Origin of the sequence: Streptomyces brevispora (assembly GCF_007829885.1) — a bacterium.
GTDB classification, from domain to species: Bacteria; Actinomycetota; Actinomycetes; order Streptomycetales; family Streptomycetaceae; genus Streptomyces; species Streptomyces brevispora.
In genome coordinates, this window is the sequence record NZ_VIWW01000001.1 from 680,864 (window position 1) to 737,855 (window position 56,992).

51 protein-coding genes, 2 pseudogenes and 1 riboswitch (1 of these 54 only partly in view) are annotated in these 56,992 nt (G+C 72.1%); of the genes and pseudogenes, 27 read left to right on the plus strand and 26 right to left on the minus strand.

Going from position 1 to position 56,992, the window contains the following annotated elements:
- Positions 1-215: 215 nt before the first annotated feature.
- A complete protein-coding gene (locus FHX80_RS03200; protein ID WP_145762713.1) occupies positions 216-467 on the plus strand; it encodes a hypothetical protein in 252 nt (83 codons plus the stop codon).
- 6 nt (positions 468-473) lie between these two features.
- On the opposite strand, the gene moaA is transcribed toward FHX80_RS03200, so the two are convergent.
- From moaA to FHX80_RS03215, 3 genes are all read right to left on the minus strand, one after another.
- Positions 474-1,463, minus strand: coding sequence for a GTP 3',8-cyclase MoaA (gene moaA / locus FHX80_RS03205; RefSeq protein WP_208764570.1), 990 nt, complete (start codon positions 1,461-1,463; stop codon positions 474-476).
- A 186-nt stretch (positions 1,464-1,649) separates the two neighbouring features.
- Positions 1,650-3,287 (minus strand): solute symporter family protein, encoded by a 1,638-nt coding sequence (locus FHX80_RS03210; RefSeq protein WP_145762715.1) that lies wholly within the window; start codon positions 3,285-3,287, stop codon positions 1,650-1,652.
- Positions 3,284-3,649: a DUF485 domain-containing protein gene (locus tag FHX80_RS03215; protein WP_145762716.1), complete on the minus strand. Its 366-nt coding sequence runs from the start codon at positions 3,647-3,649 to the stop codon at positions 3,284-3,286. The genes FHX80_RS03210 and FHX80_RS03215 overlap by 4 nt, the downstream gene beginning before the upstream one ends.
- Positions 3,650-3,939: 290 nt before the next feature.
- On the opposite strand from FHX80_RS03215, the gene FHX80_RS03220 reads away from it, so the two are divergent.
- A complete protein-coding gene (locus tag FHX80_RS03220) occupies positions 3,940-5,472 on the plus strand; it encodes a S8 family peptidase (RefSeq protein WP_145762717.1) in 1,533 nt (510 codons plus the stop codon).
- 127 nt (positions 5,473-5,599) lie between these two features.
- On the opposite strand, the gene FHX80_RS03225 is transcribed toward FHX80_RS03220, so the two are convergent.
- The 8 genes from FHX80_RS03225 to FHX80_RS03265 form a co-directional block, all read right to left on the minus strand.
- Positions 5,600-6,643, minus strand: a complete 1,044-nt coding sequence (locus tag FHX80_RS03225; protein WP_145762718.1) for a zinc-dependent alcohol dehydrogenase family protein — start codon at positions 6,641-6,643, stop codon at positions 5,600-5,602.
- Positions 6,644-6,664: 21 nt separating this feature from the next.
- On the minus strand, positions 6,665-7,354 hold the full coding sequence (locus FHX80_RS03230) for a lysoplasmalogenase (protein ID WP_145762719.1): 690 nt from the start codon (positions 7,352-7,354) through the stop codon (positions 6,665-6,667).
- Positions 7,351-8,238: a sterol desaturase family protein gene (locus tag FHX80_RS03235; protein ID WP_145762720.1), complete on the minus strand. Its 888-nt coding sequence runs from the start codon at positions 8,236-8,238 to the stop codon at positions 7,351-7,353. Before FHX80_RS03235 ends, FHX80_RS03230 begins: the two co-directional genes overlap by 4 nt.
- A gap of 719 nt (positions 8,239-8,957) precedes the next feature.
- Positions 8,958-9,671 (minus strand): VIT1/CCC1 transporter family protein, encoded by a 714-nt coding sequence (locus FHX80_RS03245; RefSeq protein WP_145762721.1) that lies wholly within the window; start codon positions 9,669-9,671, stop codon positions 8,958-8,960.
- Positions 9,672-9,696: 25 nt separating this feature from the next.
- Entirely contained in the window at positions 9,697-10,902 is a 1,206-nt protein-coding gene (locus FHX80_RS03250; protein ID WP_244318519.1) for an amidohydrolase family protein, read from the minus strand.
- A 101-nt stretch (positions 10,903-11,003) separates the two neighbouring features.
- Positions 11,004-12,284, minus strand: a complete 1,281-nt coding sequence (locus FHX80_RS03255) for an amidohydrolase family protein (RefSeq protein WP_145762723.1) — start codon at positions 12,282-12,284, stop codon at positions 11,004-11,006.
- Positions 12,285-12,294: 10 nt separating this feature from the next.
- Positions 12,295-13,179 carry an SDR family NAD(P)-dependent oxidoreductase gene (locus FHX80_RS03260; protein ID WP_145762724.1) on the minus strand — a complete coding sequence of 295 codons (885 nt, stop codon included), beginning with the start codon at positions 13,177-13,179 and terminating at the stop codon, positions 12,295-12,297.
- Positions 13,176-13,976, minus strand: coding sequence for an acetoacetate decarboxylase family protein (locus FHX80_RS03265; RefSeq protein WP_145762725.1), 801 nt, complete (start codon positions 13,974-13,976; stop codon positions 13,176-13,178). Before FHX80_RS03265 ends, FHX80_RS03260 begins: the two co-directional genes overlap by 4 nt.
- Before the next feature lie 127 nt (positions 13,977-14,103).
- Here FHX80_RS03265 and FHX80_RS03270 point away from each other — a divergent pair, with 127 nt between their 5' ends.
- From FHX80_RS03270 to FHX80_RS03295, 6 genes are all read left to right on the plus strand, one after another.
- Positions 14,104-14,760: a TetR/AcrR family transcriptional regulator gene (locus tag FHX80_RS03270; RefSeq protein WP_145762726.1), complete on the plus strand. Its 657-nt coding sequence runs from the start codon at positions 14,104-14,106 to the stop codon at positions 14,758-14,760.
- A gap of 40 nt (positions 14,761-14,800) precedes the next feature.
- Positions 14,801-15,805: a DEDDh family exonuclease gene (locus tag FHX80_RS03275; RefSeq protein WP_145762727.1), complete on the plus strand. Its 1,005-nt coding sequence runs from the start codon at positions 14,801-14,803 to the stop codon at positions 15,803-15,805.
- A gap of 63 nt (positions 15,806-15,868) precedes the next feature.
- Positions 15,869-16,102: a hypothetical protein gene (locus FHX80_RS03280; protein WP_078852816.1), complete on the plus strand. Its 234-nt coding sequence runs from the start codon at positions 15,869-15,871 to the stop codon at positions 16,100-16,102.
- 72 nt (positions 16,103-16,174) lie between these two features.
- A complete protein-coding gene (locus FHX80_RS03285) occupies positions 16,175-16,990 on the plus strand; it encodes an SURF1 family cytochrome oxidase biogenesis protein (protein WP_145767044.1) in 816 nt (271 codons plus the stop codon).
- A 94-nt stretch (positions 16,991-17,084) separates the two neighbouring features.
- A complete protein-coding gene (locus FHX80_RS03290; protein ID WP_145762728.1) occupies positions 17,085-18,896 on the plus strand; it encodes a glycoside hydrolase family 15 protein in 1,812 nt (603 codons plus the stop codon).
- A 4-nt stretch (positions 18,897-18,900) separates the two neighbouring features.
- Positions 18,901-19,656, plus strand: coding sequence for an SDR family oxidoreductase (locus FHX80_RS03295; protein ID WP_145762729.1), 756 nt, complete (start codon positions 18,901-18,903; stop codon positions 19,654-19,656).
- A gap of 75 nt (positions 19,657-19,731) precedes the next feature.
- Here FHX80_RS03295 and FHX80_RS36685 read toward each other — a convergent pair.
- The 6 genes and pseudogenes from FHX80_RS36685 to FHX80_RS03325 all read right to left on the minus strand — a co-directional run.
- Positions 19,732-19,785 (minus strand): annotated as a pseudogene (locus tag FHX80_RS36685) (hypothetical protein); the annotation flags it as partial.
- A 15-nt stretch (positions 19,786-19,800) separates the two neighbouring features.
- On the minus strand, positions 19,801-20,388 hold the full coding sequence (gene amaP / locus FHX80_RS03305; RefSeq protein ID WP_145762730.1) for an alkaline shock response membrane anchor protein AmaP: 588 nt from the start codon (positions 20,386-20,388) through the stop codon (positions 19,801-19,803).
- Complete coding sequence (locus FHX80_RS03310; RefSeq protein ID WP_145762731.1) at positions 20,385-21,071, minus strand: DUF6286 domain-containing protein; 687 nt, start codon at positions 21,069-21,071, stop codon at positions 20,385-20,387. The genes amaP and FHX80_RS03310 overlap by 4 nt, the downstream gene beginning before the upstream one ends.
- Positions 21,068-21,421, minus strand: coding sequence for an Asp23/Gls24 family envelope stress response protein (locus FHX80_RS03315; RefSeq protein ID WP_208764571.1), 354 nt, complete (start codon positions 21,419-21,421; stop codon positions 21,068-21,070). The genes FHX80_RS03310 and FHX80_RS03315 overlap by 4 nt, the downstream gene beginning before the upstream one ends.
- A 5-nt stretch (positions 21,422-21,426) precedes the next feature.
- A complete protein-coding gene (locus FHX80_RS03320) occupies positions 21,427-21,618 on the minus strand; it encodes a hypothetical protein (protein ID WP_145762733.1) in 192 nt (63 codons plus the stop codon).
- 32 nt (positions 21,619-21,650) lie between these two features.
- Positions 21,651-22,142 carry an Asp23/Gls24 family envelope stress response protein gene (locus FHX80_RS03325; protein WP_145762734.1) on the minus strand — a complete coding sequence of 164 codons (492 nt, stop codon included), beginning with the start codon at positions 22,140-22,142 and terminating at the stop codon, positions 21,651-21,653.
- 162 nt (positions 22,143-22,304) lie between these two features.
- Between FHX80_RS03325 and FHX80_RS03330 the strand changes: the two genes are divergently transcribed.
- Positions 22,305-23,093: a hypothetical protein gene (locus FHX80_RS03330; RefSeq protein ID WP_167523353.1), complete on the plus strand. Its 789-nt coding sequence runs from the start codon at positions 22,305-22,307 to the stop codon at positions 23,091-23,093.
- 153 nt (positions 23,094-23,246) lie between these two features.
- Here the strand turns inward: FHX80_RS03330 and FHX80_RS03340 are convergent, their stop codons facing one another.
- The 3 genes from FHX80_RS03340 to FHX80_RS03350 form a co-directional block, all read right to left on the minus strand.
- Complete coding sequence (locus FHX80_RS03340; RefSeq protein WP_145762735.1) at positions 23,247-24,038, minus strand: enoyl-CoA hydratase/isomerase family protein; 792 nt, start codon at positions 24,036-24,038, stop codon at positions 23,247-23,249.
- A gap of 152 nt (positions 24,039-24,190) precedes the next feature.
- Positions 24,191-24,412 (minus strand): helix-turn-helix domain-containing protein, encoded by a 222-nt coding sequence (locus tag FHX80_RS03345; RefSeq protein WP_018518904.1) that lies wholly within the window; start codon positions 24,410-24,412, stop codon positions 24,191-24,193.
- A 339-nt stretch (positions 24,413-24,751) separates the two neighbouring features.
- Positions 24,752-26,350, minus strand: coding sequence for an ABC-F family ATP-binding cassette domain-containing protein (locus tag FHX80_RS03350; RefSeq protein WP_145762737.1), 1,599 nt, complete (start codon positions 26,348-26,350; stop codon positions 24,752-24,754).
- Positions 26,351-26,872: 522 nt separating this feature from the next.
- Between FHX80_RS03350 and FHX80_RS03355 the strand changes: the two genes are divergently transcribed.
- Entirely contained in the window at positions 26,873-27,286 is a 414-nt protein-coding gene (locus FHX80_RS03355; protein ID WP_145762738.1) for a VOC family protein, read from the plus strand.
- 55 nt (positions 27,287-27,341) lie between these two features.
- Here the strand turns inward: FHX80_RS03355 and FHX80_RS03360 are convergent, their stop codons facing one another.
- From FHX80_RS03360 to FHX80_RS03370, 3 genes are all read right to left on the minus strand, one after another.
- The gene (locus FHX80_RS03360; protein WP_145767045.1) at positions 27,342-28,652 is read right to left on the minus strand and encodes a hypothetical protein; all 1,311 of its coding nucleotides are present in this window, start codon (positions 28,650-28,652) and stop codon (positions 27,342-27,344) included.
- Between the two features lie 185 nt (positions 28,653-28,837).
- Positions 28,838-29,965: an alpha/beta hydrolase gene (locus FHX80_RS03365; protein ID WP_145762739.1), complete on the minus strand. Its 1,128-nt coding sequence runs from the start codon at positions 29,963-29,965 to the stop codon at positions 28,838-28,840.
- Positions 29,966-30,106: 141 nt separating this feature from the next.
- Positions 30,107-30,784, minus strand: coding sequence for a class II aldolase/adducin family protein (locus tag FHX80_RS03370; protein WP_145762740.1), 678 nt, complete (start codon positions 30,782-30,784; stop codon positions 30,107-30,109).
- Positions 30,785-31,019: 235 nt separating this feature from the next.
- Here FHX80_RS03370 and FHX80_RS03375 point away from each other — a divergent pair, with 235 nt between their 5' ends.
- The 9 genes from FHX80_RS03375 to cobI all read left to right on the plus strand — a co-directional run bounded on the left by FHX80_RS03375 (position 31,020) and on the right by cobI (position 44,164).
- On the plus strand, positions 31,020-32,288 hold the full coding sequence (locus FHX80_RS03375) for an inorganic phosphate transporter (protein ID WP_145762741.1): 1,269 nt from the start codon (positions 31,020-31,022) through the stop codon (positions 32,286-32,288).
- 25 nt (positions 32,289-32,313) lie between these two features.
- A complete protein-coding gene (locus FHX80_RS03380; protein WP_145762742.1) occupies positions 32,314-32,547 on the plus strand; it encodes a hypothetical protein in 234 nt (77 codons plus the stop codon).
- A 174-nt stretch (positions 32,548-32,721) separates the two neighbouring features.
- A riboswitch (cobalamin riboswitch) is annotated at positions 32,722-32,855 on the plus strand.
- A gap of 144 nt (positions 32,856-32,999) precedes the next feature.
- On the plus strand, positions 33,000-34,013 hold the full coding sequence (locus tag FHX80_RS03385; RefSeq protein ID WP_145762743.1) for a cobalamin biosynthesis protein: 1,014 nt from the start codon (positions 33,000-33,002) through the stop codon (positions 34,011-34,013).
- The gene (locus FHX80_RS03390) at positions 34,010-35,551 is read left to right on the plus strand and encodes a cobyric acid synthase (RefSeq protein ID WP_145762744.1); all 1,542 of its coding nucleotides are present in this window, start codon (positions 34,010-34,012) and stop codon (positions 35,549-35,551) included. The genes FHX80_RS03385 and FHX80_RS03390 overlap by 4 nt, the downstream gene beginning before the upstream one ends.
- Before the next feature lie 20 nt (positions 35,552-35,571).
- Entirely contained in the window at positions 35,572-39,237 is a 3,666-nt protein-coding gene (gene cobN, locus FHX80_RS03395) for a cobaltochelatase subunit CobN (protein ID WP_145767046.1), read from the plus strand.
- Between the two features lie 121 nt (positions 39,238-39,358).
- The gene (locus tag FHX80_RS03400; protein ID WP_145762745.1) at positions 39,359-41,398 is read left to right on the plus strand and encodes a putative cobaltochelatase; all 2,040 of its coding nucleotides are present in this window, start codon (positions 39,359-39,361) and stop codon (positions 41,396-41,398) included.
- Positions 41,398-41,997 (plus strand): cob(I)yrinic acid a,c-diamide adenosyltransferase, encoded by a 600-nt coding sequence (gene cobO, locus FHX80_RS03405; RefSeq protein WP_145762746.1) that lies wholly within the window; start codon positions 41,398-41,400, stop codon positions 41,995-41,997. Before FHX80_RS03400 ends, cobO begins: the two co-directional genes overlap by 1 nt.
- Positions 41,991-43,421, plus strand: coding sequence for a cobyrinic acid a,c-diamide synthase CobB (locus FHX80_RS03410; RefSeq protein ID WP_145762747.1), 1,431 nt, complete (start codon positions 41,991-41,993; stop codon positions 43,419-43,421). Before cobO ends, FHX80_RS03410 begins: the two co-directional genes overlap by 7 nt.
- Positions 43,418-44,164: a precorrin-2 C(20)-methyltransferase gene (gene cobI, locus FHX80_RS03415; protein WP_145762748.1), complete on the plus strand. Its 747-nt coding sequence runs from the start codon at positions 43,418-43,420 to the stop codon at positions 44,162-44,164. The genes FHX80_RS03410 and cobI overlap by 4 nt, the downstream gene beginning before the upstream one ends.
- A 5-nt stretch (positions 44,165-44,169) precedes the next feature.
- Here cobI and FHX80_RS03420 read toward each other — a convergent pair whose 3' ends face one another.
- Complete coding sequence (locus tag FHX80_RS03420; protein ID WP_145762749.1) at positions 44,170-44,892, minus strand: ZIP family metal transporter; 723 nt, start codon at positions 44,890-44,892, stop codon at positions 44,170-44,172.
- Between the two features lie 90 nt (positions 44,893-44,982).
- Here FHX80_RS03420 and cobM point away from each other — a divergent pair, with 90 nt between their 5' ends.
- From cobM to cobC, 5 genes and pseudogenes are all read left to right on the plus strand, one after another.
- Positions 44,983-45,831: a precorrin-4 C(11)-methyltransferase gene (gene cobM, locus FHX80_RS03425; RefSeq protein ID WP_145762750.1), complete on the plus strand. Its 849-nt coding sequence runs from the start codon at positions 44,983-44,985 to the stop codon at positions 45,829-45,831.
- The gene (gene cbiE / locus FHX80_RS03430; RefSeq protein WP_145762751.1) at positions 45,828-47,084 is read left to right on the plus strand and encodes a precorrin-6y C5,15-methyltransferase (decarboxylating) subunit CbiE; all 1,257 of its coding nucleotides are present in this window, start codon (positions 45,828-45,830) and stop codon (positions 47,082-47,084) included. The genes cobM and cbiE overlap by 4 nt, the downstream gene beginning before the upstream one ends.
- Positions 47,081-48,805, plus strand: a complete 1,725-nt coding sequence (gene cobJ, locus FHX80_RS03435; protein WP_145762752.1) for a precorrin-3B C(17)-methyltransferase — start codon at positions 47,081-47,083, stop codon at positions 48,803-48,805. The genes cbiE and cobJ overlap by 4 nt, the downstream gene beginning before the upstream one ends.
- A 50-nt stretch (positions 48,806-48,855) precedes the next feature.
- Positions 48,856-49,767, plus strand: coding sequence for a sirohydrochlorin chelatase (locus tag FHX80_RS03440; protein ID WP_244318123.1), 912 nt, complete (start codon positions 48,856-48,858; stop codon positions 49,765-49,767).
- Positions 49,736-50,845, plus strand: a pseudogene (gene cobC / locus FHX80_RS03445) (Rv2231c family histidinol phosphate aminotransferase CobC); the annotation flags it as partial. The gene FHX80_RS03440 and the pseudogene cobC, both read left to right, overlap by 32 nt.
- A gap of 130 nt (positions 50,846-50,975) precedes the next feature.
- Here the strand turns inward: cobC and FHX80_RS03450 are convergent.
- The gene (locus FHX80_RS03450; RefSeq protein ID WP_145762755.1) at positions 50,976-52,136 is read right to left on the minus strand and encodes an SCO1860 family LAETG-anchored protein; all 1,161 of its coding nucleotides are present in this window, start codon (positions 52,134-52,136) and stop codon (positions 50,976-50,978) included.
- Between the two features lie 335 nt (positions 52,137-52,471).
- A complete protein-coding gene (locus FHX80_RS03455) occupies positions 52,472-53,572 on the minus strand; it encodes an amidohydrolase family protein (RefSeq protein ID WP_145762756.1) in 1,101 nt (366 codons plus the stop codon).
- Between the two features lie 116 nt (positions 53,573-53,688).
- Between FHX80_RS03455 and FHX80_RS03460 the strand changes: the two genes are divergently transcribed.
- From FHX80_RS03460 to ectB, 3 genes are all read left to right on the plus strand, one after another.
- Positions 53,689-54,795: a pyridoxal-phosphate-dependent aminotransferase family protein gene (locus tag FHX80_RS03460; protein WP_145762757.1), complete on the plus strand. Its 1,107-nt coding sequence runs from the start codon at positions 53,689-53,691 to the stop codon at positions 54,793-54,795.
- 318 nt (positions 54,796-55,113) lie between these two features.
- Positions 55,114-55,644, plus strand: a complete 531-nt coding sequence (gene ectA / locus FHX80_RS03465; RefSeq protein WP_280118741.1) for a diaminobutyrate acetyltransferase — start codon at positions 55,114-55,116, stop codon at positions 55,642-55,644.
- A gap of 150 nt (positions 55,645-55,794) precedes the next feature.
- Positions 55,795-56,992, plus strand: the 5' portion of a protein-coding gene (gene ectB, locus FHX80_RS03470) for a diaminobutyrate--2-oxoglutarate transaminase (protein WP_145767048.1). It continues 59 nt past the right edge of the window; the window shows 1,198 of its 1,257 coding nt (coding positions 1-1,198); it begins with the start codon at positions 55,795-55,797; the stop codon falls past the right edge of the window.

Here is a 56,992-nt window from a genome sequence, read left to right on the forward strand (position 1 = left end):
GGCGGTCCCGAGCTCAAGAAAAGCTCAGATCAATGCTGAAGTTCCAGTGCACCGCACCCCGGTCTGCGTGACATACTTCGTAGGCGCTCCGCATCCCCCGTCGGAGCGACGGACCGACGCCGGGCAGCTCCCCCCGTGGCTGCTCGGCGTCGCCTTTTCTCCGGCGGTGGGATGCGTCAGGCAGCCGCCCGTGCGGTTGACCTAGGGTTGAGTCCGTGAACTCCCCTGAATCCGTGGCCGAGAACGCCGCCGAAGCCCCCGTCTGCTCCGCGAAGGGCTGCCGCGCCGACGCCGTGTGGGTGCTCGCCTGGAACAACCCGAAGCTGCACACGCCGGAACGCCGCAAGACCTGGCTGGCCTGCGACGGGCACCGGGAGCATCTGTCCTCGTTCCTGGGGGTGCGGGGCTTCCTCAAGGATGTGGTGACGCTGGCGGAGTGGGAGTCACCGGACTCGCCCCACGCGTAGGACGCGCTACCCGCCGATCGCCGACATCGGGCGGTCCGGCTGGAGGAAGGACGGGTCGTCCAGGCCGGATCCGGCCTTCTTGCCCCACATCGCGAGCTTCCAGATGCGGGCGATCTCCTCGTCCGGCGCATCCGACCGCAGTGCGCCGCGCAGGTCGGTCTCCTCGCGGGCGAACAGGCAGGTGCGCACCTGTCCGTCGGCGGTGAGCCGGGTGCGGTCGCAGGCGCGGCAGAACGGCCGGGTGACGGAGGCGATGACGCCGACCCGGTGGGGTCCGCCGTCGACCAGCCAGCGTTCCGCGGGGGCGGACCCGCGCCGGTCCTCGCCCTCCGGGGTGAGGTCGAAGCGGGTGCGCAGGGAATCGAGGATGTCACCTGCTGTGATCATGCCGTCGCGCTTCCAGCCGTGCTGTGCGTCGAGCGGCATCTGCTCGATGAAGCGGAGCTCGTAGGCGTTGTCCATGGCCCAGGCGAGCAGGTCAGGGGCCTCGTCGTCGTTGAGCCCCGGCATCAGGACGGTGTTGACCTTGACGGGGGTGAGCCCGGCGTCCCGGGCGGCTTCGAGGCCGGCCAGGACGTCGTGGTGCCGGTCGCGGCGGGTGAGGGTCTTGAACACGTCGGGGCGCAGGGTGTCCAGCGAGACATTGACCCGGTCCAGGCCCGCGGCCTCGAGCGCGGCGGCGGTCCGTTTCAGCCCGATGCCGTTCGTCGTGAGCGACATCTTCGGGCGGGGATCCAGGGCCGCGCACTGTTCCACGACGGAGACGAGTCCGGGGCGCAGCAGCGGCTCTCCGCCGGTGAAGCGGACTTCGGTGATGCCCAGCCGTGTGACGGCGATGCGGACGAGCCGGACGATCTCCTCGTCACTCAGCAGGTCCGGTTTGGCCAGCCACTGCAGGCCTTCCTCGGGCATGCAGTACGTACAGCGCAGATTGCACCGGTCGGTGAGCGATACCCGCAGGTCGGTGGCGACCCGGTCATAGGTGTCGATGAGCATGGTGGGCCCCCTCCTCCGGCTGACTTCCCGGTTGCGGTCGCTGACTCTTTCGAGACTACGCGAGACGTGTGACATCGCAGGGGCCCGTTTGACACGAGGTGCGACGCGGCCGCGTCGTAGGACTCTACGACGCGGCCGCGGGAGGGAGCGGTGCGAGAAGCCGGCTCCTGGCTGAAACTCCTGGTCTCAGTGGGCGCCGATGCCGGTGAGGGACTTGACTTCCAGCTCGGCGTACTTGCCCTTGTCCGGCTCCTCCTTCGACAGGAGGGAGCCGATCCAGCCGAGCAGGAAGCCCAGCGGAATGGAGATCAGGCCGGGGTTCTCCAGCGGGAACCAGGCGAAGTCGACGCCCTTGAACATCGAGGTCTTCGCGTTGCCGGAGACGACCGGCGAGAACAGCACGAGGATCACCGAGCTGGCCAGACCGCCGTAGATCGACCACAGCGCGCCCTGGGTGGTGAACCGCTTCCAGAAGAGGCTGTAGAGGAGCGTCGGCAGGTTCGCCGAGGCGGCGACGGCGAAGGCGAGCGCCACCAGACCGGCGACGTTCATGTCGCGGGCGAAGGCGCCCAGCAGGATCGCTGCCGCGCCGATGAAGACGGTGGCCCAGCGGGCGGCCCGCATCTCCTCCTTCTCGCTGGCCTTCCCCTTGCGGATGACATTGGCGTAGATGTCGTGGGCGAAGGAGGACGAGGACGCGAGGGTGAGGCCCGCGACGACGGCGAGGATGGTGGCGAAGGCGACGGCGGAGATGACGGCGAGCATGATGGCGCCGCCGGTCGTGCCGACCCCGCCGAGGTACTCGGCGAGTTGCGGTGCCGCCGCGTTGCCCGCCGGGTTCTTCGCGATGATCTCCTTCGGGCCGATGAGGGCGGCGGCGCCGAATCCGAGGGCGATCGTCATCAGGTAGAAGGCGCCGATGATGCCGATGGCCCAGTTGACGGACTTACGGGCGGCCTTGGCGGTCGGCACCGTGTAGAAGCGGATCAGGATGTGCGGCAGGCCCGCGGTGCCCAGCACCAGGGCGATACCGAGGGAGAGGAAGTCCAGCTTCGAGGTGCCGGTGGCGCCGTACTTGAGTCCGGGCTCCAGGAACGACGCGCCGTGGCCGCTCTTCTCCGCGGCGGTGCCCAGCAGGTCGGAGACGTTGAAGTTGAACTTCCAGAGCACCATGAAGGTCATCAGAATGGCGCCCGCGATGAGCAGCACGGCCTTGACCATCTGCACCCAAGTGGTGCCCTTCATGCCGCCGATGGTGACGTACACGATCATCAGGACGCCGACCAGCGCAACGATGAGGATCTTCCCGGCGTCGCTGGTGATGCCGAGGAGCAGGGAGACCAGCACACCCGCGCCGGCCATCTGCGCCAGCAGGTAGAAGATCGAGACGACGATGGTGGAGACGCCCGCCGCGGTGCGTACGGGGCGCTGCCGCATCCGGTAGGCGAGGACGTCGCCCATGGTGTAACGGCCCGAGTTGCGGAGCGGTTCGGCCACCAGCAGCAGGGCCACCAGCCAGGCGACGAGGAAGCCGATCGAGTAGAGGAAGCCGTCGTATCCGAAGAGGGCGATGGCTCCGGCGATACCGAGGAACGAGGCGGCGGACATGTAGTCGCCGGAGACCGCGAGCCCGTTCTGGAAGGCGGTGAACTGACGGCCGCCGGCGTAGAAGTCGGAGGCGCTCTTGGTCTGCCGGCCGGCCCAGACGGTGATCCCGAGGGTCGCCGCGACGAAGACCGCGAAGAGCGTGATGATCAGCGGCCGGTGCTCGGCGGTGGAGGAGGCGGCGAGCACGGCGGTGTGGGAGTGATACGCGGCGCTCATGCGTCGGCCTCCATACGGGACTTGATGGCCTCGCCCTTCGGGTCGAGCTTCGCCGAGGCGTGCCGCGAGTAGAACCAGGCGATGAGGAAGGTGGTGAGGAACTGGGCGAGGCCGAAGACGAAGGCCACGTTGAAGTTGCTGTACACCTTGGTGCCCATGAAGCCGCCGGCGTAGTTGGACAGCAGCACGTACAGCAGGTACCAGAGGATGAAGCCGACGGTCAGCGGGAAGGCGAACGAGCGGTACGAATGGCGCAGTTCGCCGAATTCCGCGCTCTCCTGCTCCGCGATGAAGGCCTCAGTCGTGGGCTGGGCCGGCCCTGGTTCCGTACTGCCCTCGGGTGGCGGTGCATCGGTAGCCACGGAATCTCCTCGCGACGCGGGTGCGGTAGTGATGGGGACGGTGGATTTCACTGCATATCTCGATACTGGGGGGTGTTGGTGCGCCTCCCCTGACAACGGCACGCGTCGCGCGGCAAAGCGGTTCACCGCTGTTCGGCCCTTCTCCGGGTCACCCCTTCGGACGCTCCGGCGGAAACGGGTTCTCGTGAACTCATTGATGAGCCGGGATCATCAGCGATAGCTTCACTCGTCATGTACGCGACTGGGCACGCCCGTGTCCGGTCGACTGACACGGATGAAGTGGAGACCCCATGGCTCATCTGGGATCCAGACGGACACGCGCGATGGCGCTGCCTGTCGGATTGGCCCTCACCGTCTCGCTCGGCTTCCTGCCGACGGGTGCCGCGACCGCGTCTCCGGTGCACGGCCGGCCAGCGGCTGCGGCGACGGACGGACCGAAGCTGTCGTACGTGGTGAACACACGGGGCGGTCAAGGCACCGTCAAGCAGGTGCGCAAGGCGGTGGAACAGGCCGGCGGCACGGTGGTGATCGCCTACGACCGGATCGGTGTCCTCGTCGTCCACTCGCAGAACCCGGACTTCGCACAGTCCATACGCAGGGTCAAGGGTGTGGACTCGGCGGGCGCCACCCGCACCAACCCGATCGTCCCGCAGGCCACCACGGACATCGGCCTCCCGCAGCCGCTCACCGCGCAGCAGGAGCGGAGCGCCGCGGCGCGGGCGACGGCGGACCAGGACCCGATGGAGCCCCTGCAGTGGGACATGCCCGCCATCAAGGCGGACAAGGCGCACCAGAAGTCGCTGGGCAGCCGGAAGGTCACGGTCGCGGTCATCGACACGGGTGTCGACGACACCCACCCGGACCTCGCCGCGAACTTCGACCGGGGCGCCTCGGCGAACTGTGTGTCCGGCGCACCGGACACCACGCTCGGCTCCTGGCGTCCGAACAGCGGTGAGAGCCCGCACGGCACGCATGTCGCGGGCACCATAGCCGCCGCGAAGAACGGCATCGGGGTGACGGGCGTCGCTCCGGGCGTGAAGGTCGCCGGTATCAAGGTGGCGAACCCGGACGGGTTCTTCTACACCGAGTCCGTCGTCTGCGGCTTCGTCTGGGCGGCCGACCACGGTGTCGATGTCACCAACAACAGCTATTACACCGACCCTTGGCTGTTCAACTGCAAGGACGACCCGGACCAGGGCGCACTGGTCGAGGCCGTCGCCCGGGCCACCCGGTACGCCGAGGGCAAGGGCACGGTCAATGTCGCCGCCGCGGGCAACTCGGCCCAGGACCTGGCGGCTCGCACGATCACGGACTCGTCCAGCCCGAACGACACGAACCCGGTCACCCGGACGATCGACCCGAAGAAGTGCTTCGACATCCCGACGATGCTGCCGGGTGTCGTGACGGTCTCGGCGACGGGTGCGAAGGGGCTGAAGGCCTCGTACTCGAACTACGGGAACGGCGTCATCGACGTGGCCGCCCCGGGCGGCGACTCGACGGTCTACCAGACTCCCGCGCCGCCCGCGACGAACGGTCGGATCCTGTCCACGCTGCCGGGCGGCGAGTACGGCTACATGGCCGGTACGTCGATGGCCTCCCCGCATGTCGCGGGAGTGGTCGCCCTGATCAAGTCGACGCACCCGCACGCGTCGGCGGCCGCGGTGAAGGCGCTGCTGACGGCGGAGGCCGACGCCACCGCGTGCGGCGCCCCGTACGACATCAATGGTGACGGCACCATCGACGCGGTCTGCGAGGGCGGCAAGAACCGCAACGGCTTCTACGGAGCCGGTGTGGTGGACGCCCTGGACGCGGTCCGCAGGTAGCGGGTCCGGTACGGGGGCCGGAGTCCACCGGCCCCCGTACCGGCCGGGCCGGGAGGCCCGGGCCGGCCGGTCGCGACCGGCCCCGCTCGGCGCGCGGCCCGACGGGGGCGGTCGCGGTCCTCCCGGTTCACGGCTTGATGAGGACCTTCAGCGCCGTGCGCCCGTCCATCGCCTTGTAGCCGACCGGGACCTCGTCGAGGCCGATGGTCAGGTCGAAGACGGGCGACGGGTCGATGGTGCCGGACAGCACGTCGGGGAGCAGTTCCGGAATGTAGCTGCGTACGGGGGCGACCCCGCCGCGCAGGGCGATGTTGCGGTCGAACATGACGCCGAGGTCCAGTCCGGTGCCGCTGCCGTGCGGTACGCCGACGTAGCCGATCGAGCCGCCGTCGCGGGTGATCTCCACGGCCGTGCGCATCGACTGCTCGGTGCCGACTGCCTCGATCACCGCGTGTGCGCCCTCGCCGCCGAGCAGTTCCCGTACGGCGGCGACGGCGGCCTCGCCCCGTTCGGCGACGACGTCCGTGGCGCCGAAGGTGCGGGCGATGTCGGTGCGCGCCTGGTGACGGCCGAGCGCGATGATCCGCTCGGCGCCCAGCCGCTTGGCGGCCATGACACCGCACAGCCCGACGGCACCGTCACCGACGACGGCGACCGTGCTGCCGGGCTTCACACCGGCGCCGACGGCCGCGTGGTGGCCGGTGCCGAGGACGTCGGAGAGGGCCAGCAGCGCGGCGAGCAGGCGGTCGTCGGAGGCCGCGGCGGCGGGGAGCTTGACCAGGGTGCCGTCGGCGAACGGGACGCGTACGGCCTCGCCCTGGCCGCCGTCGGAGCCGACCGAGCCCCAGAAGCCGCCCTGGGGGCAGGAGGTGGTCAGGCCCTCGGCGCAGTAGGCGCAGGTGCCGTCGGACCAGACGAAGGGGGCGACGACGAGGTCGCCGACGGCGAAGCCGTTGACCCCGGAGCCCGCCTCCTCGACGATCCCGAGGAACTCGTGGCCGATGCGCTGGCCGGGCTGCCGGGCGGACTCACCGCGGTAGGCCCACAGATCGCTGCCGCAGATACAGGCCCGCAGAACCCGCAGAACCACATCGGTGGGCTGCTGGATCGCCGGGTCCGGCACCTCCTGCACGCGGATGTCGTGAGGGGCGTGGATGACGGTGGCGCGCATGCGTGGGGGTCCTTGCTGATCTCAGATGCTGATACCCCGCCCACGGTACGCCCAGGGGTTCACGCCGGGCCATCTCGTACCCGGTGCGAGCGCTCCGACGGTCAGCAGGAGCTGCGCCGCCACATAGGTGAGCATGACCCAGAAGTCAGGTGCGGGCAGCTGCGGCCATCCTGCGATGCCGGTGGCGATCAGCCCGTCGGAGAGAAGGAAGAGCGCACCGCCCGCGGCGGCGTACCGGCCGAGGACGCCGGACCGGTATGCCATGGCGGTGAGCAGCAGGCTGTACCCCGCCAGCGGGATCCGCAGGCCGGCCGGCAGCCCGCCCCAGATCAGGGCGAGGAAGGCGGCCAGTACGGCCGCATACAGGATTCCGGGCAGCAGGGCGCCGCGGGCTCGTCCGAAGAGCCGGAGGTAGCAGACGTGCCCGGCCGCGAAGCCGCCCATCCCGATGAGGAAGGCGGTGTCGTTGTCGGCCAGCAGGAACGTGTCGCCGACCCAGCCGCAGAGCAGCGCGGCGATCAGCGGGCGGGGCCCTCGCCGGGCGGCGGCGTACCCGGCCAGCAGCGGCATCAGCAGTGGTTTGGCGAGGAGGTGGGCGAGGCCGGTGCCGGTGAGGACCCCGAGGAGGTCGACGGCGCAGACGGTGAGGAAGGCGATGAGCAGGGGGCGTACGAAACGCTCCCGCCGGTCCGCGAACGGGCCGGCGCTCATCCGGAGCTCCCCCGCGCGGGGGCGGGGGCGGTGACGCCGTGCGCCGATGCCCCGGACGGCTGCCAGCCGGGCCCCCGGAAGACCCGCCCGGCGCGCTCGCCCCAGCTGCCCGCCGCGCGTACGTCACGGGCGATGGCGGCGTACTCGTGGGTGGCGACCCGTAGCGGGTTGAACGTGTCGATGTTCTTGGTGAGCCCGAACACGGGCCGCTGCGTCTCCGCCGTGAAGGAGCCGAACCACCGGTCCCACACGATCAGGATGCCGCCGAAGTTCCGGTCGAGGTAGCCGCCCTGGGAGGCGTGGTGCACCCGGTGGTGCGAGGGCGTGTTCAGTACGTACTCGAAGGGCCGGGGCAGCTTGTCGATCCGCTCGGTGTGCACCCAGAACTGGTAGACGAGGTTGGCCGAGGAGCAGAAGGCGAGCGCCGCCGGGTGGACACCGCAGGCGATCAGCGGGAGGTAGAACGGCCAGACGGTCAGCGAGGTCCAGGGCTGGCGCAGCGCGGTGGAGAGGTTGAACTTCCGGCTGGAGTGGTGGACCACGTGGCAGGCCCAGAGGATCCGGATGACGTGGTGGCCGCGGTGCGACCAGTAGTAGAGGAAGTCCTGCCCCAGCAGCATCAGCGGGACGGTCCACCACAGGACGGGCACGCGGAGCGGCGTCAGCTCGTACACCGCGGTGTAGACGGCGACGATGGGCACCTTCCACAGCAGGTCGAAGGCCAGGCTGCCCAGCCCCATGGTGATGCTGGTGGCGGCGTCCTTGGCCTCGTACCCGGCGGCCTCCTCATCGGGGTGGAAGCGGTGGAGCGCCATTTCCAGAACGGTGAGCAGGACGAAGGCCGGTATGGACCAGAGCACTACATCGGGCAGGTTCGTCGGCATGCCAGCACCGTAGAGCCGCAGGTCGGCCCGGGGCCAGACGTTGTTACCAACAAGTATGCGAGACGCGTTGTCAGCAATTCTTGGTGACTTCTGACAGCACGGCCGTCGCACGATCCCTCCACCATGGTCCGACAGGGGGAGGAACTGCGGTGCAGGGTCTTGAAGTTGCGCTGGTCCGGCTCGCGACGACGGTGCTCGGCACGGTGGCGAGGTCGCTGGTCACGCCGAAGCCCTGCGCGGGGCTGATCCCGGACCCGGTGCGCCCGCTCCCCCGCCCGGCGAAGCCGGACCGGCTGGCGAAGGTGCTCGGCGGCCGACTGGCGGAGTCGTACGCCGGACTCCCGGAGCACGAGCGGCTGGCCGCCGTGGACGGGGGTCAAGGACACCTTCGCGGCGGCGGGCGCGCTGACGGCGGACCGGCTGTTCGCGCTGAACCTGAATCCGGAGCGGCTGGCCGTCGAGCTGTCGGCGCCCCCGGCGGGGCTCTCGGAGCGGACGGCCGGACTGCGCACGCTCTGCCTGTTCCAGTGCCGGATACCGCACGGTCTGGCGCCGCTGCGCGACCTGCCCGGGCTCACCTCGCTCGTACTCGAGTCGTACTCCGGTTTCGCCGACCTGACACCGTTGCGCGGCCTGACCGACCTGACCATCGCCCTCGCGTACGGCACCCGGGCCACCGGCACCGAGCTCTTCCCGCCCGAGCGCACCGTCCACCGCTCCTAAACCCCCGCCGCCCCCAGCAACTCCCCCGCCGCATACGTCACGGCCATCGCGAGCGCTCCACCGCCCATGTTCCGCAGCAGCGCCGGTACCACCGCCGCGTCGCCCAGCCGGGCGCTCCACCAGCCCGTCAGGGCCAGCGCCGCGAGCACCGACAGTACGGTCACGAGCAGCCGCAGCGACTGCGGGGGCAGCACGATCGCCAGCAGCGGCAGCAGCGCGCCCACGGTGAACGCGAGGAAGCTGGCGCCGGCCGCGTGCCAGGGGTTCGTCAGGTCGTCCGGGTCGATGCCCAGCTCGACCTCCGCGTGGGCGCGCAGCGCGTCGCGTTCGGTGAGCTGGACGGCGGCCTCGCGGGCCACCTCGTGGCTCAGTCCCTTGCCCTCCAGCAGTCCGGTGAGCTCGGCGAGTTCCGCCTCCGGCATCTCCGTGAGCTCGCGCTTCTCCGTGGCGAGGGCGGCCTTCTCCGAGTCGCGCTGGGTGGAGACCGACACGTACTCCCCCGCGGCCATCGACATGGACCCGGCCAGCAGTCCGGCCAGGCCGGCCGTCAGCAGGGTGCCGCGGTCGTCGGTGGCCCCGGCGACACCGACGACGAGACCGGCGGTGGAGACCACACCGTCGTTGGCCCCGAGCACGGCGGCACGCAGCCAGTTCAGCCGTGCGCCCATGCCGTTGCTGTGCGGTTCGTGGTGCGCCTGGGGATCGCTCATCCGGGGATGGTCTCACCTCGTGGTGTCACCAGACGCGTACCGACCCGCCCGGCGCGAACGCGGGGCTGGTCGCGCCCGCGGGAACCTCCTTCAGGGGTTCGGCGATCTCCTCGACCGTCGGGCCGACGACGGCGGCGACACGGTCCAGCCCCGCCAGGTCGAATCCGTAGACGCGGGCGGCGTTGCCGCCGGTCATGGCCGCGATCTCGGCGGGCGGCAGCCCGGCGTACGCGATCCGCAGGCCTTCTCGTGAGTACGGGGCGGTGCCCTCGTCGTGCGGGTAGTCGCTGCCCCACATGATCTTGTCGAGGCCGATCCGGTCGCGCAGCGGGACCTCGTGCGGGCGCATGAAACTGGCGCCCACGTAGCAGTTGTCGCGCCACACCGCGCTGGGGCTCGCGCCCATCGAACCGGCCAGCCCCGCACCGAACTTGGACTCCGCCGTGGCCGCCCGGGCGGCCGATGCGACGAGCCGGCCGTGGTAGTAGTCGAGCATCTCCATGATGCCCGGGATCCAGCCGGAGCCCTGTTCGGTGAGGACGAGCCTCAGACCGGGGTGGCGGCGGAACGCGCCGCCGAAGATCAGGTGCCACAACGCCCGGTGCGAGAACCAGGTGGTCTCCACCATGAAGACGGCGCGGGCCGCGGGTTCGTCGCCCAGCGGCGGGGAGGCGGAGCCGCCGTGGTGGTTGACCGGTACGTCCAGTTCCGCGCAGACCGCCCAGAGCGGGTCGTACGCCGGGGAGTACAGCTCCGGTACGCCGGAGCCCGGTGGGGCGCCCGGCAGCAGGATGCCGCCGGTGAGTCCGGCCTCCTTGGTGCGGCGGACCTCGCGGGCCGCCTCGGCCGGGTCGTTGAGGAGGATCTGCGCGACGCCCGCACGCCGGCCGGGCGCGGCCGCGCAGAAGTCGGCGAGCCAGCGGTTGTGGGCCCGCAGCCCGGCCCAACGCTGTTCGTACTCCGCGCGGGAGGGTGCGGGGGCCATCAGGGAGGCGGAGGGGAAGAAGGGCGGGATGGTGTTGGGGAAGACGACCTCGGCGACGATGCCGTCCGCCTCCAGGTCGGCGAGCCGGCGGGCCGAGTTCCAGTTGCGGTCGGCGGTGTCGGCCACCAGGTCCTCGTACGGATTGACGTACGTGGCCGCCCAGGCGTCGAAGTCGTCGTGGTGCTCCGACTCCAGGTACGGCTTGTAGTCGAGGAGGTCGGCGCCGGCGTGGCAGTCGGCGGAGATGACGGTGTAGCGGTCCGCCGGGCCGCCCCCGGGACCCGCCGGGCCGCCTCCAGGACCCGCCGAGACGCTCTCGGGGTCTGTCACAGCGCCCTCGGGATCCGTCATGACGCCCCCAGGACCGGGAAGTCGTGGTCGGTCAGCCAGTGCCTGCCGACCTCGCGCGAGCGTGCCCAGGAGGCCTCGACCGCCGTCTGGTCGGCGCTCTGGCCCAGGTCGGCGGGGGTCGGGCCGATGCGGGCGGCGAGCGGGGCGAGCTTGTCCGTGTCGAAGCCGAAGACCTCGGCGGCGGCCAGGCCCAGCATCCGGCGGGTCTCGGTGACGGGGATGTCGTGGAAGGTGGTGCGCAGCCAGTTCGCGGTGTTCGGCCAGGTGCCCTCGGGGTGCGGGAAGTCGCTGCCCCAGAGGATGTTGTCCACGCCGATCTCGTACCGCTGGGCGAGCTCGCGGCGCTTGGTGTTGGTGGCGCAGACGAACACCTGGCGGTCGAGGTACTCGTGCGGCGGGCGCTTCAGTTCGGCGAACGGGGAGAGTTTCTTGCCACCGTGGGCGCCGAGGTAGAGGCGGTCCATGAACCAGAGCAGGTTCGGCAGCCACCAGCAGCCGGACTCGGCGACGCCGAACTTCAGCCCGGGGTGGCGTTCGAAGGCGCCGGACCAGAGGAGGAACCAGAGCGGGCGGGACGGCCACCAGGTGACCTCGGAGACGTAGATGCCGAGGTGGTCGCCGTACTCGTGCCGCGGCGCCGCCCCGGAGTGGGTGACGATCGGCATGCCGGTCTCCGCGGCGGCCGCCCAGACGGAGTCGTAGCGGCGGTCGTGGTACGGGGCCTTGTCCACCCACATGGAGGGGATCATCAGGGCACCGAGGCCGGACTCCTTCGCCCGGTGGATCTCGGCGACGACCCGTCCGGTCTCGCCGGTGACGGGCAGCAGGGCGACCCCGCAGTGGCGTTCGGGGTGCTGCGAGACGAAGTCGGCGAGCCAGCGGTTGTGGGCCTGCGCGCCGGCCATGCCCAGCTCCGGGTCCTGGTCGCCGGAGAGGCCGAGACCGACGCCGAAGGGGGCCGCGGTGCGGCTGTCGACGGCGTCCGCGTCGGGGAAGACGACCTCGGCCGCCACGCCGTCGCCGTCGAGTTCCCTGAGCCGCTGGGCGGAGTCCCAGCCGCCCCTGAGGCCTTCCTCGTTGTCCTGGAACCAGGTGTCGGCGAAGGCCTCGTTGCGGACGCCGAGGCGGGTCATCTCCTCGCGGCGGCGGTCGCGGCCGGCGAGGAAGTCGTCGAACTCCCGGTGCAAGCGGCGGTCGAGGTAGGGCCGGTACTCCTCGGTGGGCAGTCCGGCATGACAGTCGGAGGAGATGATCAGGTACGGGTCGTCATCAGTCATCGCTCACTCCTCAGTCGAGTATGAAGCTCTCCAGGTACGACGGGTTGGACCGGTCGAGCATCGACTGCGACCTGGCGCGGATCTGCCGGTCGCTGTGCTCGCTGTCCGGCAGCATCCAGAAACGGTCGGCGCGGATGCCGTCCACGACGGTCGCGGCGACGTCCTCCACGGGGGTGAACTCCACCTCGTGGCCCGCCGACTTCATCGCGCTCTCCCACTGGCCGAGGCTGCGGTACGGGGTCCGGCGCGGGCGCTCCTTGGCGTAGCGCTCGGGGCGGTTGCGGTGGGACTCCCACAGTCCGGTGCGCAGCATGTGCGGGCCGGGGAAGAGGACCGAGGCGCCGATCGCCGCGTTCTCCGCCCGCAGGTGCGCGTACAGCGATTCGGTCATGGTGACGACGGCGGACTTGGTGACCGCGTACACGGAGGCGGTGGGCAGCGGGGCGATCCCGCCGTCGCCGGAGGAGGTGTTGACGACATGGCCGGGGGCGCCGTCCGCGAGCATGCGCGGCACGAAGGCCTGGATGCCGTGGAAGACACCCCACACGTTGACCGCGAAGGCCCACTTCCAGTCGTTCGGTTCGTGCTCCCACATCCGGCCCTCGGCGCCCGATCCGACCCCGGCGTTGTTGCACAGCACGTGCACGGCACCGAAGGTGTCGTACGCGGCTTCGGCGAGCGCCTGTACGGAGTCGCGTTCGCTGACGTCGACGACCCTGGCCAGCACCCGTGCCCCGTCCGCGCGGAGTTCACCGGCGGCCCGGTCGAGCGCGCCCTCCTCCACATCGGCGAGCACGACGTTCAGCCCCTCGGCCGCGAATCGGCGTGCCATCGCGAGACCGATTCCGCTCGCGGCCCCGGTGACGACGGCGGTCCGGCCCTCCTCCAGCCTCATCGGACGCTCCCTTCGGGCGGGCCGTCGTGGATCTGCTGCGGATCGTCGTAGCGCTGGTGGACGTACGGCAGCAGCGCGTCGGCGCTGACCCGCTCCACGGCCCTGCCCTGCTGGTCGCTGGTCTTCTCGCCGATGGTGAGTTCGATCAGCCTGCGGACGGGGAGGTCGGCGACCGGGTCGTACATGGACTCGCGCAGCACCACGTCGCCGGTGATCCGCTCCAGTCTGCGGAACTTCTCGTTCCGGGTGCAGTGGATCAGTACGGGTCCGGAGTCGAAGCCCTCGCCGTCCACGGCGGGCAGGAACTTGAAGTAGAAGTCGAGCTTGGTGACCGGTTCGGGCAGCGGGAGCGGTTCGCCGACCGCGCCGCGGATCTCGACGAAGGCGATGCCGTGGCGGACAAGCCGGGCCCGGACGACAAGGCCGTCGCGTTCGACGCTCACCTCGCCGAGCTTCTTCGGTTCGCCGAACACCTCGCGGCCGCCGGTCAGCGCCCGTTCGTGGGTCATCGGCATGACCAGCGGATACCAGCCCTCGTGCCCGTCGTGGACGGCGGCGACGGCGACGGAGCCCGCGCCGAGCGGATAGCCCGGGAGGTCGACCTTGCTGATACTGGCCCGGACGAGCGGGCGCCCGGAGGGTTTCAGGGGCGGCGGCAGGACGGCCGCCACCGCGTCGGGGTCGCTCTCCCAGAGGGCGGTGACGCCGGTCGACCAGATGTCGGGGAGCCTGGAGCGGGCCTCGCGGGATGCCGCGATCTCGGCCTCGGTGCGCGCGCCGTACCGTACACGTGCCATGCGGTGCCACCCTTCTCGGTTGTCCGCTTCCCGGTTCTCCGTGCCGGGTTCTGTAACACAGTTACACCGGAGACGATGAAGGGTAAATAGGCATGCGTGTAACGGAGTTGCGGAGCCAGGAGGAGATGTGGCGCGATCGGCGCTGACCCGTGAGGAGGTCCTCGTGACCGCCGCCGGACTGGTGCGGCAGCACGGTCCGCAGAGCCTCACCATGCGCAGCCTGGCCACCGAACTGGGCACCGCCGTCACCTCGATCTACTGGCACGTCGGCAACCGCGAGTCGCTGCTGGACGCCCTCGTCGAGCGCACCGTCCAGGAGATGGGCACCCTGCGCCCCACCGGCCGGGCCCCGGCAGCCCGGATCGTCTCCGTGGCCCGCGGGCTGCGCCGTGAGCTGCGCGCCCGCCCGCATCTCATCGCGATGGTCCACGAACGGGGGCTGACGGAACGGATGTTCCTGCCGGCGCAGCAGGCGCTCGTCCATGAGGTGCACGCCGCCGGGCTCCGCGGCGCGCGGGCGGCGGGCGCGGTCCGGGCGGTGCAGTTCCACACCGTCGGCTTCCTGCTGGTGGAGCGCAACCGGGAGCGGTCCCCCGTCCAGTCACCGGCCGAGGGCGATCTGTGGAGCGCGTCGACGGCGGGCGGCGATCCGGCACTGGCCCGCGCGCTGACCCGGCCCGCCGACCCGGACCGGCTGTTCGCCACCTCCGTACGGGCCCTGGTGGACGGGCTGCTGGCAGGCTCGTCGAAGGAGGGACGGTCCACCGGCGGGGACCGGGGGTGACGGCCGAATAGGGGACTGTCGGTCGCGGCCCGTATTCTCTGTGACCATGCTCGACGACCGTCAGACCGCAGCACCGTGGCCGACCGCCTACCCGCAGGGGTACGCGGTCGTCGACGTGGAGACCACCGGACTCGCACGGGACGACCGGATAATCTCCGCCGCCGTCTACCGCCTGGACGCGCAGGGCAACGTCGAGGACCACTGGTACACCCTGGTCAACCCGGAGCGGGACCCCGGCCCCGTCTGGATCCACGGGCTGACCAGTGACGTACTCGAAGGCGCCCCGCTCTTCCCCGAGGTCGCCGCCCAGCTCTCCGAGCGGCTCGCCGACCGCGTCCTGGTCGCGCACAACGCCGCCTTCGACTGGTCGATGCTCGCCCGGGAGTACGCGCGGGCCTCGGTGATCGCCCCGGTCCAGCAGCGGCTGTGCACCATCGCGCTCTCCAAGGAGCTGCGGCTGCCGCTGCCCAACCACAAGCTGGAGTCACTGGCCGCGCACTTCGGGGTCGTGCAGCAGCGCGCGCACCACGCGCTGGACGATGCCCGGGTGCTGGCCGAGGCGTTCCGCCCGAGTCTGCACGCGGCGGCGGACGGCGGGCTGCGGCTGCCGCTGCTGGAGTGCCGGCCGCTGACCGAGTGGTCGGACTCCCCCGTCACCCCGCGGGTCGGCTACCAGGCCTCGTACGGTGCCCGGACCAGCTGGCGTCCCTCGCGCAAGCGTCCGTCCTGCCCGTATCCGAACCCGGGGCGGTACGAGAAGGACAAGCCTCTGATGCAGGGCATGCGGGTGGCGTTCTCCGGGGACACCTCGATCGACCGTGAGCTGCTGGAGGACCGGGCGGTGGAGGCCGGGCTGCATGTGGCGACCAGCGTCTCCCGGCTGACCAGTCTGCTCGTGACCAATGACCCGGACGCGGCGACGTCGAAGACGCTGAAGGCCAAGTCGTTCGGCACCCCGATCCTGGAGGAGAGCGCGTTCACCCATCTCCTGCGGGATGTGGCCGCGTCATCGAAGGGCTCGTCGCCGGCGCCGTCATCGGAGTGAACCGGGGGCGACTCGCCCGCCCGCCGCTCGCCCGCCGCCGCCTCGCGTCCCACCCTGTGGCGCATGGCACGTTGCGAGGTATGCGGAAACGACTACGGGATGTCCTTCGAAGTGCACGCGCAGGGCGCGGTGCATGTCTTCGACTGCTTCTCCTGCGCCATTCACCGGATGGCGCCGATCTGTGAGCACTGCCGGGTCCAGGTCATCGGCCAGGGTGTCGAGGTGGACGGGCACTGGTTCTGCGGGGGTCACTGCGCCCGCGCGGAGGGGAAGGTGGGGATCATCGACAAAGTCTGAGCACCGGGGCGCCGCCCCGCTTCCCCCACCCCCTGCGCGAGGCACCCCATGACGCAGTTGTACCGTCATGGGGTGTACCGCTTCCTGTTGACCCGGCAGTGGCTGATCCTCGCCCTCCTTGCCCTCGTCATGATTCCCACGATGGTCGAGCTGGGCTTCTGGCAGCTGCACCGGCATGAGCACAAGGTCGCGCAGAACTCCCTGATCTCGCACAACCTCAAGGCGAAGCCGGTTCCGGTCGCCGCGCTCACCTCCCCCGGCCACACCGTCCCGCGCTCCGACTACTGGCGTGCGGTGAAGGCCACCGGAACGTACGACGAGAAGCACCAGGTCGTGGTGCGCCGCAGGACCTCCACCGACGGCAGCATCGGCTTCCACGTACTGGTCCCGTTCGACCTCAGGGGCGGCGGCACGGTGATGATCAACCGTGGCTGGATCCCCACCGCCGACGACCAGCGCGCCTTCCCCGACGTACCGGCCGCGCCGAAGGGCGAAGTGACCGTCACCGGGCGGCTCAAGGCCGACGAGACGACGGGCAGCAGCGGCATCAAGGACCTCTCGGACCTGCCGGACCGCCAGGTGATGCTGATCAACAGCGCCGAGCAGTCCAAGCTGCTCTCCCGGCCGGTCCTCGGCGGCTACCTGGAGCAGACCGGGCCCGTACCGTCCGGCGACACCCCCGAGCTGATCGAGGCTCCCGACGACAGCTCCATCGGCCCGCACATGGCGTACGCCGTGCAGTGGTGGCTGTTCGCCGCCGGTGTTCCGGTCGGTTATGTGGTGCTGGCCCGCCGCGAGAAGCGCGACCTGGTGGCGGCAGCGGCCGCGGCCGCCGACGCGCAGGCCGCCCCGGCCGAGCCCGGAACGCCCGAGCCCGCGAAGGCCTGACGGCGTGTCGGCGCCGTCGCCCGCCGGGGTGACTCCGGCCTCACGTATGACAACGGCTGCTTAGCGGGGGCCAGGTTCGGGAACACGCCAGAACGTGACCCCACGTATCGAGGACTACGCCCTCATCGGCGATCTCCAGACAGCCGCCCTGGTCGGAAAAAACGGTTCTGTCGACTGGCTGTGTCTTCCCCGCTTCGACTCGGGCGCCTGCTTCGCCGCCCTGCTCGGAGACGAGGACAACGGCCACTGGCGCATCGCGCCGAAGGGCGTGGACAACTGCACCCGGCGCGCCTACGCGGGCGAATCCCTCGTCCTGGAGACGTTCTGGGAGACCCGCACCGGCACGGTCAAGGTCATCGACTTCATGCCGCAGCGCGACAAGGTACCCGATGTGATGCGGATCATCGAGGGTGTCAGCGGCACCGTCGACATGACCTCCGTGATCCGGCTGCGCTTCGACTTCGGCTCGGTCGTGCCCTGGATGAGACGCTCGCAGGGCCACCGAGTGGCGGTCGCGGGGCCGGACTCCGCGTGGCTGCGCAGCGAGCCGCCGGTCAAGACCTGGGGCCAGCAGTTCTCCACCTGCTCCTCGTTCAGCGTCTCCGCCGGGGAACAGGTGGCGTTCGTCCTGACCTGGCACCCCTCGCACTCGCCCCGGCCCGATCTCGTCGACCCGTACGAGGCGCTGAAGAGCACGCTGTCCGACTGGGCCGAGTGGTCCGCCCGCTGCAAGTACCGGGGGCCCTACCGGGAGGCCGTGGTCCGTTCGCTGATCACCCTGAAGGCGCTCACCTTCGGCCCGACGGGCGGCATCGTGGCGGCCCCGACCACCTCGCTGCCCGAGGAGGTCGGCGGCGTACGGAACTGGGACTACCGCTTCTGCTGGCTGCGGGACTCCACGCTCACCCTCGGCGCGCTGATCTCGGCCGGATATCTGGAGGAGGCCGGCGCCTGGCGGGACTGGCTGCTGCGCGCCGTCGCCGGGGACCCGGCCGATCTGCAGATCATGTACGGGCTCGCGGGCGAGCGCAGACTGCCCGAGGTGGAGCTGACGTGGCTGCGCGGTTACGAGAACTCCGCCCCGGTCCGGATCGGCAACGCCGCGGTCCGCCAGCGTCAGCTCGATGTGTACGGGGAGGTCATCGACTCGCTCCGGCTGGCCCACGAGGCGGGCCTGGGCGAAAAACCGCACGCCTGGAACCTCCAGCTCAGCCTGCTCGGCTTCCTGGAGTCCACCTGGCGCGAGCCGGACGAGGGGCTGTGGGAGATCCGCGGCCAGCGCCGCCACTTCGTGCACTCCAAGGTGATGGCCTGGGTGGCGGCCGACCGCGCCGTGCGCAGCCTGGAGGAGAACCCGTCACTGACCGGTGACGCGGACCGCTGGCGGGCGATGCGGGACGCCGTGCACCGGGAGGTGTGCGAGAAGGGGTACGACCCGGTGCGCAACACCTTCACCCAGTCGTACGGGTCACGGGACCTGGACGCCGCGACGCTCCTGATCGCCCATACCGGGTTCCTGCCGCCGGACGACCCGCGCTTCGTGGGGACGGTGAACGCGGTCCGGGACGAGCTGGGCAGTGACGGGCTGGTCAGCCGCTACAGCACCGACGGCGCCTCGATCGACGGGCTGCCCGGCGGTGAGGGCGCGTTCCTGGCCTGTTCGTTCTGGCTGGCGGACGCGTTGCGGATGACCGGGCGCGCCGAGGAGGCCACCGAACTGTTCGAGCGGCTGCTGGCGCTCCGCAACGACGTGGGGCTGCTCGCCGAGGAGTACGACACGGTCGCCATGCGCCAGCTCGGCAACTTCCCGCAGGCCTTCAGCCACATCGGGCTGGTGGGAACGGCCGTCGCGCTGGCCGAGGCAGAGTGCCGCGAGAGCACGGCACCGGGCGAGGCGGCAGGATAGGGCCATGGATCTTGGACTGAAGGACCGTGTGTACATCGTCACCGGCGCGACCCGGGGGCTGGGCAACGCCGCCGCGCGCGCACTGGCCGCCGACGGCGCGAAGGTGATCGTCACCGGCCGGGACGAGAAGCGTGCCGAGGCGGCCGCCGCCGAACTGGGGCCGGACGCCGTCGGGCTCGCCGCCGACAACGCCGACCCGGCCTCGGCGCAGCAACTGGTGGATACCGCGCACGAGCGGTTCGGCCGGCTCGACGGCATCCTCATCAGCGTCGGCGGTCCGGCGCCCGGCTTCCTCGCGGACAACACCGACGAGCAGTGGCAGTCGGCCTTCGAGTCGGTCTTCCTGGGCGCGGTACGTCTTGCCCGAGCGTCCGCGGCGGTGCTGGGTGAGGGCGGTGTCATCGGCTTCGTGCTCTCCGGTTCCGTCCACGAGCCGATCGCCGGACTGACCATTTCCAACGGTCTGCGCCCCGGCCTGGCCGGGTTCGCCAAGTCACTGGCCAACGAGCTCGGCCCGCGGGGCATCCGGGTGGTGGGCGTGCTGCCGGCCCGGATCGACACGGACCGGGTACGTGAACTGGACGCGCTCTCGGGCGACGCGGAGGCCGCGCGCACGGCCAACGAGGCGCGCATCCCGCTGCGCCGCTACGGCAGGCCGGAGGAGTTCGGCCGGACGGCGGCCTTCCTGCTCTCGCCCGCCGCCTCGTATCTGACCGGCATCATGGTGCCGGTCGACGGCGGCTACCGGCACGGCTTCTGAGCCGTCCGGCGGAAGCGGCGGATGAACGGCGCCGGGCGGGCCGGAGGGTTCCGGCCCGCCCGGCGTGTCCGCACCGTCCGTCAGTTCGCCCGCTCCGCCCGTCAGCTCACCCGCGCCACCCGTCACCTCACCCGCACCGTCGTGTCAGCTCACCCGCTCCGCGCGGTGCTTGACCGCCCTCAGCCGCACCTCGGCGGGCAGCCGCGCCAGCCCGGCGGAGTCCTTGGCATGGGCCAGCGCCTCGTCGGTCAGCCGTCCCAGCGCTTCCTCCGGCGCCGCGTGCGGCTCCATCAGCAGCCGGATCCTGGCCTGTGGCGTGCTGCGCCTGCCGGTCAGTACGACCTGGGCGCGGGCCACCCCGTCCAGGGCGCCCGACTCCGCGGCGAGCACGCCCTCCAGCGCCCGGCCGCGCAGCAGCGCGCCCTCGCCGTCCCCGCTGTCCACCAGCACCTCGGCGAGGCGGGCCCGGCGCAGCTGGGCCAGCAGCCACCACAGCGCGAGCACGACGAGGACGGCGAGGACCGCGATCACCGTCGGCCACCACCAGCCGTCCGAGCGCCAGCGGTCCCGGTCGGCCTCGCTGAGCAGTACGTCGTTCTTGCCGGACCACGGCCACCAGGACGGTACGGAGAGCCTGAGCGCGGCGGCCGTCACCCCGCCGCCCACGCAGACCAGCACCAGCCCGGCGAGGCCAAGCAGTACCCGGTTGACGGTCCTGAGCACGCCGCTCACCCCTTCTTCGCCGGACGGCGGACATGGACGGACAGGCTCGGCGGCCTGGCCAGGCCGAGTTCCCCGATGCCCGTGGAGAGCACGGTGTCCAGATCGGCCCGTACGTCGTCGAGTTCACGGAAGTGCGAGACGGCCCGCACCCCCACCTTGCTCCGGCCCATCCGGACCCGGACCGACTGCACGCCGGACACCTCGACGGCGCGGTCGCGCAGGACCATCGCGGCCGCCGTCCGGTCGAGCGCGGCCCGAACATCCGGGCGGTCGCGGCGCATCGGCAGCAGATCACGGAGTCCGGGCGTGAGTGCGAGGACGATCAGCCACAGGCCGATCACCGTCGCGACCGCCGCACCGGTCAGTACCCAGACGTCGTTCAGCGGCCGCCGGGCGAGCTCGTCGGCCAGCGAGCGGCGCCACTGCATCGCCGGATGCCCGGCGCGGACCGCCGCCACGTCGTACAGGAACAGTCCGGCGCCGCCGAGGACCACCAGGGCCAGGATGCCCGCCGGGATGCGGCGCGTGGACCAGAAGCGGCCGGCGCCGCCCCCGCCCCGCTCCTTGGCGGGCACCGGGTCGTAGGCGGCGGACGAGGCGGACTGGTCGAGTTCGAGCACGTCCCCGTGCTCCACCGGCTGGACCGTGGGCAGCCGCTGCGTACCGTGTTCCGGGTTCTGGGGCTCGGTCATCGGATCCTCCCCTGCGCCGCGAGGCTCGCTCCTGAGGGGTGCAGGCGCTCGACCTGTACGGCCACTTCGGGCACCTCCATCCCCGCCAACGCCTTTACCCGCATCACGACCCGGCGACGCACCGCGCCGCACTGCCGGCCGATGTCGCTGGGATACCCGAGCTCCAGGCTCACCCGTACCCGGGCGGTGTCACGGTGCACCGTGACCGTGGCGCGTGGCGACGCACCTTCCTTCGCCGGCTCGTCGATGGCCTCCTTCGCCGCCTGTGCGGCGATCTTCGCGACCACCCGGTCGGCGATCCGGGTCGCCCCGCGCTCCGCGGCGGCGACCCGTCCGCTCACCCCCGACACGGCCGTCACCGCCGTCGGTCGCCGCGATCGCGACTCCGGAAGAAGTCGCCGGGCTCAAGGTCACCGTCGACGAAGCGACCGACGACGAAGCCGATCGCCCCCAACGCGGCCACCAGCAGGAAGGCACCGAACCCACCGAAGTATCCGGCGAATCCGAGTGCCATGCCTGCCACCATGCCGACCACAGCCATACTCATCGTGCGCTCCTCAACTACCTCGGGCGGGAGGACTACTGGAGACGTGGCTCGGTCTGTTCGTCGTCGTCTTCCTCGTCGGGCAGTTTCACATCGCTCACCGCGATGTTGACCTCGACGACTTCGAGGCCAGTCATCCGCTCGACCGCCGCGACGACGTTCTCCCGTACGTCACGGGCGACATCGGCGATCGACACGCCGTAGTCCACGACGATCTCCAGGTCGAGGGCGGTCTGCGACTCGCCGACCTCGGCCTTCACGCCACGGGTGACGGACCTGCCGCCTCCGGGCACCCGGTCGCGCACCGCGCCGAAGGTACGGGAGAGGCCGCTGCCCATCGCGTGCACGCCGACCACGTCGCGTGCCGCCATTCCAGCGATCTTCTCGACCACACCGTCCGCGATCGTCGTACGGCCGCGGGTGGCGGGGTCTCCCCCGCCGCGCTTGGTCAGTGGCGTGCTCCTGTCGCCACCCGCCGCGTCCTTGTCGGGGTTCTCGGGCCGGTTCCACTGTGGATTGTCGGTCATCGCCGTTCTTCCCTTCGGGGCAGGGTTGAGCTTCATCGCCCACGTTAACGACCTCACCCGCGATCGGCAGTGGGAGCAGGAGCGGCGACGCGCCGACAATCATGGGTCGGGTCGTAAGTGCGTTTGCCCCGTCTCACGCCATGGATGCGGCAGGCTGGGACGATGACGGCTGACAGCCCGCACAGGGCCGACGGATGGACTGCCGCGGTGCGGCAACGGCTCGGCCTCGGACGGCTGGTCCCGCTGGGCGGCCCGGCGGACGGTGCCTGGATCTCGGAACGGGCCGCGGTCGCGGTGCTGCGCCGCGCGGTACGTGCCCCGGGGGCGGGTCCGGTGCTCGGGGAGATGAGGATCGCGGTGTCCGATCCGGTGACGGCCCCCGATCCACAGGTGCCGTCACCCCCGAGTGCGCTGCCGCCCGGCCCGCTGCGGATCGAGGCGACCATGGCGGCGACGGCCGACCAGCCGCTGCCCGCCGCCGCGGCGACGCTGCGCTCGGCGCTGCTCGCGGCGGCCTCGCGGCGGCTCGGCCTGGTGGTCGCCGAGGTGGACCTCCAGGTGACGGAGTTGCTGGACACCGTGCCGGAGCGGGCGGAGCCGGCGCCGTCCGCGGTGCGCGCGGCGAAGCCCGAGGGCGCGGCGGGCCGCGCGGCCGCCGCGGTGTCCGGTGTCGCGACGCTGACCCGGGTGCTGGGCGCGGCGGTGCACACGGGCGCGGATCACGTACGGGTCGAGCTGGCGACGGACGGCGACCACCGCGCGCTCGACGTGGCACGCGCGGTGCGGGCGGCGGTGACGAAAGCGGTGGACGGGCATCCGCCGGTCTCGGTGCTGGTCACGGCGGTGACGGGGGAATCGGCGCCGCCGGGGGCACCGGGGATGCCGGGGACGCCGGGGACGCCGGGGACGCCGGGGACGCCGGGGACGCCGGGGACGCCGGGGACCGCGTAACGCCGGGCCGGGCGCCCCGTGGACCCGAACGCGCCCCGTGGACCTGAACGCGGCGCGAAGACCGCCGGGCGCGGCGCGAAGCCGGGCGCGGCGCGAAGACCGCCGGGCGCGGTGCAGGGCCGGAGGCGGGTGTGCCCCCGGCCGGGTGACGTATCAGTCGAACATGCCCGCGAGGTCGCGCAGCCGGCGGCCCTGCGCGGCCCGTTCGGCGGTGCGCTGCTCCTCGTACGTACGGGAGACGGCCCCGCTCAGCAGGGCCTTGGTCTCGACGAGGGCGTCGCGCGGGGCGGCCAGCAGGGCGCCGGCCAGGTCGCGGGCGGCTCCGTCGAGCTCCTCGGCGGGCACCACGAGGTTGGCCAGGCCGGTGCGCTCGGCCTCGGCGGAGTGCACGAAGCGGCCGGTGGCGCAGATTTCGAGCGCGCGGGCGTACCCCACCAGGTGCACCAGGGGGTGCGTGCCGGTGAGGTCGGGCACCAGACCGAGGCTGGTCTCGCGCATGGCGAACTGCACGTCCTCGGCGACAATCCGCAGATCGCAGGCGAGAGCGAGTTGGAAGCCCGCACCGATGGCATGTCCCTGGACGGCCGCGATCGACACGATGTCGTTGCGTCGCCACCAGGTGAACGCCTCCTGGTACTCGGCGATGACCGCGTCGAGCTCGGCCTCCGGGCCACGCCCCATGTCGAGGAACGACGGCTCACCGTCGAACCCCTCCGGGGTGAACGCCTGCCGGTCGAGACCCGCGGAGAAGGACATGCCTTCGCCCCGCAGAACGACGACCCGCACACTGCCGGGCAGTGCCCGTCCGGCCTCTGTCAACGCCCGCCACAGAGCGGGGGACTGAGCGTTGCGCTTGGCCGGGTTGGTGAGGGTCACCGTGGCAATCGCGTCATCGACGGTGAGTCGTACGCCGTCCTTGTCGAGCACGGAGTCGAGCGAGGTCATGGAGCGCCTCCGGATCGGGTGCAGTCAGCACATGAAGCTAAGTGACTGAACAGTAACCACCCGATCGACCGCACGATCGACCGGGTGGCCACCGCCGAAACCGGTGAGCCCCGGAGCAGGTCCTAGAATCTGCCCCGATGCGCCGACGACTGTCAGGCCGTCGCAGCCTTCTTGCCTCGTGTCGCTCCGCCACGTCCTCGCAGCGTCACTCCGGACTCGCTGAGCATCCGGTGGACGAACCCATAGGAGCGGCCGGTTTCCTCGGCCAACGCCCGGATGCTCGCACCGGAGTCGTACTTCTTCTTCAGGTCTGCCGCGAGCTTGTCGCGCGCGGCGCCGGTTACCCGGCTGCCCTTCTTCAGAGTCTCGGCCACCCGTGCCTCCTCGTGGGAAGTGCGCTCTGGACTCTCATGATCACCCCTCCAGAGCTTCCTGGCCACCCATTCGGCAAGGTCAGTGCAACCGGTTTCGCGCCCCAGGAGTGCGCCGGGCCGCCCGGAGTCCCGCATTCCATGTGGCTGTGGAGTCCCGTGGGGGACCGCTCCGAAAGAACGTCCAGGTCAGGGCCACACAGGGATCGCGGCCACCTATGGGTGCACCCGGCAGGTATCTGCCGGGCGCCGCGCCGAGGTACGAGACGTACTCACGCAGATGATGGATCACGCGTAGGCCGAATGATCCAGCAGGAGTGGATCAGCCGGTGCCGGGCCGGGTCAGGCCAGCGAGACCAGGTCCCGGTAGTCCGCACCCCACAGGTCCTCGACGCCGTCCGGCAGCAGGATGATGCGCTCGGGCTGGAGCGCCTCGACCGCGCCCTCGTCGTGCGTGACGAGGACGACCGCGCCCTTGTACGTACGCAGCGCGCCGAGGATCTCCTCGCGGCTGGCCGGGTCGAGGTTGTTGGTGGGCTCGTCGAGCAGGAGCACATTGGCGGAGGAGACCACCAGCGTCGCCAGGGCGAGCCGGGTCTTCTCGCCGCCGGAGAGCACCCCGGCGGGCTTGTCCACGTCGTCGCCGGAGAAGAGGAACGAGCCGAGCGTCTTGCGGACCGCGACGAGGTCGAGGTCGGGCGCCGCGGAGCGCATGTTCTCCAGGACGGTGCGGTTCGGGTCGAGGGTCTCGTGCTCCTGGGCGTAGTAGCCGAGCTTGAGTCCGTGGCCCTCGATGATGTCGCCCGTGTCGGGCTTCTCCGCGCCGCCGAGGAGCCGGAGCAGCGTGGTCTTGCCCGCACCGTTGAGGCCGAGGATGACGACCCGGGAGCCCTTGTCGATGGCGAGGTCGACGTCGGTGAAGATCTCCAGCGACCCGTAGGACTTGGAGAGGCCCTCCGCCATCAGCGGGGTCTTGCCGCAGGGCGAGGGGTCCGGGAAGCGCAGCTTGGCGACCTTGTCGGAGACCCGTACGGCGTCCAGGCCGGAGAGCAGCCGGTCGGCGCGCTTGGCCATGTTCTGCGCGGCCACGGTCTTGGTGGCCTTGGCGCGCATCTTGTCGGCCTGGGCGTTGAGGGTCGCGGCCTTCTTCTCGGCGTTCTGGCGCTCGCGCTTGCGGCGCTTCTCGTCGGCCTCGCGCTGCTGCTGGTAGAGCTTCCAGCCCATGTTGTAGACGTCGATCTGCGACCGGTTGGCGTCGAGGTAGAAGACCTTGTTGACGACGGTCTCGACGAGCTCGACATCGTGGGAGATCACGATGAAGCCGCCGCGGTAGCTCTTGAGGTAGTCGCGCAGCCAGACGATCGAGTCGGCGTCGAGGTGGTTGGTGGGCTCGTCGAGGAGCAGGGTGTCGGCGTCCGAGAAGAGGATCCTGGCCAGTTCGACACGGCGGCGCTGACCACCGGAGAGCGTGTGGAGCGGCTGGGCGAGCACCCGGTCGGGCAGGCTGAGGGCCGCGGCGATGGTGGCGGCCTCGGCCTCGGCGGCGTATCCGCCCTTGGTGAGGAACTCTGTCTCCAGGCGCTCGTACTTCTTCATCGCCTTCTCACGGGTGGCGCCCTTGCCGTTCGCCATCCGCTCCTCGTTCTCGCGCATCTTGCGGAGGATCTCGTCGAGGCCGCGGGCCGAGAGGATGCGGTCGCGGGCGAGCACGTCGAGGTCGCCGGTGCGCGGGTCCTGCGGGAGGTAGCCGACCTCGCCGGAGCGGGTGATGGCACCGGCTGCGGGGGTGCCCTCGCCCGCGAGGCACTTGGTGAGGGTGGTCTTGCCCGCTCCGTTGCGGCCGACGAGGCCGATGCGGTCGCCCTTGGCGATGCGGAAGGAAGCGGATTCGATGAGCATGCGGGCGCCGGCGCGCAGCTCGATGCCGGAAGCGGTGATCACGGGGAAAACTCCAGGGCGGTATGGACGGCGGAGGAACGACGGACGGAGGTCACTCGACGCCGTCTAATGCACAAGGAGAATTGCCATGAGGACCATTCTACTGGCGGTGTCCAACCACTTCTCCGCCTGCTCCCACCGCGGTTGCCGGAACCTCGCCCAGCGCCCCTGATCCGTTCCACCCGGTGAGGAGGAGGGGCAGTGCGGTGCGAACCGTCCAACCGTCGGCCCGTGGTTACCCGGCCGGCCCGGCGACTCCCGAGGCCGTGCCGCTGCCGCGAGCGGGGCAGCGGGTGGCGCCACGCGGTTCGACGACGACGCCGCGCCGGCCGGGGACGGCCGGATCCAGGAGACGTTCCAGGGCCGGGTCACCCCGGAGTCCCGCGACACCCTCCGCCGACCTGCGGGAACCGCCTGCGCACCGGCGTTGGACAGGGCGTTGTCAGTACCCGGTGCAAGACTGAGACGCGGATCACATACGCGTCGGGGGCGGGACCCTGAGCGACACGAGAAGGAGTGAGCGCGATGGCAGGCGCAGCGGCAGGCGTTCCGTCGATTTATCCGACGGTTCTCTACGACGACGCGAAGGCGGCGATCAAAACGCTGACGGAGGGCCTCGGCTTCACCGAGGAAGCGGTGTACGAGGGCGAGAACGGCGCCGTGCTGCATGCCGAGCTGTCCTGCGGGAACGGCAGGGTGATGCTGGGTTCCAAGGGCCGCGAGGGGATTTTCGCCCAGGCGATGCGGGGGTCCGGGCCGGTCGGCGTCTATGTGGTGGTCGACGAGGTCGACGCGCACCATGCGCGGGCGGTGGAGCACGGGGTGGAGATCCTGATGCCGCCCACCGACCAGGACTACGGCTCGCGGGACTACATGGCGCGGGACGCGGAGGGCAATGTGTGGAGTTTCGGGACGTACGCCCCGGGGTCGGCCGGCTGAGCGGACGGTCCGGTCGCCCCGGGTCTCCCCCGGCCGACCGGACCGCCCGTCCGGCTCAGGCGCCGCCGGTGTGCACCTGGAACGCCGCTTTGCGGACCGCTTTGGCAAGTGCGGGGTCGGGGTGTGCGGCGGCCAGCGCCACCAGGACCTGCACGGTGCGCGGATGGCCGATGGCCCGTACCTCGTCGAGCAGGGCCGGGACGCTGCCCTGCACGGCGGAGTCGAGGTGGCGGACCAGCAGCGCCGCCTCGCCGTGGTCGGCCACGGCCGCCGCGGTGTCCACCCAGAGCCAGGTGGCCTCCTCCCGGCTGAGGACCTCCTGGGCATCCTCGGGGTCGGCCCCGTCGTACTCGGCGAGCCAGAGCAGCGCGTAGGGGCGCAGCGACGGATCGGCCACGACGGAACGCACCTCGGGCTCGGCCGGTGCGCCGACGACACGGAGCGCCTCGAAGGCGAGCCCGCGCAGCAGCGCGTCCTCGCCCCGGGCCACGCCGAGGAGTTCGGCGACGGCGCTGCCGACGGGGCGGGCGGCCAGCCAGGCACGGTATTCGGCACGGGCCGGTCCGGGGGTGAGCCGGGCGCAGCCGAGCAGCATGTCGGCGGCGGACTGCTCGATGTTCCCGGCCGGGCTCTGGGCGGCGACGCAGATCTGCTCCAGCTTGACCCAGACCGCCCAGTTGCCGAGCGGGGTGAGGGTGGCGTGCCCTGAGCCGAGGGTGAGCGCCCCGACGGCGGCCAGTCCCTCCAGGGCCCAGTCCAACAGGAGCGCGACCAGGGCCTCGGGGTGGGCGGTGGGCGGCGCCTCGGCGGGGGCGGGGAGCGGCTGCGGCCCGTACGGCACCTCGCAGCGCTCCTCGTGGAGTTCGGCGACGCGCTGGCCGAGGAGGTCGAGGAGGGCCGGCACGGTGACCGGGCCCGCCGAGAGCTGGAGGAGGGAGAGCACCTGGGGCACGGCCTCGACGGCCTCGGCGACCGCGCTGGACTCTATGTCCTGCGGTGCGGCGTGGACGAGCGACCAGGCGTCGAAGAGCGCCACCCAGCCGCGGAGCACGGCGGAGTCGTCGCGGTCCCAGGCGCGCAGCCGCCAGCCGGGCCGTGCGGTGTCGCCGTGCAGTTCGACGAGACCGGCGAGGCGGGCCCGGTCCCAGCCGGAGCGCACCTGGGCCGGGGACAACTCCAGCTCCGAAGCGGCCCGTTCGAGGGCCGTGGCGGCCAGGGGTGGTGTGCCGGGACGGGCGCCGCCGGCCGCCCAGCGGGCGATCCGCACAGCGTCGGCGAGGGCCGCCCTGGCCTGGCGGGCCAGTTCCGCCCGGGGCGGGGTGCCCTCGGGAGGGCGGGGCGCCGGCCTAGTGCGCCGGGTGATCACGGCCTTGCGAGCGGTGGCGAGGGGTCGCGGGCGGACAAGTCGCAGCCTGGAGTCGCGCGGGGTACGGGACGTCACGGGGAGCAGTCTTGCGTCTGACAGCCCGAAAGCCCAAACGGAACCCGAATCACCGGTGTCCCGGGACGTCCGCACCGTCTGGCACCAACCGGCCGAAGCGGTACATCAGCTCACATCAGGGGCGTGAGGAAGCGACGCAGCGCCTCTTCGTAGCGGAGCGGGTCGGCATTCCACATCGCCGCGTGCGGAGCCTGCGGTACGGCGTGCAGGGTGACCAGGTCGGGGCGGCGGGCGGCGAACCTCCGGGACGGCTGCCAGGGTGCCAGGGTGTCGTCGGGCCCGTGGAAGATCAGCGTGGGCACGTGCAGGGTGCGGGGCAGCGAGGCATCCAGGAGCCGGGTGCCGTGCAGTCCGGTCTGCCCCTGGGCGGCGCGGACCGCGAGGGGCAGCAGGGCGGACGGGACACCGCGGGCGGCGGCCAGGGCGCGAAGGGTGGTGGCCCAGTCCATGACCGGGGAGTCGAGGACGAGGCCGCTGATCCGGTCCCTGAGCGCGGAGTTGACGGACGCGTGGAGGGCCATGGAGGCGCCGGTGGACCAGCCGTGCAGCACGACCTTCTCGGCGCCGTAGCGCACGGCGAAGCGGATGGCCGCGTCCAGATCGCGCCATTCGGACTCGCCGAGGTGGCTGAGGCCGTCCGGGGAGCGCGGGGCTCCGGCGTCGCCGCGGTAGGCGAGGTCGAGCACCGGCAGCTGCTGTTCGTTCAGGAAGCCCAGCAGGTTCAGGGGGTGTTCCCGGGTGGTGCCGATGCCGTGCGCGGTGATGACCCAGGTGGCGCGGTGGCCGGGCACGAACCAGGCGGGCAGGGCGCCGAGTTCGCCGGTGATCTCGACCTCGCGGTGTTCGAGGCCGAGGGCCGTGGTGGGGTCACCGCTGTGCAGCTCGGGCGCGATGCGGACCTTGGCCCCGGGGCGCAGGGTGCCGCGGTTGACGCGTTCCAGCCGGCGCACGACGGTGTCGGCGGCTGTGTGGGCCTGGTCGATCACCGGGCCGACGACGGCATGGACGCCGTCACCGACCAGCCCGTAGGTGCCGGGCCGCAGCGCGGCGAAGGACCGGGTCAGTGTGACCTGTCCCGCCGCCGTCGCATGCACGGTGAGTCTGCGGTCGGCGGGAAAGGGACGTCCGGACGGCGCCCGGAGGGCGACGTCGCTTGCGTACCGGCCGGCCGCGACCGCTGCCGCACCGGCGCCGAGGATGGAGGTGACGGCTGCTGCCGTCGCGGTAACCGGGCGCACGGCTTCAGTGTCGTGGGCACGCCCGCACTCGGCCAGCGGGCGGGGGCCGTCCGGTGGCCTCCCGTGGCCGACCCGTCCCGCAGGCCCCTCCCCGTTCCGGCGCCCCGCCCGAAGGGGTACGGGAAGGGCCCGCGGGGAGACTCAGCCCGGCTGCCCGTACCCCTTGAGCGCTTCCTGGACGTCGCTCAGCTGGTCCGGAGTGAGCAGGGCCGGGGAACGGCCGGGTACGGCGCTCGCGGCGAGCCAGAGGCGGCACAGCCATTCGAGCTGGGCGGTGCGGTCGTACGCCTCGTCGAGGGTGGCTCCGTAGGTGACGGTTCCGTGGTTGCCGAGCAGGCAGCCGGTGCGGTCCCGCAGGGCCGCCACCATGTTCCCGGCCAGTTCGTCGGTGCCGTACCGGGCATAGGCGGCGACGCGGACGGGACCGCCCAGCAGCGCGGCCGCGTAGTGGATCGGCGGCACCTCGGAGACCAGCGTGGAGACGGCCGTGGCGTGCACCGCGTGGGTGTGCACGACGGCGGCGGCCCCGGTGTTCCGGTAGACCGCGAGATGGAGCGGCAGTTCACTGGTCGGGGCCAGCTCGCCGAGGACCCGGTTGCCGTGCAGGTCGACACCGACCGCGTCCTCGGGGCGGAGCCGGTCGTACGGCACACCGCTCGGGGTGACCAGCACCATTCCGCCGACCCGTGCCGAGACATTGCCCGAGGTCCCGACGACCAGACCGTCGGCCGCCGTCCTGCGGGCGGTCGCGACGACCGCCTCCCACGCCTGTTCGATGTCCCGGGTCTGTCCGACCGGGCCCCGCCGCTGTTCGCTCATACGAAGATCCTTTCCACCGATGAGCGGCTCATGTTTTCACCGCCTCGGAGAGTCGGCCGGACCTCGAAATCGGGGCCCACACCGGCCTGCGCCCCTCCCCCGCTGTCGGATCACGGTCAAATGGAGCGACGACACTCCGACGAGAGTCACCACAACGCCCTGTTCAGTTCATCTTCCGTTCACTCAAGTTGCCTACGGTCCACGTGCCACTGACGTCGAACGATTGCCTGGGTAAATGGAACACATCACGCTGCTGCTCGCGATTGTGATCGTGACAGCTCTAGTGTTCGATTTCACGAACGGTTTCCACGACACCGCCAACGCGATGGCCACGACCATCTCGACCGGCGCACTCAAACCCAAGACAGCGGTGGCGATGTCCGCCGTTCTCAACCTCGTCGGCGCGTTCCTGTCGGTGGAGGTCGCCAAGACGATCTCCGGCGGGATCATCAATGAGAACGGCCTCAGAACCGAGGTCATCTTCGCGGCGCTCGTCGGCGCCATCCTGTGGAATCTGCTGACCTGGCTGGTCGGGCTCCCGTCCAGCTCGTCGCACGCCCTCTTCGGCGGTCTGATCGGCGCCGCGGTGATGTCCGCGGGCTGGTCGTCGGTCGACGGCGGCACCGTCGTCACCAAGGTGCTGCTCCCCGCGGTCGCCGCCCCGGTCGTCGCCGGTCTGGCCGCACTGCTGGCCACCAAGCTGACGTACCGGATCGGCGGGAACATCCGTAACGGCGCCCAGGAGAAGGCGACCGCCAAGGGCTACCGCGCCGGACAGATCGCCTCCGCCGGGCTGGTCTCCCTCGCCCACGGCACCAACGACGCGCAGAAGACCATGGGCATCATCACCCTGGCCCTGGTCACCGGCGGGGTGCTCTCCCCCGGTTCGAACCCGCCGGTCTGGGTCATCGTCAGCGCCGGTGTGGCCATCGCGCTCGGCACCTACCTGGGCGGCTGGCGCATCATCCGCACCATGGGCAGCGGCCTCACCGACCTCAAGCCGCCGCAGGGCTTCGCCGCCCAGACCAGTGCGGCCACGGTCATCCTGGCCTCCTCCCACCTCGGCTTCTCCCTCTCCACCACCCAGTCCTGCTCCGGAGCGGTGATGGGCGCTGGCCTCGGCCGCCGGGGCGGTGTGGTCCGCTGGTCCACCGCCACCCGGATGTTCGTCGCCTGGGGTCTGACCCTGCCGGCCGCCGGTCTGGTCGGTGCCGGGGCGGAGCTCCTCACCAAGCAGGGCACCTGGGGCGTCGTGCTCGTCGCCGCGCTGCTGGTCTCGGGCTCCGGAGCGATCTGGGTCCTGTCGCGCCGCAAGCCCGTGGGCAAGGACGATGTCGCACCCGACGGCACCCCGGTCACCGGGGACGCCGAACCCGCGGGCGTCGTGACCACCGCCATCGCGGCCGTCAGCCCGCCGCCCACCGCGGCCCAGCAGGACCTCAAGACCACCATCCCGGCCCCCGCCGGACCCGTTGCCGACCCGGCACGACCCGCCACGGTATGAGAGCGTCCGGGAAGGACACATCCCCATGAACATCGACTGGGCAGCACTCGGCACCGTCTTCGGTGTCTCGCTCGTCGCCACCGTCGCCCTGGTGACTCTCTTCACCCTGGGCATCGTCGGCCTCTCCAGGCAGCCGGAACCGGCCGCGCAGGGCGGCCGGGGCGGCGGGTCGCTGATGCTGGCCCGCGCCGGCGCGTACGTCTGCTTCGGACTGTGCGCGGCAGCGGTGGCCTACGGCATCTATCTGATCGTCGCCTGACAGCCTCCGGGCCCCCACGGGCTCCCGTCGCACTCCAGCCGCATCGGGCCGGACGCACCTCGTGTGCGTCCGGCCCGATGTGCGTCTCAGCACACTGCACCTTCGCAGGTCAACGGCGGGTTGACTGACGTTCGCGGAGCGTGGTGGACTGCCGGAGCCATTACGGCGACAGCAGAGGAAGCCGGTGCGAATCCGGCGCGGTCCCGCCACTGTCACCGGGGAGCAGTCCCCCACCACCGGAACGTCACGGTCCACGCCAAGTGGACTGGAAGACCGGGGGAACTGCGGATCCGGGAGCCAGGAGACTCTCGTCGCCGGTCACGTCGAACCAGGGCGCGGACCCTGAGTGAGGACATATCGCCATGCCCGGCTGCCGTGCGTCCGTTCCTGTGTCGCCCCTTCCACCAGTTGACCGTACGAAGGTCCTTCGAGGCGCAACGGCCGGCTGAACCGTGCGTGCCGATCGCGTCTTCGCGTACGGCGCCACGGCCGGGCTGATCGGCGATCTGCTGCTCGGTGACCCCCGCCGGGGACATCCGGTCGCCGCCTTCGGGCGGGCCGCGGCAGGCGTCGAACGCCGTCTGTGGCGTGACCACCGCGGGTGGGGCGCACTGCACACCCTGGTCTGCGCCGGAGGCGCCGCCGGGGGTGCCGCGCTGGCCGCCCGAGCGCTGCGCCACCACCCCGCCGCGTCCGTGGCCCTGACCGCCGCCGCCACCTGGTCCGTCGTCGGCGGTACGTCGCTGGGGCGCGAGGCCCGGTCCATCGGCGACGCCCTGGCCGCGGGGGACCTCGGCCTGGCCCGTGAACGGCTGCCGCGTCTGTGCGGCCGCGACCCGCAGTCCCTGGACGGACCGCAGATCGCCCGCGCCGTGGTGGAGTCCGTCGCCGAGAACACCTCGGACGCCGTGGTCGGCGCCCTGGTGTGGGGTGCGCTGGGCGGGGTCCCCGGACTCGTCGGCTTCCGGGCCGCCAACACCCTCGATGCCATGGTCGGCCACAAGTCGCCCCGCTACCGGCGCTACGGCTGGGCCTCGGCCCGCCTCGACGACCTCGCGGGCTGGCCCGGCGCCCGGCTGACGGCCCTGCTCGCCGTCGCCGCCGGGGGACGGCCCCGGGGCGCGCTGCGGGCCTGGCGGGCGGACGCCGCCAAGCACCCGAGCCCCAACGCGGGCCCCGTGGAGGCCTCCTTCGCGGGCGCCCTCGGCGTACGGCTCGGCGGCACCCTCGCCTACGGCGGCCGGGTCGAGCACCGCCCCGTGCTCAACGGGGAGACCGGCCGGGCGGTGGGGACCGAGGACATCGAACGTGCCGTACGGCTGTCGCGCCGGGTCGGCGCGCTGGCCCTCGGCGTGAGCGTGGCGGCCCGTCTGGGCACGGGCGCGGCCGCACGCCGGATCACCTCGACGCGCGGCACGGGGTCGCCTGCCCCGGGTACGCGCACCTCAGGACGGAGACCGACATGAGCGGCGGACTGCTGGTCGCCGGGACCACCTCGGACGCGGGCAAGAGCGTCGTCACGGCGGGCATCTGCCGCTGGCTGGTGCGCCGGGGCGTGAAGGTCGCGCCGTTCAAGGCGCAGAACATGTCGCTGAACTCCTTCGTCACCCGGGAGGGCGCCGAGATCGGCCGCGCCCAGGCCATGCAGGCCCAGGCCGCCCGGGTGGAGCCGACCGCGCTGATGAACCCGGTGCTGCTCAAGCCCGGCAGCGACCGCTCCAGCCAGGTCGTCCTGATGGGGCGCGCGGTCGGCGAGATGAGCGCCCGCGGCTACCACGGCGGCAGGCAGGAACAGCTTCTGTCCACCGTCGTGGACTGCCTGGAGCAGCTCCGGGGCACGTATGACGCCGTGATCTGCGAGGGTGCGGGCAGTCCGGCCGAGATCAATCTGCGGCGCACGGACATCGTGAACATGGGCATCGCACGGGCGGCACGCTTCCCGGTGGTGATCGTCGGGGACATCGACCGCGGCGGCGTCTTCGCCTCGTTCTTCGGTACGACGGCCCTGCTCGCCGCCGAGGACCAGGCGCTGATCGCCGGCTATCTGGTCAACAAGTTCCGCGGCGACGTGTCACTGCTCGAACCCGGCCTGGACATGCTGCGCGATCTCACCGGACGGCCGACGTACGGGGTGCTGCCGTTCACCCACGGCCTCGGCATCGACGAGGAGGACGGGCTGCGGGTCTCGCTGCGCGGCACCGTACGGGAGTCGGCCGTCGCCCCGCCGCACGGCGAGGACGTCCTGCGCGTCGCCGTGTGCGCGGTTCCCCTGATGTCGAACTTCACCGACGTCGACGCGCTGGCCGCCGAGCCGGGCGTCATCGTGCGGTTCGTGGACCGGGCCGAGGAACTGACCGACGCCGACCTCGTCGTCGTGCCCGGCACCCGCGGCACCGTGAAGGCGCTGGCCTGGCTGCGCGAGCGCGGGCTCGCCGACGCGCTGCTGCGGCGTGCCGCCGAGAGGCGCCCGGTCCTCGGCATCTGCGGCGGCTACCAGCTCCTCGGCGAACACATCGAGGACGAGGTGGAGTCGCGCGCCGGGCACGTCGACGCACTCGGGCTGCTGCCCGTACGCATCCGGTTCGACCGAGAGAAGACCCTCGCCCGGCCGGTCGGCGAGGCGCTCGGCGCCCCCGTCGAGGGGTACGAGATCCACCACGGCGTCGCCGACGTGCGGGGCGGCGAGCCCTTCCTCACCGACGGGCGGGGCCGGCGCCTCGACGGCTGCCGGTCCGGCGCCGTGTGGGGCACGCACTGGCACGGCTCGCTGGAGAGCGACGCGTTCCGCCGCCGCTTCCTGACCGAGATCGCACGGGCCGCCGGCCGCCGCTTCGTGCCCGCCCCCGACACCTGTTTCGCCGAGCTGCGCGAGGAACAGCTCGACCGCCTCGGCGACCTCATCGAAGAACACGCGGACACCGATGCGCTGTGGCGACTCATCGAGTCGGGCGCACCGGCAGGACTTCCCTTCATCGCCCCCGGAGCACCTGGAGCACGCGCATGACCGCCCCGCTGAACGCCCCGCTGAGCACGGTGCTGTTGTTGTCGACCGCCGACACGGACCTCCTCGCCGCCCGTGCCTCGGGCGCGCCCTTCCGGATCGGCAACCCCACCCGTATCGATGTCCGCGAGGAACTCCCCGCACTGATCGAGGGGTCCTCCGTCGCCGTGGTCCGGCTGCTGGGCGGCAAGCGCGCCTGGGAGGACGGGCTCGCGGCGCTGAAGGCGTCCGGCATCCCGACCGTGCTGCTCGGCGGTGAGACCGTCCCGGACGCGGAGCTGATGGCCGAGTCGTCCGCACCGGCCGGCGTGGTCGCCGAGGCGCTGCGCTATCTGGTGGAGGGCGGCCCCGGCAACCTGGTGGAGCTGGCCCGCTTCCTGTCCGACACCGTCCTGCTGACCGGGCACGGTTTCGCCGAACCGCAGAAGATGCCCGAGTGGGGGGTGCACGGCGACCGGGAGTTCACCGAGGGCCGCCCGACCGTCGGGGTGCTCTTCTACCGGGCGCACCACCTCTCCGGCAACACCTCGTTCGTGGACGTGCTGTGCGATGCCGTCGAGGCGCGCGGCGCCAACGCCCTCGCCGTGTACTGCGGTTCACTGCGCGGTGCGGACGCCGGTCTGTACGAGCTGCTCGGCCGGACCGACGCCCTGGTCGCCACGGTCCTCGCGGCCGGCGGCACCCGTGCGTCGGACGCCTCGGCCGGGGGTGACGACGAGGCGTGGGACATCGGCGCGCTCGCCGATCTGAACGTGCCGGTGCTCCAGGGGCTGTGCCTGACGTCCTCGCGCGCCGCCTGGGACGCGTCGGACGCCGCCGTGTCGCCCATGGACGCCGCGATGCAGGTCGCCATCCCCGAGTTCGACGGCCGGCTGATCACCGTCCCGTTCTCCTTCAAGGAGCAGGGCCCGGACGACGTACCGGTGTACCGCGCCGACCCGGAACGGGCCGCCCGGGTCGCCGGGATCGCCGTGCGTCACGCCGCGCTGAAGCACAAGACCAACGCCGAGAAGAAGCTCGCCCTGGTCTTCACCGCCTACCCCACCAAGCACTCCCGCGTCGGCAACGCCGTCGGCCTGGACACGCCCGCCTCCGCGGTCCGCGTCCTGGACGCGCTGCGCGACGCCGGTTACGGGGTCGAGGGGCACCCGGACAACGGTGACGAGCTGATCCACCGCCTCATCAACGCCGGTGGCCACGACGTGGAGTGGCTGACCGAGGAGCAGCTCGCGGCAGCCCCCGCGCGGGTGCCGCTGGCCGACTACCAGGAGTGGTTCGCGAAGCTCGATCCGGCGATGCGGGATTCGATGCTGGAGCACTGGGGCGAGCCGCCGGGCCAGTTGTACCTGGACGGTGAGGACATCGTCCTGGCGTCGCTGCGGTTCGGGAACGTGGTGGTGCTGATCCAGCCGCCGCGCGGCTTCGGCGAGAACCCGATCGCGATCTACCACGACCCCGACATGCCGCCCTCCCACCACTACCTGGCGACGTATCGCTGGCTGGAGGCCGCGACATCGGAGGGAGGCTTCGGCGCGGACGCCGTCGTCCACATGGGCAAGCACGGCACGATGGAGTGGCTGCCCGGCAAGGGCCTCGGTCTGTCGGCCGGCTGCGGACCGGACGCCGTGCTCGGCGAACTGCCGCTGATCTACCCGTTCATCGTCAACGACCCGGGTGAGGGCACCCAGGCCAAGCGCCGCGGGCACGCCACCGTGGTGGACCATCTGGTGCCGCCGATGGCGCGTGCCGACACCTATGGCGACCTGGCCAAGCTGGAGCAGCTCCTCGACGAGTACGCTCTGGTCAGCGACCTGGACCCGACCAAGGCGCCTTCGGTGCGGGCGCAGATCTGGACGCTGGTCAAGGCCGCGGAGCTGCACCACGACCTGCATGTCGACGAGCAGCCCGACGACGGCGAGTTCGACTCGTTCGTCATGCACATCGACGGCTATCTCTGCGAGATCAAGGACGTTCAGATCCGGGACGGTCTGCACATCCTCGGCGGCGGCCCGGTCGACGAGGCACGGGTCAATCTGGTGCTGGCGGTGCTGCGCGCCTCACAGGTGTGGGGCGGCACGGCGAACGCGCTGCCGGGGCTGCGGGCCTCGATCGCCGAGCACTTCGGGCTCAGCGAGAAGGAGCTGCTGGCCGAGCCGGGTGCGGCCGTGAAGGTACCGGCCGGGCTGAGCGGTCTGGTCGACGGTCCCGCCCGGACGGGCGCGGACGCGATCGACCTACTGGAGCAGTTGTGCCGCCGTCTCGCGGAGGGCATGGAGGAGCGCGGCTGGGACGTCACGGCCGTGGCCGGCCTGGCCCGGGAGGTGCTGGGCTTCGATCTCCCCGAGGCGGTTGCCGTGCTGGGCTTCGCCTGCGAGGAGGTCGTGCCCCGGCTGGCCCGGACGACGGACGAGATCGATCACATCCTGCTGGCACTGGACGGCGGCTTCGTACCGGCCGGACCCTCGGGTTCGCCCACGCGCGGCCTCGTCAACGTGCTGCCGACCGGCCGCAACTTCTACTCCGTCGACCCGAAGGCGATCCCGTCCCGGCTGTCGTGGGAGGTCGGCCAGTCGCTCGCCGACTCGCTGATCGCCCGGTACCTCGCCGACACGGGCGACTACCCGAAGTCGGTCGGCCTGACCGTGTGGGGCACCTCTGCCATGCGCACCCAGGGCGACGACATCGCGGAGATCCTGGCGCTGCTCGGCTGCCGTCCGGTCTGGGACGACGCGTCGCGCCGGGTGACCGGCTTCGAGGTGGTCCCGGTGGACGAACTGGGCCGGCCGCGCATCGATGTGACGGTCCGGATCTCGGGCTTCTTCCGGGACGCGTTCCCGCACGTGGTGGGGCTGATCGACGACGCGGTGCGGGCGGTGGCGGAGCTGGACGAGCCGGCCGACGCCAACTACGTACGGGCGCACGCCGACGAGGACACGGCGGAGCACGGTGACCGGCGCCGGGCCACGGCACGCATCTTCGGCTCGAAGCCGGGGGCGTACGGGGCGGGGCTGCTGCCGCTGATCGACGCGCGGAACTGGCGGTCCGACGCGGACCTGGCCGAGGTGTACGCGGTCTGGGGCGGTTACGCGTACGGACGCGGCCTCGAGGGGCGGGCGGCGCGCGGGGACATGGAGACGGCGTTCCGGCGGATCGCGGTGGCGGCGAAGAACGTCGACACGCGCGAGCACGACCTGGTCGACGCCGATGACTATTTCCAGTACCACGGCGGCATGGTCGCCATGGTGCGGCATCTGACCGGTGAGTCGCCCGAGGCGTACGTCGGTGACAGCGCCACGCCCGACCAGGTGAAGACGCGGACGCTCGGCGAGGAGACGCACCGCGTCTTCCGGGCACGCGTGGTCAACCCGCGCTGGATGGCGGCCATGCGGCGCCACGGCTACAAGGGCGCGTTCGAGATGGCCGCGACGGTGGACTACCTCTTCGGGTACGACGCGACGGCGGGGGTCGTCGACGACTGGATGTACGAGAAGTTGTCGGCGGAGTACGTCTTCGACCCGGAGAACCGGGACTTCATGAAGAAGTCCAACCCCTGGGCGCTGCGCGGGATTTCGGAGCGGTTGCTGGAGGCGGCCGAGCGGGGGCTGTGGGCGGAGCCGGACACGGAGACGCTGGAGCGGCTGCGGGCGACGTACCTGGAACTCGAGGGTGATCTGGAGGGGGACGCGTGAGCGGGGTGTGCGCGCCGGGGCCGAACCGGGGGCCCCGCCCCCGGAACCTCGCCCCCCAATCGCCGGAGGGGCTGCAATGCCCGCCGGAGCCGCTGGAATCCGCCGCTCCCAAGGAGGTCTCGTGAGTACGCCTTATCCCTTCACCGCCATCGTCGGACAGGACGATCTCCGGCTCGGCCTGCTGCTCAACGCCGTCTCGCCGGCCGTCGGCGGGGTGCTGGTGCGTGGCGAGAAGGGCACCGCCAAGTCCACCGCGGTGCGCGCCCTGGCCGCGCTCGTGCCGGAGGTGTCCGTCGTCCCCGGGTGCCGGTTCTCCTGCGACCCGGCGTCGCCCGATCCGGCGTGTCCCGACGGGCCCCACGAGGCCGGGCCGGGCGTGTCGCGGGCGGCCCGGACGGTCGAACTGCCGGTCGGCGCCTCCGAGGACCGGCTCGTCGGGGCGCTCGACATCGAGCGGGCGCTCGCCGAGGGCGTGAAGGCCTTCGAGCCGGGGCTGCTCGCCGACGCGCATCGCGGAATCCTGTACGTGGACGAGGTCAATCTCCTCCATGACCATCTGGTGGACCTGCTGCTGGACGCGGCCGCCATGGGTGCCTCGTACGTGGAGCGCGAGGGCGTCTCCGTACGGCATGCCGCGCGCTTCCTGCTCGTCGGGACGATGAACCCCGAAGAGGGCGAACTGCGGCCGCAGTTGCTCGACCGGTTCGGGCTGACCGTCGAGGTCGCCGCGTCCCGGGAGACCGATCTGCGGGTCGAGGTGGTGCGGCGCCGGCTCGCGTACGACGACGATCCGGCCGCCTTCGCCGCCAAGTGGGCGGACGAGGAGGGCGCGTTGCGGGCCCGGATCGTGGCCGCGCGTGCGCTGCTGCCTCAGGTCCGCCTCGGTGACGGTGCGTTGCGGCAGATCGCCGCGACCTGTGCGGCCTTCGAGGTCGACGGGATGCGGGCCGACATCGTGATGGCCAGGACCGCCACCGCGCTGGCCGCGTGGTCGGGGCGTACCGATGTGCTGGCCGAGGACGTGCGGCAGGCCGCGTTGCTCGCGCTCCCCCATCGGCGCCGGCGCAACCCCTTCGACGCGCCGGGACTCGACGAGGACAAGCTCGACGACACGCTGGAGCAGAACAGCGGCGAGGACGACGCTCCGGACCCGGACGGCCCCGGTGGCGGCGGTCCTCCGCCGCAGGGCGACGGGCCCGACACGCCGCCGCAGCCCGAGGGCGGAGCCGACGACACGCCCGCGCAGTCCGTGCCCGAGCAGTCCGTGCCCGAGCAGGGCAAGGAGCAGGAACCCGCGCGCGGGCAGTCCTCCGGGGGTGGGGAGCAGCAGCCCGTGCGGGCCGGTGAGCCGTTCCGGACGAAGATGCTGAGCGTGCCCGGTCTGGGCGAGGGTGCGGCGGGGCGGCGCTCCCGGGCGCGTACCGAGCACGGGCGGACGACCGGTGCGCGGCGTCCGCGGGGCGCGCTGACCAAGCTGCATCTGGCCGCGACCGTGCAGGCCGCCGCCCCGCATCAGCGGGCGCGCGGGCGGTCGGGGCGCGGGCTGATCGTGCGGCGGGACGATCTGCGACAGGCCACGCGGGAGGGGCGCGAGGGGAACCTCGTGCTGTTCGTCGTGGACGCGTCGGGGTCGATGGCGGCCCGGCAGCGGATGAGCGCCGTGAAGGGTGCGGTGCTGTCCCTGTTGATGGATGCCTACCAGCGGCGGGACAAGGTCGGTCTGATCACCTTCCGGGGCAAGGAGGCGGCCGTGGTGCTGCCGCCGACGTCGTCGGTGGACGCGGCTGCCGCACGGCTGGAGACGCTGCCGACCGGTGGACGTACCCCGGTGGCCGCCGGGCTGTTGAAGGCCCATGACGTGCTGCGGGTGGAGCGGCTGCGCGATCCGTCGCGGCGGCCGCTGCTGGTCGTGGTGACCGACGGGCGGGCGACCGGGGGGCCGGAGCCGGTGGCGCTGGCCGCGCGGGCCGCCCGGCTGCACGAGATCGAGGGCACGGCTTCCGTGGTCGTGGACTGCGAGTCGGGTCCGGTGCGGCTCGGTCTCGCGGCGAGTCTCGCGGGCGAGCTGGGCGGTACCGCCGTCACGCTCGACGAGCTGCGGGCCGACTCGATCGCCGGGCTGGTCAAGGACGTTCAGGGCAGCAGCAGGAGGGCCGCGTAATGCCGCAGGGACAGCCGGTCAGTGTGCCGGACGACGGGCTCACCACCCGTCAGCGCCGCAACCGGCCGCTGCTGGTGGTGCACACCGGCATCGGCAAGGGCAAGTCGACGGCGGCCTTCGGGCTGGCGCTGCGCGCCTGGAATCAGGGATGGCCGATCGGGGTCTTCCAGTTCGTGAAGTCGGCGAAGTGGAAGGTCGGTGAGGAGAACGCGCTGAAGGTCCTCGGCGCGAGCGGTGAGGGCGGGTCCGTCGCCTGGCACAAGATGGGCGAGGGCTGGTCCTGGGTCCAGCGCGATCAGCAGCTGGACAACGAGGCCGCGGCCCGCGAGGGCTGGGAGCAGGTCAAGCGTGATCTGGCCGCCGAGACGTACCGGCTGTATGTGCTCGACGAGTTCGCCTACCCCATGCACTGGGGATGGGTCGACACCGACGAGGTGGTCGAGGTGCTGCGCGACCGGCCCGGTTCGCAGCATGTGGTGATCACCGGGCGCAACGCGCCCGCCGCACTGGTGGACGCGGCGGATCTGGTGACCGACATGTCCAAGGTCAAGCACCCGATGGACGCCGGACAGAAGGGCCAGAGGGGCATCGAGTGGTGACGGTTCCGCGCCTGGTCATCGCCGCGCCGTCGTCCGGCAGCGGCAAGACCACCGTCGCGACGGGTCTGATGGCCGCCTTCGCCGGGCGGGGACTCGCCGTGTCCGGGCACAAGGTCGGGCCCGACTACATCGACCCGGGCTACCACACGCTGGCGACGGGCCGGCCGGGGCGCAATCTCGACGCGTACCTGTGCGGGCCGGAGCTGATCGCTCCGCTGTTCGCGCACGGTGCGCAGGGCTGTGACCTGGCGGTCGTCGAGGGTGTGATGGGGCTGTACGACGGGGCCTCGGGGCTCGGTGAGCTCGCTTCCACCGCGCAGGTGGCGAAGCTGCTGCGGGCGCCGGTGGTGCTGGTCGTGGACGCGTCGTCGCAGTCGCGGTCCGTGGCGGCGCTGGTGCACGGTTTCGCCTCGTGGGATCCGCGGGTGCGGATCGGCGGGGTGATCCTGAACAAGGTCGGCTCGGACCGGCACGAGACGCTGTTGCGCGAGGCCCTGGACGAGTCCGGGGTGCCGGTACTGGGGGTGCTGCGGCGGGCCGAACAGATGGCGGTGGTGTCGCGGCATCTGGGGCTGGTGCCGGTGGCCGAGCGGCGGGGCGACGCGGTGGCCGCTGTCGCGGCGATGGGGGCTCAGGTTCTGGCCGGGTGCGACCTGGACGCGGTCCTGGCTCTGGCGCGGTCCGCGCCGTCCTTGCCGGGTGCGGTGTGGAGCGCGGCGGAGGCGGTCGGCGCCTGCGGCGGGGCTGTTCCCCTACCTGCCTCTTCCCTTGACCGGGGCTCCGCTGCTCGAACACCGCAGGCACCGGGAAGTGGGGCGAAGGAGGCTCCGGTCGTCGCTGTCGCGTCCGGGGCCGCGTTCACCTTCTCCTACGCCGAGCACAGTGAGCTGCTCGCCGCCGCCGGGGCCGAGGTGGTGCCGTTCGACCCCTTGCGGGACGAGGAGTTGCCCGAGGGGACCCGGGGGCTGGTCATCGGGGGCGGGTTTCCCGAGGTGTACGCGCCCGAGCTGTCCGCCAACGAGCCGTTGCGCAAGGCCGTTGCGGAGCTTGCGGTCTCCGGGGCCCCGGTGGCCGCCGAGTGTGCCGGGCTGCTCTATCTGGCGCGGTCGCTCGACGGGCTCCCGATGTGCGGGGTGCTGGATGCCGAGGGGCGGATGTCCGAGCGGCTGACGCTCGGCTACCGGGACGCCGTGGCGCTCTCCGACAGCGCGCTCGCGGCGGCCGGTACGCGGATGCGCGGGCACGAGTTCCACCGGACCGTGCTGGAGCCGGGCGCCGGGGACGAGCCGGCCTGGGGCATGCACCGGCCGGAGCGGCGCGTGGAGGGGTTCGTGCAGCAGGGCGTGCACGCGAGTTATCTGCACACGCATTGGGCGTCGGCGCCCGGTACGGCCCGCCGATTCGTTGAGAGGTGCAAGGGATGAACCACGGTCACGGTACGAACACGCTGGTCGGTGTGGGGGTCGGGCCCGGTGATCCGGAGCTGGTGACGGTCAAGGGCGTCAACGCGCTGCGCGACGCCGCCGTCGTCGTGGTGCCGGTGATGGACACCGGTGAGCAGGGGCGTGCCGAGGCGACCGTGCTGCACTACGTCGGGGCGGAGAAGGTCGTACGGGTGGTGTTCGCGCTGAACGAGCGGACGGACCGGGCGCGCCGGGAGGCGGCGTGGGACGCGGCGGGGGCGCGGGTCGCGGAGTTGCTTCGTACCCATGGTTCGGTGGCGTTCGCGACCATCGGGGACCCCAATGTGTACTCGACGTTCACCTATCTCGCGCACACCATCGGTGAGCTGCTGCCCGGCACCGCCGTGGTGACCGTGCCGGGGATCACGGCCATGCAGGATCTGGCCGCGCGCAGCGGTGCGGTGCTGACCGAGGGCACCGAGCCGTTGACGCTGGTGCCGGTGACCGCCGGGGCGGCTGTGCTGAAGGAGGCCCTGGAGGGGCCCGGGACGGTCGTCGCGTACAAGTTCGGGCGGCTGGCGGAGGAGGTCTCCACGGCGTTGCGCGAGACGGGGCGGACCGAGGACGCGGTGTGGGGTTCGGCGCTCGGGTTGCCGGAGGAGTCGATCCGGCCCGCGTCGGAGCTGGCCGACGGCCCGTTGCCGTACCTCTCCACGCTGATCGCGCCCGCGCCGCGCGACGGTGGACGGGGCGGCAAACTGTGAGGCGGTCAGCCTGCGATGCCCACGACCAGCCAGATGAAGCAGACCCCGGCGACCGTGCACAGCAGTGTGGAGCGGGCCGGGTGGTCGTGGTGTGCCTCGGGCAGGATCTCGGCGGCGGCGAGGTAGAGCAGCGCACCGCTGAAGAAGCCGAGATAGCAGCCGAGGAGTTCCTCCGGAAGGGTGAACAGAAGCGTCGTCGCCGCGCCGACGACGGGCGCCGCCGCGTCCGCGTACAACATCACGAGGGCCTTGCGGCGGGCGTTCCCGTACAGGCTGGTGATCGTGTACGTGTTGAAGCCGTCGGCGAAGTCGTGGGTGATGACGGCCAGCGCGACGGCCGCGCCCATGCCGCCGCCGACCTGGAAGGCCGCGCCGAGCGCCACGCCGTCCATCAGGCTGTGGCCGACCATCGCCGCCGCCGCCGTCAGCCCGACCTGGGGCACCCGTTCCTCGCCCGCGCCGTGTGCGGCCTGGCGTACCGCGAGCAGCCGCTCCACCAGATGGGCGAAGAGGAAGCCGCCCACGAACAGCAGCAGGGCGGCCGGTACGCCGAAGATGTGGCCGCCCGCGGCCTCGATCGCCTCCGGCAGCAGGTCCAGGCCGACCACGCCGAGCATCAGTCCGCCGGCGAAGCCGAGTACCAGGTGGCGGCGGTCGGTGACGCGCTGGGCGACCCAGCCGCCGGCCAGGGTCATCAGGAACGCGCCGAGCGCGACGAACACCGCCATGGGCTCTTGCTAGCCGATTGACCCCGGTGCCCGCATCTCAGGGCGCCCCCTGTCTTGTCCCGTTGTCTCTTGTCCCGAAAGGACCGTTCCATGTCCGAAGCAGTCGACGCAGCCGGCGCAGTCGCCGCGCCCACCCGCGGCACCGTGACGTTCGTCGGTGCCGGCCCCGGCGCCGCCGATCTGCTGACCTTCCGGGCGGCACGGGCCATCGCGGACGCCGACATCGTGATCTGGGCGGCGAGCCTGGTGCAGGCGGAGGTCCTCGAGCACGCCCGGGAGGGCGCCGAGATCCTCGACTCGGCCCAGATGTCCCTCGAAGCGGTGGTCGAGGTGTACCGGCGGGCGGCGGACGAGGGGCTGAAGGTGGCCCGTATCCACTCCGGCGATCCGGCGCTCTGGGGCGGCACTCAGGAGCAGGTCGACCGGTGCGGTGAGCTGGGGGTGGCGGTCGAGATCGTGCCCGGCGTCTCGTCGTTCTCGGCGGTCGCGGCGATCGCGCGGCGCGAGCTGACCATCCCGGAGGTGGCGCAGTCGGTGATCCTGACCCGGCTCGGCGGCGGCAAGACGCCGATGCCGCCGGGCGAGGAGGTGCGGGAGTTCGCGCGGCACGGCACGACGATGGCGCTCTTCCTGTCGGCTGCCCGGTCCGGGCAGCTGACCCAGGAACTGCTGGAGGGCGGCTATCCCACGACCACGCCCGTCGTGGTCGCGTACCAGGCGACCTGGCCGGAGGAGCTGATCCTGCACTGCACGATCGAGACGCTGGAGGAGACGGTCAAGGAGCACAAGCTCTGGAAGCACACGCTGTTCCTGGTCGGCCCCGCCCTGTCGGCGTCGGGCACCCGTTCGCACCTCTACCACCCGGGTCATTTCCACGGTTACCGCAAGGCCGACAAGGCGGCTCGGGCCGAGCTGCGGGCCCAGCGGTCCGGCTCGTGATCCGGGTATTCGGTACGGGAACGGGGGCGCCGCTCGGCCCCGACGCCGTGGCGGCTCTGGCGCGGGCCACGCTGGTGGTCGGCGCGCGGCGCCATCTGGACGGCGCGGCGCTCCCGGAGCGGGCCGGCCGGGTGGTCCTCGGGCCGCTGGCTCCGGCCCTCGACCGGATCGAAGGGCAACTGGCCGAGGACGGGGCCCGGGTGGTGGTGCTGGCCTCCGGTGATCCGGGGTTCTTCGGGATCGTACGGGCGCTGGCGGAGCGGTTCGGGCCGGCGGCGCTCGATGTGCGGCCGGGCGCTCCTTCGGTCGCGGTGGCGTTCGCCCGGCTGGGGCTGCCGTGGGACGACGCGGTGGTGGTCAGCGCGCACGGGCGGGATCCGCGGACCGCGGTGAACGTGTGCCTGGCGCACCCCAAGGTCGCGGTGCTGACCGGCCCGGGTGCGGGTCCCGCCGAGCTGGCGGCCGGGCTGGTGTACCGGAGCGAGGAGCGCGTCCTGGTCGTCGCGACGGCGCTCGGGGACCCGGAGCACGAGCGCGTCGAGCGGCTGACGCCCCGGGAGGCGGCGGTCCGCTCATGGCCCGATCCGGTGAGTGTGGTGCTGTGCCTGGACGAGTCGCGGGCCCTGTCGCCGGTGCGGACGGTGGCGGGTCCGGCCGCCGGTCCGGCGGGGTGGGCGCTGGACGAGGCGGAGTTCGAGCACCGTGACTCGATGATCACCAAGTTCGAGGTGCGGGCGCTGGCGCTGGCCCGGCTCGGGCCGCGCACGGGTGACCTGGTCTGGGACATCGGTGCCGGGTCGGGATCGGTGGCGGTGGAGTGCGCCCGGCTCGGGGCAGCCGCCGTCGCCGTCGAGAAGACGTCGGACGGGGTCGGGCGGATCCGGGCGAACGCGGCCGCGCACGGGGTGTACGTGCGGGCGGTGCACGGTGCCGCACCGGTCGTGCTGTCCGATCTGCCCGACCCGGACGCGGTGTTCGTCGGGGGCGGCGGGCGTGAACTGCCCGCGATCGTGACCGCGTGCGCCCGGCGGGCGCGGCGCGCCGTGGTGGTCGCGGTGGCGGCCCTGGACCGGGTGCCGCAGGTGCGGTCGGCGCTGGCCGCCGCCGGGTTCGAGCCCGAGGGGGTGCTGCTCCAGTCCTCCCGGCTGGCGCCGCTGCCCGGTGACGTGACCCGGCTCGCCGCCGCCAATCCGGTGTTTCTGCTGTGGGGCGTCCGCCCCGCGGTTCGTGCAAGTGAAGGAGCAGTCCAGTGATCGGCCTCATCTCCGCGACGGCGGCCGGCGCCGTCGCCCGCGACCGGCTGGCCGCGGCCTGGCCCGGCCGCGCCGTGGTCTACGACGGCCCGGTGCGCGAGGCCGTGCGGCGGGCGTTCGCCGAGTGTGAGCAGTTGGTGTGCTTCCTCGCCACGGGGGCCGTGGTGCGGTTGGTCGCGCCGCTGCTGGTGGACAAGGCCGCGGATCCGGGGATCGTCTGTGTGGACGAGGCGGGGCGCCATGCGGTGGCGCTGCTCGGCGGGCACGGCGGCGGGGCGAACGCCCTGGCGGTGGAGGTCGGTGAGGTGCTGGGCGCCGCGCCGGTCGTGACGACGGCGACGGACGCGGTGGGGATCGCCGGTCTGGACATGCTCGGCCTCCCCGTGGAGGGGGATGTCGCGGGGGTGTCGCGGGCGATGCTCGACGGTGCGCCGGTGGCGTTGCGGGCGGACGCGGCAGGGCCGTTGCCGGCCCTGCCGCCGAACGTGAGCCCGGACGGTGCGGGCCCGGCGGTGCTGTACATCACCGACCGGATCATCGAACTCGCTTCGCAGGAAGCCGTGTTGCGGCCCGCCTCGCTCGCCGTCGGGGTCGGTGCGTCCAAGGACGCGCCCGAGGACGAGGTGCTCGGGCTGATCCGGGACGCCCTGGCCGGGGCGGGGCTCTCGCCCTTGAGCGTCGCGGAGTTGGTGACCGTGGACGCGAAGGCCGGGGAGCCGGGGATCGTGGCCGCCGCCGCACGGCTCGGGGTGCCGCTGCGGACGTACCCGGCCGCGGAACTGGCCCGGATCGAAGTGCCGCATCCGTCCGACGCGCCGCTCGCCGCCGTCGGAACGCCGTCGGTGGCGGAGGCCGCCGCGCTCGCGGCGGGCGGTGAACTCCTCGTACCGAAGCGGAAGTCACAGCCCGAGGGGCGCGCGGCGATGGCGACCTGCGCGGTGGTCCGCCGGGCTCCGCGCGGTCGGCTGGCCGTCGTCGGGCTCGGCCCCGGTGCCCGTGATCTGCTGACGCCGCGCGCCCGCGACGAGCTGCGGCGGGCCTCGGTGCTGGTCGGGCTGGACCAGTACGTCGACCAGATCAGGGACCTGCTGCGGCCCGGCACCACGGTGTTGGAGTCGGGGCTGGGCGCCGAGGAGGAGCGGGCCCGTACCGCGGTCGCGGAGGCGCGCAAGGGGCATGCCGTGGCGCTGATCGGCAGTGGCGACGCGGGCGTGTACGCGATGGCGTCGCCCGCGCTCGCCGAAGCCGGGGCCGATATCGATGTGGTGGGTGTGCCGGGGGTGACGGCCGCGTTGGCGGCCGCCGCGATCCTGGGTGCCCCGCTGGGCCACGACCACGTCTCGATCAGCCTCTCCGATCTGCACACGCCGTGGGAGGTCATCGAACGCCGGGTACGGGCCGCGGCCGAGGCCGACATCATCGTGACGTTCTACAACCCGCGCAGCCGGGGCCGCGACTGGCAGCTCCCGAAGGCGCTGTCGATCCTGGCCGGGCACCGGGAGCCGGCCACACCGGTCGGAGTCGTACGCAATGCCTCACGCCCCGACGAGAGCAGCCGGGTGACCTCGCTGGCGGAACTGGACCCGGAGACGGTCGACATGATGACCGTCGTGACCGTCGGCAACACGGCCACCCGGGAGATCGCGGGCCGCATGGTCACCCCGCGCGGCTACCGCTGGCAGTCGGCCCCGGACTCCCCGGCCGGGGAGTCCGCCCGATGAGCCGCACCGCCGATCCGCACCCCACCCCCCATGAACACCGAGGAGAACCTGTGAACACCCCGTCCGCCCAGCCCGCACTGCTGATCGCCGGCCACGGCACCCGGGACGAGGGCGGGGCCGCCGCCTTCCGCGACTTCGTGGCCGAGCTCGGCGCCCGCAACCCGCAACTGCCCGTCGCGGGCGGCTTCATCGAGCTGTCGCCGCCGCCGCTCGGCGACGCGGTGACCGAGCTCGTCGAGCGTGGTGTGAAGCGCTTCGCCGCCGTCCCGCTGATGCTGGTGTCGGCGGGGCACGCCAAGGGCGACATCCCGGCGGCGCTGACCCGCGAGAAGGAGCGCCACCCCGGCATCTCGTACACCTACGGGCGTCCGCTGGGCCCGCACCCGGCGCTGCTGAAGGTGCTGGAGCGGCGGGTCGACGAGGTACTGGGCGACACCGACCGCTCCGAGGTGACGGTGCTGCTGGTCGGGCGCGGCTCCACCGACCCGGACGCCAACGCCGAGGTGTACAAGGCGTCGAGGCTGTTCTGGGAGGGCCGGGGGTACGCCGGGGTGGAGACGGCGTTCGTCTCGCTGGCCGCACCCGATGTGCCGTCGGGTCTGGACCGTTGCGTGAAGCTGGGTGCGGGGCGCATAGTCGTTCTGCCGTACTTCCTCTTCACCGGCATCCTGCCGGACCGGGTGCGTCAGCAGACCGGGAAGTGGGCCGCCGCCCATCCGGAGCTGGATGTCCGGTCGGCCGAGGTGATCGGCGCCGCGGAGGAACTGCTCGATCTCGTCATGGAGCGCTACCGGGAGGCCGTCAAGGGCGATCTGCGGATGAACTGCGACTCTTGCGTGTACCGGATCGCACTGCCGGGCTTCGAGGACAAGGTGGGACTGCCGCAGCAGCCGCACTTCCACCCTGACGACGACGGCCATCACCACCACCCCCACCATGGCGGTCATGCACACTCCCACTGAGAGCCCCGACGCAACCGGCGCGGGCGCGCACGATCTGCGGCATCACGGTGACGCAGAGGTACGGGGACGGGGCCGGGATCTGACCGATCTCGCCGTCAACGTACGGGCCGGTACCCCACCGGCCTGGCTGAAGGAGCGGATAGCCGCGTCGCTGGGCGCGCTCGCCGCCTACCCGGACGGGCGTCCGGCGCTCGCGGCAGTCGCCGCACGGCACGGGCTGCCGCCCGAGCGGGTCCTGTTGACCGCGGGTGCGGCGGAGGCGTTCGTGCTGATCGCACGCGCGCTGCCGGCCCGGCGTCCGGTCGTGGTCCATCCGCAGTTCACCGAGCCCGAGGCCGCCCTGCGCGCCGCCGGGCACGAGGTGGGGCGGGTGCTGTTGCGCGCGGAGGACGGCTTCCGGCTGGACCCGGCCGCGGTTCCGGCGGACGCGGATCTGGTGGTGGTCGGCAATCCGACCAACCCGACGTCCGTGCTGCACCCGGCGGCCGTGCTGGAGCAACTGGCGCGCCCCGGGCGGACGCTGGTGGTCGACGAGGCGTTCATGGACGCGGTGCCCGATGAGCGCGAGGCGCTGTGCGGCCGTACGGATGTCCCCGGGCTGGTCGTCCTGCGCAGCCTCACCAAGACCTGGGGGCTCGCCGGACTGCGGATCGGTTATGTCACGGCCGCGCCGGAGACCGTGCGCAGGCTGGCCCGGGCGCAGCCGCTGTGGCCGGTGTCGGCGCCGGCGCTGACGGCCGCCGAGGCGTGCGTGGAGCCTCGGGCGCTGGCGGAGGCGGCGGACGCGGCGGAACGCATCGCGGTGGACCGCCGCCATCTGGTCGCGGGGCTCCGCGAGTTCACCGAGATACGGGTGGTGGAGCCGGCCGAGGGCCCGTTCGTCCTGATCCGGCTGGAGCGGGCCGCGGAGATCCGGCAGCGGCTGCGGACGCTGGGCTTCGCGGCCCGGCGCGGCGACACGTTTCCGGGGCTCGGCACCGACTGGCTGCGGCTGGCGGTGCGCGACCGTACGACGACCAACAGCTTTCTGCAGGTGCTCGACCAGGCACTCCAGGCACTGACCACGGTCGGCCGGTGACGGTCCCGGCAGGCGGCGACGCCTGAGGGGCGGGGAACGGTGCTCCACTCACGGAACACCGCTCCCCGCCCCCGTTCTTCCTTACGGCCCCCCGGCCTCCCCCTCGGGCACTGATTCGCTCACCCGGACGTCAGCTCTGCGCACGCCGCCGAACCACGACCATCGCGCCGGCGCCGACCGCCAGCAGCAGCGCCGCACCGCCTGCGATGTACGGCGTGGCGGAGCTGGAGCCCGTCTCGGCGAGGTCGGCGTCGGCAGCCGCGGGGGTGTTGCCGGTGCCGGTCTGAGTCTTCACGTCGCCGCCGCCGGTGCCGGAGTGGTGACCAGCCGTGGAGCCCCCGTTGCCGGTGCTGGAGCCGCTGCCCGTCGAACCTCCGTTGGACGAGCCGCCGCTGGAGCCGCCGTCGGTCGAACCGCCGTCGCCGGAGCCCCCGTCGGACGCACCACCGTCGGACGAGCCGCCATCACTGGAACCGCCGTCGTCGGAGCCCCCGTCGGACGCACCACCGTCGGACGAGCCGCCATCACTGGAACCGCCGTCCGACGAGCCGCCGTCGGTGGAGCCGCCCGGCCTGGGAGCCTTCGGCGTCTCGCAGGTGGCCTCGGCGAGCGTGACCTCGCCCCGCACATCGGCGACGTTCAGCTTGAGCGGGTTCACCGAGACCTTCAGCTGAAGTGCCGCGGCCGCCGCGGTGCGTGAGGTGGTGTGCGTCTTCGACAGGTCGAGCGTCACCTCGCCGACGTCCGGCACCTTGACCTCCGTGGTACCTCCGGCCGTCAGGGTCACACGCCGGCCGAGCACCTTCACGTGACCCAGCACATTCGACTCGGCGACCGGCCTGTGGCCCACCTCGCAGACCGCCTTGGACGTGACCTGCTCGACCTCGATCAGCGAGAGCAGCGGCAGACCGGGCAGGTGCAGCCGGGCCCTCGCGATGTTGCTGTAACCCTCGGCACGGTGCTCGTCGGCGGTGGCGTTAGCCGTGGCGACATCGGCACGCAGCACGCTGAACGGCTTCCCGTGGTCGACGCCGTCGAGCCGCACGCTGAGCGCCGTCTCCTTGGCGGCGGCCGGGGCGTGCACCTCGTTGAGCGCGGCCTTGAGCGGCACGTCGATCGTCTTGTTCAGGAGCGAGACGTCGAGTGCGGTACGGAGCACTACCGCGCTCGCCTTCCCGTCGCCGGTGGTCGTGGTCGTCGCGGTGGCGGCCTGCGCCGGGACGGCGACCAGCAGTGCGACGGGAGCGGCGGCGACCGCCAGGGCGGCGAGGCGGAAGGTGTTGCTGTTCAAGATGGTGGAACCCCCACAAGAGACATGGAGCCACCGGCGCCGTCCAATGCGGGACATCGCGGGCACCGGTGGCCTCGACTCCGTGAATCTTTACGCACAGAGGGTGAACTGACCGACACCTGAGGTGAGTTCACCCCAAAGGGGGGTTTCCGTGCTTGTATTCGATTATCTCGGCACGTGCGTTCCTCTGGTTCACCCGATTCGCCGAGCGTGGGCGGTCCGCGGACGGACCGCGCCGGAGCATGCGCAGAGGTGCTTCAACGAGCGGGCCGGCTCCCGGTAACTGCCGGTCAACACGGCGAACCCCGGGCCGGTCCGGACCCGGGGCCCGCCCGTCAGCCGATCACGCGCCCGTTCAGCACGACCCGGCGGGGCGCGGCCAGCACGCGCACGTCCGCCCGCGGATCCTCGTCGTAGACCACGAGGTCGGCCGGGGCGCCCTCCTCGAGTCCCGGCCTGCCGAGCCACTCGCGCGCGCCCCAGGCCGCCGCGGACAGTGCCTCCAGGGCGGGGATGCCCGCCTTCACCAGTTCGGCGACCTCGTCGGCCACCAGCCCGTGTGCCAGCACACCGCCCGCGTCGGTGCCGACGAAGACGGGGATCCCGGCGTCATGGGCGGCGCCCACCGTGGCGTACCGCCGCTCGTGCAGCCGGCGCATATGGGCGGACCAGCGCGGGTACTTGGCGTCGCCGCCCCGCGCCAGCGAGGGGAAGGTGGCGATGTTGACCAGCGTCGGAACGATCGCGACCCCGCGCTCCGCGAAGAGCGGGATCGTCTCCTCGGTGAGCCCGGTCGCATGCTCGACGCAGTCGATCCCGGCCTCGACGAGGTCGCGCAGGGAGTCCTCGGCGAAGCAGTGCGCGGTGACCCGGGCGCCCAGCCGGTGCGCCTCGGCGATAGCGGCCCCGACCGCCTCGCGCGGCCAGCACGCGGTCAGGTCGCCCACCCCCCGGTCGATCCAGTCGCCGACCAGCTTCACCCAGCCGTCGCCGCGGCGCGCCTCCTGCGCCACGTACGCCACCAGCTCGTCCGGCTCGATCTCGTACGCGTAGTTCCTGGTGTACCGCCGGGTCCTGGCGATGTGCCGGCCGGCCCTGATGATCTTCGGCAGGTCCTCGCGGTCGTCGATCCACCGGGTGTCGGCGGGCGAACCCGCGTCCCGCAGGAGCAGCGCGCCGGCCTCCCGGTCATCGACGGCCTGCTTCTCGGTGGTCGCGGTGTCGACGGCCCCGTGGTGGTCGAGCCCGACGTGGCAGTGGGCGTCGACCAGCCCCGGCAGTACCCACCCGGTGAGGACCGTCGCCCCGTCCGCACCGGCGGGCCGCTCGTACGAGACGCGTCCGTCGACCGCCCAGAGCTCGTCCCTGACCTCGTCGGGTCCGACGAGCACCCGCCCCTTCACATGCAGCACCCTCGGCGCCTCGTGATCGCTCATGGACTGCACTGTACGAGGCACCCCGGAGGCCGCCCAGGCGGTGCTGGGTACCCTCGGTGCAGGCCCGGCCCGCAGGCCCCGCCGCACACCGATCCGATCGCGAAGAGAGCACCACCGTGACGCACCCCTTCCTCGACCTCGCCCCGCTCACCCCCGCGCACTTCGCGGCCGTGGAGCGGCGGGTGGCCGGCCTCCTCGCCACCGAGCAGGATGTCGTCATCATGCAGGGCGAGGCGCTGCTCCCCCTCGAAGGCTGCATCCGGGGCGGCGCCCGGCCCGGCTCGACCGCGCTGAACGTGGTCACTGGGCCTTACGGGCAGACCTTCGGCAACTGGCTGCGCGACTGCGGCGCCGAGGTCATCGACCTGGCGGTGCCCTTCCACACGGCGGTCACCGCCGACCAGGTCGCGCAGGCGCTGGCCGCGCACCCGGAGATCGACTTCGTCTCGCTGGTCCACGCGGAGGCGGCGACCGGCAACACCAACCCGGTCGCGGAGATCGGCGAGGTCGTGCGCGCGCACGGGGCGCTGTTCATGCTGGACGCCGTCGCCTCGGTGGGTGCCGAGCCGCTGCTGCCCGACGCGTGGGGCGTCGACCTGTGCGTGATCGGCGCGCAGAAGGCGATGGGCGGTCCGGCCGGGGTGTCGGCCGTGTCGGTGAGCGCCCGCGCCTGGGAGCGGATCGCCGCCAACCCGCAGGCCCCGCGCCGCTCCTACCTCTCCCTGCTGGACTGGAAGGAGCGCTGGATCGACGGCGGCCGCAAGGCGCTGCTGCACGCGCCGGCGCAGTTGGAGATGCTGGCGCTGGAGGCCTGCGTGGAGCGGATCGAGGCGGAGGGCCTGGGTTCCCTGATGGCCCGTCACGCCGCCGCGGCCGCGGCCACCCGGGCCGGCGCGCTCGCGCTGGGCGGCGGCCTGACCCCGTATGTGCACGAGGCGAAGGACGCGGCGCCGGTGGCGACCACGCTGCGCGCTCCGGAGGGCGTGGACGCCGCGGGTCTGGTCGCGCGGTCGCTCGCCGCCGACCCGTCGCTGCCGCTGATCGCGGGCGGCGGGGCGCTGTCCAAGGAGATGATCCGGGTCAATCACTACGGGGTGGACGCGACGCGGGGCGCGGTGCTCTCCTCACTCGCGGCTCTGGGGGCGGCGCTGGCCGATGCGGGCCGGCAGGTCAATTTCGAAGCTGCCCGCAAGGCGGTTTCGGAAACCTGGCCCAGCGAATAAATTCCGACGCAATCCAAGAATGCGGGGAGCTGCCTCATCGAGAGCAGCTCCCCGCATTCTTCTTCCCGCTCCCTCCGAGGCTAAACACCCCAGTTCCGGCGAGGCGATCTCACTCAATTCGATTGCGCTCCAAGAGAGTTACGACGTTGTGACCGACCCCACATCGAGACCGTTATGTCAGATAAATACAGTCCAAACCGGGAGGAAACGTAACCGATTCGCGCCGGGGCGCGCACCCGCCTGATAACACAGAAGGCCGTCCCACCCAACCCCTTCCCTCGATGCAATTTCAGAATTTGCTGGGTAAATTCAATTCGCATGACCGCCGCACCAGCAGATTTTGCAAGTGCCCGAAGCGAATTCATCACCATCGACACCCCGCGAGTGGAGGACGGAGCCGCGATCTGGCGCATTGCCCGCGACTCCGAGGTCCTGGACCTCAACTCCTCGTACAGCTACCTGCTGTGGTGCCGTGACTTCGCGGCGACCTCCGTGGTCGCCCGCGACGAGACCGGCAGCCCGGTCGCCTTCGTGACGGGGTACATCAGGCCCGACCGCCCCGAGACGCTCGTCGTCTGGCAGGTGGCCGTCGACCACGGCCATCGCGGCACCGGCCTGGCGGCGAAGCTGCTGGACGCCCTGACCGCACGGGTCGCCGCGGAACAGGGCCTCGCCTCGGTCGAGACGACCGTCACACCGGACAACACCGCGTCGGACCGCCTGTTCACCTCCTACGCCCGGCGTCACGACGTGGCCCTGGAGCGCGAGGTGCTCTTCGACGGCGGCCTGTTCCCGGAGGGCACTCATCTGCCGGAAGTGCTCTACAGCATCGGCCCGTTCCACGTCTGAGCGCGCGCGCTTCCGCCGGCGGGCCCCGGGCCCGCCGCAGTCCCCTTCACCGCCGCACGTCACGCCCCCTCACGCAGGAGACCCGCTGTGACCATCACCCCGCCCGCCCACCCGTCTCCCTCCGCCACCCTCAACCGGCATGCCTACGGCATGACTCCTCCTGATCTGAGCGTCTTCGAGACCCTGGAGTCCGAGGTACGCAGCTACTGCCGCGCCTGGCCCGCCGTGTTCGACCGCGCACAGGGCGCCCGGCTGACGGACGAGGACGGCCACTCGTACCTCGACTTCTTCGCCGGAGCCGGTTCCCTCAACTACGGCCACAACAACCCGGTGCTGAAACGCGCGCTGATCGACTACATCGAGCGCGACGGCATCACCCACGGCCTCGACATGGCGACCACCGCCAAACGAGCCTTCCTGGAGACCTTCCAGAACGTCGTCCTGCGGCCGCGCGACCTGCCGTACAAGGTGATGTTCCCCGGCCCGACGGGCACCAACGCCGTCGAGTCGGCGCTGAAGCTGGCCCGCAAGGTCAAGGGCCGTGAGTCCGTGGTCTCGTTCACCAACGCCTTCCACGGCATGTCGCTCGGCTCGCTGGCCGTCACCGGCAACGCCTTCAAGCGGGCCGGTGCCGGTATTCCGCTGGTGCACGGCACGCCGATGCCGTTCGACAACTACTTCGACGGCCAGGTCCCCGACTTCCTCTGGTTCGAGAGCCTCCTGGAGGACCAGGGGTCCGGGCTCAACAAGCCCGCCGCCGTGATCGTGGAGACCGTCCAGGGCGAGGGCGGCATCAACGTCGCCCGCGCCGAGTGGCTCCGTGCGCTCCAGGATCTGTGCCACCGCCAGGACATGCTGCTGATCGTCGACGACATCCAGATGGGCTGCGGCCGTACCGGCGGCTTCTTCTCCTTCGAGGAGGCCGGCATCACGCCGGACATCGTGACGCTGTCGAAGTCCATCAGCGGCTACGGGATGCCCATGTCGCTCTGCCTGTTCAAGCCCGAGCTGGACGTCTGGGAGCCGGGCGAGCACAACGGCACCTTCCGCGGCAACAACCCGGCGTTCGTCACCGCCGCCGCCGCGCTCGACGCCTACTGGGCGGACGGCCAGATGGAGAAGCAGACGCTGGCCCGCGGCGAGCAGGTCGAGCAGGCGCTGCTGGCGATCTGCGGCGAGCACGACACCGCGCGGTTCCGCGGCCGCGGACTGGTGTGGGGCCTGGAGTTCGACGACCCCACGCGCGCGTCGGCCGTGTGCGCCCGCGCGTTCGAACTGGGGCTGCTGCTGGAGACCTCGGGTCCGCAGAGCGAGGTCGTCAAGCTGCTGCCGCCGCTGACCATCACCC

What these genes read in the sequence shown, in the direction of transcription:
- moaA (WP_208764570.1), bottom strand. Translation starts at nt 1,463, where the DNA reads ATGCTCATCGACACCTATGACCGGGTCGCCACCGACCTGCGGGTATCG.
- FHX80_RS03210 (WP_145762715.1), bottom strand. Translation starts at nt 3,287, where the DNA reads ATGAGCGCCGCGTATCACTCCCACACCGCCGTGCTCGCCGCCTCCTCC.
- FHX80_RS03220 (WP_145762717.1), top strand. Translation starts at nt 3,940, where the DNA reads ATGGCTCATCTGGGATCCAGACGGACACGCGCGATGGCGCTGCCTGTC.
- FHX80_RS03225 (WP_145762718.1), bottom strand. Translation starts at nt 6,643, where the DNA reads ATGCGCGCCACCGTCATCCACGCCCCTCACGACATCCGCGTGCAGGAG.
- FHX80_RS03230 (WP_145762719.1), bottom strand. Translation starts at nt 7,354, where the DNA reads ATGAGCGCCGGCCCGTTCGCGGACCGGCGGGAGCGTTTCGTACGCCCC.
- FHX80_RS03235 (WP_145762720.1), bottom strand. Translation starts at nt 8,238, where the DNA reads ATGCCGACGAACCTGCCCGATGTAGTGCTCTGGTCCATACCGGCCTTC.
- FHX80_RS03245 (WP_145762721.1), bottom strand. Translation starts at nt 9,671, where the DNA reads ATGAGCGATCCCCAGGCGCACCACGAACCGCACAGCAACGGCATGGGC.
- FHX80_RS03255 (WP_145762723.1), bottom strand. Translation starts at nt 12,284, where the DNA reads ATGACTGATGACGACCCGTACCTGATCATCTCCTCCGACTGTCATGCC.
- FHX80_RS03260 (WP_145762724.1), bottom strand. Translation starts at nt 13,179, where the DNA reads ATGAGGCTGGAGGAGGGCCGGACCGCCGTCGTCACCGGGGCCGCGAGC.
- FHX80_RS03265 (WP_145762725.1), bottom strand. Translation starts at nt 13,976, where the DNA reads ATGGCACGTGTACGGTACGGCGCGCGCACCGAGGCCGAGATCGCGGCA.
- FHX80_RS03280 (WP_078852816.1), top strand. Translation starts at nt 15,869, where the DNA reads ATGGCACGTTGCGAGGTATGCGGAAACGACTACGGGATGTCCTTCGAA.
- FHX80_RS03295 (WP_145762729.1), top strand. Translation starts at nt 18,901, where the DNA reads ATGGATCTTGGACTGAAGGACCGTGTGTACATCGTCACCGGCGCGACC.
- FHX80_RS03310 (WP_145762731.1), bottom strand. Translation starts at nt 21,071, where the DNA reads ATGACCGAGCCCCAGAACCCGGAACACGGTACGCAGCGGCTGCCCACG.
- FHX80_RS03320 (WP_145762733.1), bottom strand. Translation starts at nt 21,618, where the DNA reads ATGAGTATGGCTGTGGTCGGCATGGTGGCAGGCATGGCACTCGGATTC.
- FHX80_RS03325 (WP_145762734.1), bottom strand. Translation starts at nt 22,142, where the DNA reads ATGACCGACAATCCACAGTGGAACCGGCCCGAGAACCCCGACAAGGAC.
- FHX80_RS03330 (WP_167523353.1), top strand. Translation starts at nt 22,305, where the DNA reads ATGACGGCTGACAGCCCGCACAGGGCCGACGGATGGACTGCCGCGGTG.
- FHX80_RS03340 (WP_145762735.1), bottom strand. Translation starts at nt 24,038, where the DNA reads ATGACCTCGCTCGACTCCGTGCTCGACAAGGACGGCGTACGACTCACC.
- FHX80_RS03355 (WP_145762738.1), top strand. Translation starts at nt 26,873, where the DNA reads ATGGCAGGCGCAGCGGCAGGCGTTCCGTCGATTTATCCGACGGTTCTC.
- FHX80_RS03370 (WP_145762740.1), bottom strand. Translation starts at nt 30,784, where the DNA reads ATGAGCGAACAGCGGCGGGGCCCGGTCGGACAGACCCGGGACATCGAA.
- FHX80_RS03375 (WP_145762741.1), top strand. Translation starts at nt 31,020, where the DNA reads ATGGAACACATCACGCTGCTGCTCGCGATTGTGATCGTGACAGCTCTA.
- FHX80_RS03380 (WP_145762742.1), top strand. Translation starts at nt 32,314, where the DNA reads ATGAACATCGACTGGGCAGCACTCGGCACCGTCTTCGGTGTCTCGCTC.
- FHX80_RS03390 (WP_145762744.1), top strand. Translation starts at nt 34,010, where the DNA reads ATGAGCGGCGGACTGCTGGTCGCCGGGACCACCTCGGACGCGGGCAAG.
- cobO (WP_145762746.1), top strand. Translation starts at nt 41,398, where the DNA reads ATGCCGCAGGGACAGCCGGTCAGTGTGCCGGACGACGGGCTCACCACC.
- cobI (WP_145762748.1), top strand. Translation starts at nt 43,418, where the DNA reads ATGAACCACGGTCACGGTACGAACACGCTGGTCGGTGTGGGGGTCGGG.
- FHX80_RS03420 (WP_145762749.1), bottom strand. Translation starts at nt 44,892, where the DNA reads ATGGCGGTGTTCGTCGCGCTCGGCGCGTTCCTGATGACCCTGGCCGGC.
- cobM (WP_145762750.1), top strand. Translation starts at nt 44,983, where the DNA reads ATGTCCGAAGCAGTCGACGCAGCCGGCGCAGTCGCCGCGCCCACCCGC.
- FHX80_RS03455 (WP_145762756.1), bottom strand. Translation starts at nt 53,572, where the DNA reads ATGAGCGATCACGAGGCGCCGAGGGTGCTGCATGTGAAGGGGCGGGTG.
- ectA (WP_280118741.1), top strand. Translation starts at nt 55,114, where the DNA reads ATGACCGCCGCACCAGCAGATTTTGCAAGTGCCCGAAGCGAATTCATC.